The sequence below is a fragment of the Myxococcus xanthus genome, from assembly GCF_013116825.1.
GTDB lineage: Bacteria > Myxococcota > Myxococcia > Myxococcales > Myxococcaceae > Myxococcus > Myxococcus xanthus_B.
The window spans coordinates 1-57,671 of the sequence record NZ_JABFNS010000032.1 but is presented as its reverse complement, the minus strand read 5'-3'; the positions used below and the strand labels follow the sequence as shown (position 1 = coordinate 57,671).

Here is a 57,671-nt window from a genome sequence, read left to right as displayed (position 1 = left end):
CTACCTGGGCCGCTTCTGGGTGGACTCGCTGGTCCACGACCCGGAGGCGCTGCGCTACATCGTCCGGCTCTTCGGACAGGACAAGGTGGCGCTCGGCAGTGACTACCCCTTCCCCCTGGGCGAGGACCGCCCGGGCACGCTCATCGAGTCCCTGACCGAGCTGGAACCCGCCGCGCGTGAGCGGCTGCTCTGGCGCAACGCCTTCGATTGGCTGGGACGCGCCCCCGAGGACTTCGCACCATGACGACGCCATCCCCCTTCGAGGACTCCGAGTCCTTCGCGCGGAAGCTGGACGCGGAAGACGCGCTGCGCGGCTACCGCGACGCGTTCCACTTCCCGCCCGGCCCGGACGGCAAGCCGGTGGTGTACCTGGCGGGCAACTCGCTGGGCCTCCAGCCGCGCAACGCCGCGCGCTACATCCAGGAGGAGCTGGAGGACTGGGCGCGGCTGGGCGTGGAGGGACACCACCACGGCCGCCACCCGTGGCTGCACTACCACGAGCTCGTCACCGAGCAGGCCGCGCGGCTGGTGGGCGCCAAGCCGTTGGAAGTGGTGGTGATGAACACCCTGTCGGTGAACCTGCACCTGATGATGGTGTCGTTCTACCGGCCCACGAAGCAGCGCTTCAAAATCCTGGTGGAGGCCGGCGCCTTCCCGTCGGACCAGTACGCCGTCGCCTCCCAGGTGCGCTTCCACGGCTACGACGCGCGCGAGGCCGTGCTGGAGCTCACGCCCCGCGCGGGCGAGGAGACGCTGCGCACCGAGGACATCCTCGCCACGCTGGAGCAGCACGGCCACGAGGTGGCGCTGGTGATGCTGGGCAGCGTGAACTACCTCACCGGGCAGGCCTTCGACCTGGCCGCGATTACGAAGGCCGCGCACGCCAAGGGCTGCTTCGTCGGCTTCGACCTGGCGCACGGCGCGGGCAACCTGAAGCTGTCGCTGCACGAAGACGGGCCGGACTTCGCGGTGTGGTGCTCGTACAAGTACCTCAACGCGGGCCCGGGCGCGCTGGGCGGCGTGTTCGTCCACGAGCGGCACGCGAACACCAAGGACCTGCCCCGCTTCGAGGGCTGGTGGGGCCACGACAAGCAGACGCGCTTCCAGATGGGGCCCACCTTCAGCGCGCTGCCGGGCGCGGAGGGGTGGCAGCTCTCCAACCCGCCCATCTTCCAGCTCGCGGCGCTGCGCGCGTCCCTGGAGCTGTTCGACCAGGCCGGCATGGCGGCGCTGCGCGCCAAGAGCGAGCGCCTCACCGGCTTCCTGGAGTTCTTGTTGGACAGGCTGCCCGAGGGCTTCGTGCGCATCACCACGCCCCGGGACGCGCAGCAGCGCGGCGCCCAGCTGTCCCTGCGCTTCCGGGGCGAGCCCCAGGGCCTGCTGAAGCGGCTGGGCGACGCGGGCATCATCTGCGACTTCCGCAAGCCGGACATCATCCGCGCCGCACCCGCGCCGCTCTACAACTCGTTCACGGACGTGTACCGCTTCGTGAAGACGCTGGAGGGCCACGCCCGTGAGTGAGGCGCGCAAGGACACCGTCACCGTGGTGGGCGCGGGGCTGGTGGGCTCGCTGCTCTCCATCTACCTGGCGCGCCGGGGCCACACCGTGGAGCTGCTGGAGCGGCGCCCGGACATGCGGAGCGAGCTGGTCGACGCGGGCCGCTCCATCAACCTGGCCATCTCCACGCGCGGGCTGCACGCGCTGCGGCAGGTGGGCCTGGAAGACGAGGCGCTGAAGCACGCCATCCCCATGCGCGGGCGGATGATTCACCCGCCGCAAGGCGAGCTCGTCTACCAGCCCTACGGCAAGGACGACTCGCAGCACATCAACGCGATGTCGCGCGGGTGGCTGAACGCCTTCCTCATGACGGCGGCGGAGGCCACCGGGAAGGTGCGCATCCGCTTCAAGCAGCGGGTGACGGACGTGGACTTCGGCTCGGGCGCGCTCACGGTGCACGACGACGCCACCGGAGAGGCGCGCCAGGAACCCGGCCGCGTGGTGTTCGGCACGGACGGCTCCGCCTCCGCCATCCGTCAGGCCCTGGAGAAGCGGCCGGGCTTCAACGGGACGCAGGAGCAGCTTGGCCACGGGTACAAGGAGTTGACGATTCCGGCGGGGCCCGGCGGCGCGTTCCAGATGGAGAAGCACGCGCTCCACATCTGGCCTCGCGGCACGTTCATGTTGATTGCCCTGCCCGACGAGGAAGGCAGCTTCACCTGCACGCTGTTCCTGCCCTGGCAGGGGCCGGTGAGCTTCGCGTCCCTGGACACGCCCGCGAAGCTGGAGGCGTTCTTCGGCGCGCAGTTCCCAGACGCGAAGGCGCTCATCCCGGACCTGGTGGAGACGTTCTTCTCGCGCCCCACGGGCAGCATGGTGACGGTGAAGGGCGCGCCCTGGCACGCAGGTGGACAGACGCTGCTGCTGGGCGACGCGGCGCACGCCATCGTCCCCTTCTTCGGCCAGGGGATGAACTGCGGCTTCGAGGACTGCGTCGTCCTGGACCAACTGCTGGGACAAGGCGCCGGCTGGGAGCAGGTCTTCACGGACTTCGAACGCCTGCGCAAGACGAACGCGGACGCCATCGCCGACATGGCGGTGGAGAACTTCGTCGAGATGCGCGACAGCACCGGAGACCCGCGCTTCCAGTTCCGGAAGGCCGTGGAGAAGGTGCTGCTCAACGCCTTCCCGGGCGAGTTCGTCAGCCGCTACTCCCTGGTGAGCTTCAGCCACGTGCCTTACCGGCTGGCCTATCAGGTGGGTGCGCTGACGGACGGCATCGTCTCCGAGTTGAGCGAGGGCCTGCCGCGGGCGGAGGACGTGGACCTGAAGCGCGCGGCGGAGCTCATCCGGAGCCGGCTGACACCATTCATGAAGGAGCACGCTGATGGATTTCGGACTGAAGGGTAGGCGCGCGCTGGTGATGGGCGCGTCCGCGGGGCTGGGCTACGCCATCGCGGAGGCGCTGGTGAAGGAAGGCGCCACGGTGGCCATCTGCTCGCGCGGTGGCGACAAGCTGGAGCAGGCCGCGAAGAAGCTGGGCGCGGCGCTCGCGGTGCCGTGCGATTTGACGCAGCCCCAAGCCGCGAAGGCGCTGGTGGAGACTGTCACCGCGAAGCTGGGCGGCGTGGATGTCCTCGTGGTGAACACGGGCGGGCCACCGTCAGGTGGCTTCGAATCCCTGACGGCGGAGCAGTGGCAGCTCGGCTTCCAGAGCCTGTGGATGGCCGCGGTGGATGGCATCCAGGCGGTGCTCCCGGGGATGAAGGAGCGCCAGTGGGGCCGCATCGTCCTGGTGACGTCGCTGGCGGCGCGCGAGGCGATGAACAACCTGACCATCTCCAACGGCCTGCGCGCGGGCCTGCTCGGGTTGGTGAAGACGGTGAGCAACGAGGTGGCGCAGCACGGCGTCACGCTGAACGCGGTGCTGCCGGGCTACCACGCCACCGAGCGCATGCAGCAGCTCGGGCTGACGGACGAGAAGGTGGCGCCGCAGATTCCCGCGCGGCGGCTGGGCCGCCCGGAGGAGCTGGCCGCGCTCACGGCGTTCCTCGCCTCCGAGCAGGCGTCCTACATCACCGGGCAGTCCATCGCGGTGGACGGCGGCGCGCAGCGAGGCTTCTGAGCGCGTCCAACGACGCGGGCCTGGCCGGGCGCCTCGACTGGCCCGGCTCAGTCCGCGGCGGCCCGAGTGAACAACCGGCCGCCCTGCTTGCGCCGGCGATAATCCTCCTCCCACGCCGCCATTTCCGCGGCATGCGCCTCGGCGACACGCCGCGCATCGGTCTCGCGCGCGTCCTCCATGAGCTTCTTCATGTCCGCGACCTCCACGACGCTCTCCTCCCCGTCCGACGCGACTCTGACGTAGCTGCCGTCGTCGAGCTTCCGCATACGGCCCGCCGCGACTTCCTCGTCGAAGTTGACCGCCTTGGCCTCGGAGAGCGCCGCCAGGAGCTCGAGCTGCGAATCAAAGCTCTCCCGCGGAAGGAGCGGCATGTCCGGGAAGTCCCTTTCGTACACGCTGCGTCGAGGCTCCCCGCCCACCTCCTTCCGAAGCGGCACCACCACGGTGGTGAGGTGATGATTGAAATGCGCGATGAGGAGGTCGCTGCTCAGCCACCCGAGCGGCAGGCCCACGAGCGCCACGGTCACCATCGTCCCCACCCACGGCATCCGCCAGCGCACCATGAGCTGGGAGCACACACCGAACGTCATCAGGATGCCGCCCACCAACGTCGACTGGCTGAACATCACGATGGGGTCACGGAAGAGCTCGAACTGAACCCATCCCGCGAGCAGGGGCCCGGCCCACATGGCGGCGCACCCCCAGATGTGGTGACGCTTCATCTGCGGCATCACACTGGGTTTTCCCTCCTTCAGTTGCCGCCGTATCGCCAGCGCATGCAACAACCCCGCGAGGCCGATGGCCCCGACCCCATAGAGGAGCGTTGGGACCGCGGCGCCCACCGGCGAGCCCTCGAACACGGCCTGGATGCCCCGGGAAAGGCCCATGGTCACCAAAGCGCTCCCAAGGATGTAGACCAGCAAATAGACGATACTCACGCCCCCACACTTACCGTGAACTTCAGGTAAACCCAACCGCTCCCATGCAAAGCCTCACATCAAGGACTGCACCGCGGCCACGACGTGGGGCCACTCCCGCGAGCGCGGGTCGATGACCTCGAAGTGCCCCGCGCCCGGCAACGTGACGCTGCGGACGTCGTCTCCCAGCGCACGGCCGCGCGCGCAGAAGTCCTCGCTCATCGACACGGGCACGGTGTCGTCCTCCGCTCCGTGGATGAGCACCTGTGGCACCCCGAGCGGCTGGAGCCCCGCGGGCGAGGCGGTGCGGTAGCGCTCCGGCACCGAGGACGGCGTGCCGCCCAGGAACGTCTCCACGATGCCGTCCCCCAGCCGGTGCGAGAATGCGCGCGGCAGGTCCACGACGCCCGCCAGCGACACCACGCCATGCAGGGGCAACGGCGCCGCACTGTAAAGCGCATCGCCGGGCCGCAGCCGGTGCCGGGCCCCCAGCCACGCCGCCAGGTGCCCTCCCGCCGAGTGACCGAGCGCCACGACGCGTGAGAGGTCCAGCGCATGGGCCTGTGCGAGCGCGCGCAGGAAGTCAGCGCCACGCGCCACGTCCTCCAGCGTGCCGGGCCAGCCACCGCCGTCGTGCCCCACGCGCCGGTACTCCAAGCTCCACGTCGCGAAGCCGCGCCGGGTCAGGTCCGCGCACAGGTGCCCGGCATGCTCCAGGTCGTACTTCGCGCGCCAGAAGCCGCCATGGATGACGACCACCACCGGGTGCGGCCCCAGTCCTTCGGGCATTCGCAGGTCCCCGAACTGGTGAGGCTCCCCGCCATACGCCATGCGCGCATCCGCGGTGGGAGCGGGCGTCTCCAGGACCCACATCGAGCTCATGCGGACATCCTACTCCGCGACATCCGCCCGCCTGCCTGGGGCCGACCGGGAAGCCCGCCCCTGTGCCCACCGGCCATCCACCCGAGGGCTCCCCTGGCAGGCGGGAATGTCATCCAGCGGGCTCCAAAGGTTTCATCGCCAAGATTTTATGTTCCGCCGCTCGAGATTTAGGCTTGATTTCAACCCGGCAAATGTAAATACCTGGGCCCACGGATTCATCCCGCCGCACCGACGGCGAAGAATCCGGCCTGGGAGGCACGAACAATGGACGCGAAGGGGCTACGGACGTTCCTGGAGATTCCCTACGACGAGCTCGAGGAGCGCAACCTCAAGGTCAAGGAGCAGCGCCTCAAGCACATCGCGCAGGAGAAGCTCCGTGACGAGCGCATCGAGTACCTGACGAAGGAACGCGCCATCAAGGCGGTCACCGTGTGCTTCACCGACCTCGAGGGTCGGCTGCACATGCTGGACTACGACAAGAAGTTCCTCATCAAGAGCGCCGACAACCTCACCTTCGACGGCTCCTCCATCCGGGGCTTCTCCGCGCAGCAGGAGAGCGACCTGCGGCTGAACATCGACTGGAGCGCCTTCTATTGGCTGCCCTCGGACATCTTCGGCCCGGGCAAGGTGCTGGTGTTCAGCGAGGTGCACGAGCGTGACGGCACGCAGTACCAGTCCGACCTGCGTGGCAGGCTGAAGCAGCTCACCGAGTCGATGTACCAGAAAGACGGCATGGTGGTTCACGCGGCGCCTGAAATCGAGGGCTTCCTCTTCAAGGGCCGCGACGCCGAGCACCACTTCCACGAGAAGGGCCACTTCGACTTCATCTCCACCGGCGGCTACTACCACTCGCTGCCCGGTGACGTGCTGCGCACGTTCATCGACAAGGTGGCCGAGGCCCAGCGCGCCATGGGCTTCCAGAACGAGAAGGACCACCCCGAGGTGGCGCCCAGCCAGTTCGAGATAAACTTCTCGTACAGCGAGGCCCTCATCGCGGCCGACCAGATTCAGCTCTACAAGCTGCTCAGCCGCCAGGTGGCCGCGCAGTTGGACTGCACCGCCAGCTTCCTCCCGAAGCCGGTGACGGGCGTCAATGGCAACGGCATGCACATGAACCTGTCGCTGTCCAAGGGCGGGAAGAACCTCTTCCACGACCCGAACGGTCCGGACGGCCTCAGCCCCATGGGCTGGGACTTCATCGACCGCATCCTCACCAGCGCGAATGACATCTGCCTCACGCTCAACTCCAGCGTGAACGCGTACCGCCGCCTGGACCCGCACTTCGAGGCCCCCAACCAGATCAAGGCCAGCGCCAACAACCGCGGTGCCATGGTGCGCATCCCCTTCGGCAACGAGCGCAGCGCGCGCATCGAGTGCCGCTCGGTGGCGCCGGACTCCAACCCGTACCTGGTGCTCTACACCCTGCTGCGCACCGGCCTGGAGGGCCCGCAGCCGCAGGAGGACGCGGAGACCAAGCGCAGCCGCACCCGCTTCCTGCCGGACAACATCTTCGACGCCATCCGCATCTTCAAGGGCAGCCAGTTCGTGGCGTCCATCCTGGGTGAGGGCCTGCAGAGCAAGTTCGCCGAGCTCAAGACGACCACGGCCGAGCGCAGCCCGAAGCAGCTGGGCAGCCGTGTGAAGTACTCGGAGGTCAAGTTCCACCACGAGGTCACCAACCAGTACCTCTGGAACCAGTTCTAGGAACGGACGTCCGCACCGCCGGACTTCAGGAGCCGCCGCCCTCCCGCGACATGGGGAGGCGGCGGCTTCGTCCGTTACAGCGGCTCGCCGCGAAGCGCCGCTGACGGCTCCGGAGCCCGGGGCCGCGACAGCCGCAGCAGCACCACGCCAGCGATGAGGGTGAGGGCCATGGTGACGCCTTCACGCGGGTTGGCGCCGAAGGCCACCAACGTCAGGCCCAGCCCCAGCGTGGGCACCGCCAGCAAGGCGTGAAGCGGACGCAGCCCCCGCTCGCGCCGCCAGGCCAGCGCGGCCAGCGCCGCGGAGGTGACGCCGTACTGCATCAGCACCGCGATGCTGGAGAGGGCGAACAGCTCCGACAGGTCGCCCAGGTTGACGAACAGCAGGACCAGCGCCCAGGTGACAGCCAGCGCGCGCACCGGCACGCCTCCGGCGGACATCCCGTCCAGGCCCAGCAGCGAGTGCGAGCCCGACGCCAGCGCGGACAGGTAGCGCGGCGTCGTCACCATCATCCCCAGGCAGATGCCCAGCGCGGACACGCTGGTGCCTGCCTTCACCCACCCTTCGAGCCCGGGCCCGCCCCACACGCCCGCCGCTGCGGCCAGCGGCGCGGCCTGTGAGGCCAGCTCCGGCAGCGCGGCCACGCACGCCCACACCAGGCCCACGTACAGCAGCACCGCCACCAGCAGCGAGCCCACCGTGGCCAGCGGCACGGTGCGCGACGACGAGCGCACCTGCCCCGCAATCACCGGGACGATTTCGAAGCCCTGGTAGGCGAACATCACCGTCAACCCCGCCCGCAGCCACGACACGTCCACGGCCGGGCCCGCGGCCACCGCCGTGGCGGGAGGGGGCCCCGACAGCGCCAGGAACGCCACCAGCAACGCGGCCAGGGGCAGCAGCTTGAAGATGGTGAGCGCCGTCCAGGCCCCCGCCGACACGCGGATGCCGGACGCCACCACGCCCGCCAGCGCCGTGACGAGGACGGAGGCGAGCACCGACTGCCCCAGGGCGCCCTCCAGCCCCAGGGAGGGCGCCACCGCCTGGGAGAGGCCCGCCACCACCGCGGCGGTGCTCAGGAACGCGCTGACGTAGGCCACCCACCCCACCAGGAAGGACGCCCGCTCTCCAAAGGCCGCGCGCGCGAAGAGGACGGGCCCGCCGTCCTCGTCGAAACGCCGGCCCAGCACGGCGAAGGCCAGCGCCACCGGTATCAACGCGAGCCCGGTGAGCGCGAAGGCGGCAATGGCGCTGGCCCCCGGCGCCAGCGCGGCGACCTCCGCCGGGGCGAAGAAGATGCCGACGCCGACGATGCCATTGACGCCGAGCGAGAGGAGCTGGAACGGCCCCACCGGACGCGACGCGGATGCGGAGGAAGGAACCGGCACGGAGGTAGTTCACTACACCTGAGCGCCGGACACCAATGCACCCGGTGGCCCCCCGATATGGTTGTGGGCGCCGAGCGTTTCGGCCCGACATCCAGGCCGTTTGCCTGAAGCAAGACTCTGAGGAGGGTTCGATGCGGCTTCACGGTGCGCTGATGGGACTGGGCCTGATGTGCGCTGGCTGCGCGACGCTGAGCCGGGGTTTCGGCGCTACGGCCAACGAGGACACGGGCGAGTACGAAACGCCGGAAGAAGAGCTGGTGTACATCGTCCCCGCCGAGGACGCGATGATGGTGGCGCGCCGCATCCTGGAAGAGCAGCGCTACGACGTCCTGGAGAAGGAAGGCGGGCTGGAGATGTTCTCCTCGGCCCATGAGCCCGGAAAGAACACGCCGGGCCTGCGCACCATCGAGCGCTACTACATCAAGGGCGAGCGGCTGGGGCCGCGGCAGACCGTCGTGCGCGTCTTCCGGCTCAGCTACAACGAGATGGATACCCAACTAGAGATTCCGCCACAGGCGGCGGGCAAGCGGGAGGCGGCCATGTTCGCCGCGCTGGATGCCCATCCCTTTGACGCCACGCGGGACGCCTTCACCTACGCGAACGGTCCCAGTGGCCCTCGGGCGGTGCCCATGGAGGACCCGTTCAAGAACGCGCCGGGCATGGAGCGCATGCGAATGGTGCGCGGCGTGCGCGACCTGGACATCGAGCGGACCTTGTTGCAGCGGCTGGAGATGGTGCCCGCACTGGAGCTGGTGGGCAGCAACGCGCCCGTACCCATCCGCTCCGTGACGCCAGAAGGAGGACAGACGGAGCAGGCGCAGCAGGCGCCGGAGTGTGGCACCCCGGTGGACGGCGCCGGCCCGCTGATGGCGCCAGGGCACGTGCTGCTGCTGGCGGACCCGCTGGGCACGCGGGAGTTGCCCGCGGCCGCGCTGCGGATGCTCTGCGAAGCCACGGCCCAGGGCCTGCCGGTGACGCTGGCGCTGTCGCTGCCCGCCTCCGAGCAGCCGCTGCTGGAGAGCTACCTGGCGAGCGCAGGCCAGCCCCAGGACCTCCAGACCCTGATGAGCGAGAGCCCCTTCTGGCGGCGCACCTATCAGGACGGCCGCAGCAGCAGCGCCATGCTCTGGCTCATCGAACAGGCACGCCGGCTGCGCGCGTCGGGCAAGGACATCTCCCTGGTGGCCTTCGACGCCGAGAAGGCCCAGGGCAACGAGCGTGAGGCGGAGATGGCCCGGCACCTGCTGGCCCACCAGCAGACACGCGCCCAGGCCTGGACGCTGGTGCTCGCGGGTGGCACGCACGTGCGGACGGCGGGCGTGAACTGGGACAGCGACTATGCGCCGCTGGGAGCGCGGCTGGCCCAGGTCCTCCCGTCGGTGCGCGCGCTCGACGTGGGCTTCACGCGAGGCACGCAGTTCTCCTGCCGCTTCAACGTCTGGGACTCGGTGGAGTGCAACGTGTTCGCCATCAGTCCCACGAAGGAGGTCCGGCAGAAGCCCGACGTCGCCTCCGGGGTGCGGCTCTTCCCGCAGCCGCTCGCGGAGGGCTTTCATGGCCGCCTCTACGTGGGGGCGCTGAGCGCGTCACCTCCGGCGCTCCATCGGCTGGCCCCCACCCCCGCCGCCCCGACACTGCCCGCCACCTCGCCGTAGCAACGGCAAGTCCTGCCGGGGTTGGCAAGCCTTGCCGCACCGGAATGGCGCGGGCGCGGCAACATCTGCTTCACCTGCCATGGACTCCCAGGCACGGACGCCGTGCAATGGCTGGCATCCGGGTTGCTCTTCCCCTGCTCGCCACGCTCCGCCGGCCCGCATGACGCGGTGCCGCGACGAGGGCGTGCAGCCAGGAAGAGCTCCATGAAGAAGTCGCTTTCGTTCGTGTCGAAGTCCGTTGCCGCGCTCGCGATGCTCAGCACCCTGCCCGCCTTCGCGGGGACCGCGACCTACTCGGGCGCGCTCTGTACGTCGGTCTCGGGCTTCCACAACCCGACCGTCTTCCGCAGTGGCCGCCTCCTCAATTCCAACGCGAACACGCTCGAGGTCGTCTGCCCGATTCAGCGCAACATCGCCGCGCCCTCCTTCTCTGAATCGCTGTCCGTCAGCGTCACCGCGCTGGACCCGCACCTGACGGAGAACGTCTGCTGCACCGCGACGGTGGCCGAGAAGGACGGCTCCTCCCTGGCTTCGTCCTCCGCGTGCTCCAGCTGGGGTGCGGACACGGCCAACCACAACTCCTTCTCCATCAACCTCCCGTCGGTGTTCGCGGGCGTCAACGGCTACGTGAGCCTGCGTTGCGTGCTGCCAGGGCAGTACACCAGCGGCTCCAGCACGTACGCGTCCGTCCTCGCCAGCTTCGTCGTCACGGAGTAGCCACCATGCGACAGGTTCGTTGGGGAATCCTGGGTCTGGCCACGGCCGCCGTTGCCGCCGCCAGCGGGTGGAGCATGTGGGGGGCCACGCCCGAAGCCCCACCGGCGCGCACGGAAGCCGCCGAGGCCCGGCCCGGGTCCCCAGCGGACCTGACGTCGGAGGTGCGGGCCTTGCGCGCGGAGTTGGAGGCGCTGCGCCGGGGACACGGGCACCTGCTGCAACGCGTGGAGTCCGTGGGGCGCTCCGCGCCGCTGCCCGTGCCCGAGGAGGCGGCAGCGCCCGCAACCCGGGCGGCAGCGCCCACCGCGCAAACCCTGGCCACGCTGGAGGTTGCTCGCGAGGAGCGGCGACAGGAGTTGGAAGCCGAGCTGCAGGCCGCCGCCCATACCGAGCCGCGTGACAGGGAATGGGCGGGACAGACGGAGACGCTCGTCACCCGTGCGTTCAGCGGTCCGGACTTCGCGGGCTCACGCCTGACGCGCGTGGACTGCCGCACCCGCATGTGTGTGCTGGAGGTGGAGCATGATGCGGCCGAGGCACGCGCGGAATTGCTGTCATCCCTGATGCGGGTGAACGGCCTGCAGGGACAGGCGGTGATGCGGCGCGCGGACGACGGAAGCCGGCTGGCCTCGCGCATCTACCTGTCGCGTGCGGGAGAGTCTCTTCCCATGACGCTGCGGCCATGAGCCACCCAGCCGTGTGGAATCCGAGCCGGCGCATGTCCGGGCGGGCCCCCCGTTGCCCGGTCCAGTGTGGGCGTGCCAGCATTCACAGGCCCGACATGGCCCATTCACAGCCCAGTGCCCGCGACACGCGCCCTCTTGGGAGCGCGCCGGAATCATCAGACTCCGGCGCCTCGTATCTCCTGGTCTTGGAGGGAGATTCGACGTCACGGTTCTCCCTTCCCGTCGAAGGCGTGGTGCTGGTGGGCCGCGACGAACAGGCGGACCTGTGCCTGCGCGACGACAGCGTGTCACGCCGCCATGCGCGTCTGGTGTTGACGGAGGAAGGCGCGCGTCTGGTGGACCTGGGCAGCCACAACGGCACCACCCTCAACGGCCGCCCCGTGGACACCGCGCAGCCCCTGCTGTCCGGTGACGTGGTGTCCTTTGGCGCGGTGGTCGCGGTGGTGCGCACGCGTGCACGCGCCGCTCCCGCGCACGCCCCGCTCCAGGCGGAACGGCTGATGGCGCGGCTGCGAGAGGAAGCGGAACGCGCCTTGCGGTATGGCCGGCCGCTCACCGCGCTGGTGCTCGCGCTGCCGGAGCAGGGCTGCGTGGGACACGAAGCCGCGGAGGCCTTGCTGGCGGCGGAGGCGGGCCCCGCGGAAGCCGCGGGCTGGCTGGACGGCTCTCACCTGCTGTGGATGATGCCGGAGGTCTCCGGAGAGCCGGGCGAGGATGGCCTGGGTGAGCGCGTCGGCGCGCTGCTGGCCGCGTGTCCCCAGGGGCGCCTGGGCATCGCGACCTGCCCATCGGATGGCTGCGACGCGGAGTCCCTGGTGGCGGCGGCGCGCGCAGCGGCCCGGACCGCGGTGTCCGGTGCGTGGGCGCCCGCGGCGGAAGGCATCACCCGCCTGACCCTGGCGGACCGCACCGTGCTGGTCGCGGACCCCGCCATGGCGCAGCTCTACGCGCTGCTGCGCAGGCTGGCGGCCAGCGAGCTGCCCGTGCTGGTGTGCGGTGAAACGGGCGTGGGCAAGGAGAACGCCGCCTTCGCCGTGCACCACTGGTCTCCGCGCTCGGACAAGCCCTTCATCGCCATCAACTGCGCGGCCCTGCCGGAGGGGCTGGTGGAGAGCGAGCTCTTCGGCCATGAGCGCGGCGCCTTCACGGGGGCCAACACCGCCCGCGTGGGCCTGTTGGAGAGCGCGCAGGGCGGCACCGTCTTCCTGGATGAGGTGGGCGAGCTGCCTCCCTCCGCGCAGGCCAAGTTGCTCCGCGCGTTGGAGGTCCGCCGCATCACCCGCGTGGGCGACGTGCGGGAGCGCCCCATCGACTTGCGCGTGGTGGCCGCCACGCACCGGGACCTGGAAGCGGAGGTGGCCGCGGGGCGGTTCCGGGAGGACTTGTACTTCCGGCTCGGCGCGGCGACGGTGCTGCTGCCACCGCTGCGAGAGCGCCCGCGCGAGGTGCCGCTCCTGGCGCGCGACTTCCTGGCCCGGGCGTGCCAGTCGCTGGGCCGTGAGGAGATGGAGCTGTCCGCCGGCACGCTGTATGCCCTGTCCCGCCATGCGTGGCCCGGCAACGTGCGCGAGCTGCGCAACCTGATGGACTACGCGGCGGCCGCCGTGCCGGAGAACGTGGTGGAGCCGCACCACCTTCCCTCGCGCATGCAGCCTCGTGGCGCCAGCGCGCCCGCGCAGGACCTGGGGCCGCCTCCCGCGGTGGCCGAACGGGTGTCGCCCCAGAAGACGCGGGTTCCCCTGGCCCAGGAGATTCGAGACCTGGAGCGCCGCCGCATGCAGGAGGCGCTCGAAGAGGCAGAGGGCGTCCAGACTCGCGCGGCGGCGATGATTGGTATGCCCATCCGGACCTTCTCGTTCAAGCTGAAGCAGCTCGGACTGCAACCTCGCACCTCTCGCAAGGGGTCGCCCATCGGATGAAATCCTCCTCCGGGCGATTGGATCCCCCCGCGGAGTTCGAGGAGTACCGGCTGCTGCGCCCCCTGGGGCACGGCGCCATGGGACAGGTGTTCCTGGCGCAGGACACGCTGTTGGACCGGCAGGTGGCGGTGAAGTTCATCGCCACGGCGCAGGGACGGCGGCCGGACGCGGCGGCGCGCGCGCGCTTCTTCCAGGAGGCGCGCGCCATCGCCCGGCTCCAGCACCCCAACGTGGTGGCCATCCACCGCGTCGGCGAGGTGCGCGGTCAGCCCTACCTGGTGTCCGAGTTCATCCGAGGCGAGCCGCTGGACCGGTTGCAGCGGCCGGTGGATGCACAGCGGGCGCTCGCGTTGGGCCTTGGGCTCGCCAGAGGGCTGGCCGCGGCGCACCGGCGCGGCATCCTCCACCGGGACATCAAGCCCGCCAATGCCATCCTGTCCGAGGACGGCGAGGTGAAGCTGCTCGACTTCGGACTCGCGGAGTCCGCGTTCGCGGAGGAGGCGCTTCCTGCCTCGACGGCGGGCGCGGACGTTCCGACTTCGCCGGGGCCGAGCCCCAAAGACACCCGGCCGATGCCTGGGCCACGGCCCGTGGATACCCAGCCCCTCCCCGTGCCGGATGTCACGGATGCTGTGTCCTCGCCGGGCCCTCGCCCCACGGACACCCGGCCGCTCTCCGTCACGCAGGGGCGCGATACCGGCCCGCGTCTCGGCACCGAAGCAAGCGACGCCCCGTCGCCGCACGCCGATGAGGCCCGCCAGGATTTCGTTCCAGGCACGCCGCTCTATCTCGCGCCCGAGCTGTGGCGCGGTGAGCCCGCCAGCCGGGCCAGCGACGTCTATGCGCTGGGCGTCCTCCTCTACGAACTGTGCGCGGGCCACGCGCCCCATGAGGGCGTACCGTTGGAGCAGCTCGGGGCCGCGATACAGGAGCGCCCCCCGTCGCCGCTCGCCGAGCGCGCACCCGGAGCGTCGCCAGCCTTCGCCGCCATCGTGGACCGATGCGTCGACGCGGACCCGGCCCGGCGCTACGAGTCGGGTGACGCACTTCGGGAAGCACTCGAAGCGCTGAGCACGCCCACGCGCGCCAGTGCCATCCCCGCAGGCAATCCCTACCTGGGCCTGAGGGCCTTCGATGCCGCGCACCGGAGCGTCTTCTTCGGCCGCGAACCCGAGCTGCGAGAGGTCCTGGACCGGCTGCGCGGCGACACCTTCGTCCTGCTGGCGGGCGACTCCGGCGTGGGCAAATCCTCGCTGTGCCGGGCAGGCATTCTCCCTGCTGTCAGCCAGAGCGGCCTGGAGGATGGCGGGCCCGCATGGGCAGTCATCTCCGGGACACCCGGGCGCCGTCCGCTGGAGACCTGGGTGGAGCTGCTGGCCCCCGTGGTCGGAGAGAGCGCGGATGCCTTGCGCGCACGCCTCGCCACCGAGGAGCCCGGCGTCCTGGCGCGAGCCCTGCGCCGCCGGCCCACGAACGCGCCCCCCCTGCTCCTCTTCATCGACCAGCTCGAGGAGCTCGTCACCTTCTCGGAGCCCACGCAGGCGGCCCGGCTCGCCGAGGAACTGGCCCTGGTGCTGCGCCGCTCGCCCCGCTTCCGCCTCCTCGCCACCGCTCGCAGCGACTGCCTCACACGGCTGGTGGCCCTCCCGGGTCTGGGTGATGAACTGCCGCGCGCGCTCCACCTGCTGCGCGCCCTCTCCGAACACGGGCTGCGAGAAGCCGTGGCGGGCCCCCTCCGCGTGCTGGGCATGCGCTTCGAAAGCCCCGCCATGGTGGACGCCCTGGTCGCCTCCGCGGCCCGGGCGGAGGGAGGACTGCCGCTGCTCCAGTTCGCGCTGGAGGCACTCTGGGAGGCACGCGATTCCCAGCGCCAGCTCATCCCCGCCGCCGCACTGGAGGCCCTGGGCGGCGTGGAAGGCGCGCTGGCCCGTCACGCGGACGCCGTGGTCGCCCGTCTCCGGCCCGAGCAACGGCCTCGCGCCCGGGCGATGCTCCTGGAGTTGGTGACGCCCGAGGGCACGCGCCTGCGCCGCACCCAGGAGGAGCTGCTGCGGGGCCCCGACGACGACGCCGGACGCGCGGTGCTGGACGGACTGGTGCGCGGCCGGTTGCTCACCGCGGGCGAGGCGGAGGACGGAGACGGCGTGTACACGCTGGCCCACGAGAGCCTCGTCACCGGCTGGGACACCCTGCGCGGGTGGTTGGGGCAGGACGAGCAACGCCGCGCCGTGCGCATGCGCCTGGAGCGCGCCGCCGCGGAGTGGGAGCGGCTGGGCCAGCCGCCCGAGCTGCTCTACGGCGAGCGGCAGCTCACCGAGAGCCGCGCCGCGGGCCTCTCCCATGTCGAGAAACCCCGGGAGCGAGACTTCCTCTCCCGCTCACGAAGGGCCGTGCGTCGACGCCGGGCGACGCGCTGGCTGGCCGTGGCCCTGGTGCCCCTGGTGCTGGGAGGCGTGGTGGGCGTCACTCGCGTGCAGGCCCGGGCGCAACTGGATGCCCGCATCAACCGCCACCTGGACGAGGCCCAGGCGCAGCAGGTCGCGTTGGACATGCACCGCGCCGAGCTGGACCAACTGAGCGCCGAAGCCTTCACCCTGTTCGACACGCCGGGCCCTCAGAACCGCGAAGCGGCCGAAGCCGTGTGGAGCCGCGCCCAACAGACCCGGCAGGCGGTGGAGGAGACCGCGCTGCGCGCCATGTCGGAGCTGGAGGCCGCCTGGGGTCTGGCGCCCGGAAACCCTCGGGTGAGCCCGCTCATGGCCAACTTGTTGGTAACGCGCGTGGAGTTCGCCGAACAGGAACGCCAACCCGAGCAGCGCGCGCAGTGGCTCGCGCGGCTCGGGGCCCATGACCCCATGGGCGAGCTGCGCCGGGGGCTGACGGCACCGGCACGGCTGACGCTCACCAGCGAGCCCGCGGGCGCTCGCGTGCGGCTGCTGGAGCCCACGCCGGAGGGAGAGCCCGTCCCGGGACGCGACCTGGGACAGACGCCCCTGCACGAGGAGGCACTGCCCGCGGGGTCCCACCTCCTGGTGCTGGAAGCGCCGGGCCGGTTTCCGGTGCGCGTCCCCGTGCTCCTCGCATCCGGCGAGCGGCTGGCGCTGGACGTGCCCCTGCCAGCCGCGGAGTCGGTACCCGAGGGCTTCGTGCACATCCCCGCCGGACGCTTCCTCCAGGGCGCGTCGGAGAGCGAATACCTGCGGCGTGCCTTCTTCTTCGCGCCGCCACTGCATCGGGTGGACACGGACGCGTACCTCATCGCGCGGCACGAGGTGACGTTCGCGCAGTACATCGCCTTCCTGGAGACGCTGCCCCCGGAGGAGCGCGCCGCGCGGATGCCGGGCTCGCGCCGCCGCCTCACCGTGGTGGACCTGGCCCACGAGCCGGATGGCCGCTGGCGGCTCACCCTGCGCCCCGCGTCCGCCAGCTACAGCGTGAGGGACGGTGAACGACTGCGCTACGGCAAGCGGGACCGCCGGCAGGAGCAGGACTGGCTGCGCTTCCCCGTGTCCGCCGTCTCCTTCGACGATGCCCTGGCCTACGTGGCGTGGCTGGACCGCACCGGCCAGGTACCGGGCGCGCGCATGTGCACGGAGCGGGAGTGGGAACGGGCCGCGCGAGGCGCGGACGGCCGCCGCTACCCCGCGGGCGACTGGCTGGCGCCGGACGACGCCAACCATGACGCCACCTATGGCCGGGAGCCCTGGGGCTTCGGCCCCGACGAAGTGGGCAGCCACCCGCGCTCGCGGAGCCCCTTCGGCGTGGACGACCTGGTGGGCAACGTGTGGGAGTGGACGCGCTCCGACGTGGACCCGGAGAAGCCGTCCGCCCAGGGCGGCAGCTGGTACCAGAGCGACCTGACGGCCCACACCGCCAACCGGGACCGCGTGGAGCGGACGCAGCGAGAGGCCCTCATCGGCTTTCGCGTCTGCGCCACGCCGCGCCCCTGAACGGGCGTCCCCTGCCGGCAATCCCTGCCAGCCCCCTGGCAATCCTTGCCGTCCATTCCTGCTCGCAACGCACGCCAGGACACGGCTGCCTGCAAGTCCTGCCAAGGACACCAGCCACCGGGCGGCACGCGCTGAGTGGCATGGCGGATGCTCTGTCACCGCGTACTCCACGATGACCGAGGTGTCTCACGTGACGCTCCGCCTCCGCATGCTCCCGCCCTGTCTCGCCCTCTACCTGCTCGCCGCCTGCGCGCCCCCCGTGGACGAAACGGACACGGCGCTGACCCAGCAAGCCTTCGCGGGTGACGAGGACGACCCCGACTCCCACTCCCAAGGCACCCAGCTTCACGCAACGCCCGTGCGCACCGTGATGTACGACGAAGCGCTCGTGCAGCACGACGGTGCGCTCCGGGTCGCCACCCTGAAACTGATGCGCGGGGAAATCGTGGCCAACATGCCCCTCTCCGTGGATGGCACCACGCCGAGCCTGATGTTTTGCGGCGGGGGGGCGCCCGCGAACGAGACGCGCGGCTGTGGCTTCATCGTGGACGGGCAAGGCGTCTGTTCGCCAGGAAAGGCCGTCGCGCTCATGGGAGGCGACAGCGGCTCCCTTCGAAACCGGTGTACGGGGGCCCCCGTGGTCCGCGTCTGCGCGGGCGAAGCCCCGTGCGAGCACCAGGGGCCGGGCTATCTCGCCTCCGCCAACAGCAACTTCTCCCTCAACAACTGCCCCGCCGTCACGTTCACCTGTCCCTCCAGCGGCGTGTACACCGCGCTCGCGGGGCCGGGCACGCCCAACACCACCTGGGTGATGCAGCTGACGAGCCGGTCGAGCACCTACCCCACGACACGCAAGGTCCTCCGAGGCGAGGAGCTGATTGGCGCGCGGCTCCGTCAGCCGTCCACAGGCCCCGCCCTGGTGGTCGAGGACGTCATCAACGGGAACGCGCTCCCCAACACCGAAGGCTCCGGCATGTGGGAGCCGAGCGGGCACACCTTCCTCTACCAAGTGCGCTACACGACGGCGTCCGTGCCCCTGTGCCCGACTGGGGCGAACTGGGCCGTGCCCGTGCAGGGACTCTTCGACCTGCAGGGCACCCGGTACGAGAGCCCCCGGGGCTTCACGCTGGGCTGCGACGCGGGCGTCATCGCCAAGTGCTACCGCTGGGGCTACCAGCCGTGGCTGGACGGCGCGACGTCCGGGCCCATCACCGAGGCGCACTGGTCCTGCACCCGCATGGCGCGCGCCGACTACTGTGGCCAGGGAACATCCTTCACCCTGGACGGCACCCGCATCCGTCCCTGGGACGCCCTGACGCCGGCCATCATCTCCGCGCCCTCGCCGGACTCCAGCTCGAATGACCTGACCTTCGAGGCGGGTTGGAACACCGCGGGCCCCGCGTGCCTCAGCCACCTGCGCTGGAAGCACCTGACCGCGCCCTGCGTGCCGCTCAATCCCCCCATCTATGATGCGAACGGCAACATCGTGAACGACTGCAGGGACCCGAACACGCCCTACGCCCCGGGCAAGTGCGCGGAGATTTGCGACGACGCAGAGCAGGCGGCCCGGTACTACGGCAGCCGCGTCTTCAACCACTCCGCCATCAACACGCCCTGACTCACGTCCCCGCGAGGCGGTCCCAGTCCTCCTCGCCCTGGAAGACGTGCACCGCCAACCGCTCGCACACGGCCTGGTGCGAGCGCGCGGCGGCGCCGCCCACCCAGACGGGCAGCCCCCTGGGCAGCGCCTGCCTCAGACGCGTCAGGGTGTCCTCGAAGGACCCTGCGCTCCGGCTGGCCACCGCGGACAGCCCCACGAAGTCGGGCCGCAGCGCCAACACCGCGCGGCCCAGGTCCTCCGCGGGGACGCGCTGCCCCAGCAGCGTCACCCGCACGCCCAGGTGCCGCAACCGCAGCGCCGCGCCCAGCAGGCCCATCTCGTGCTCCTCTTCCGGAAAGCACGCCAGGACGCCATGCCGGTGCCGCCCCAGGGGCGCCGCGTGCAGCAGGCTCACCAGCCGCGCCCGCACCATCTGCGACACCAGGTGCTCCTGCGCCACCGTCAGCGTGCCCGCCTCCCAGCGCTCGCCCACGTCGCAGAGCAGGGGCGCCAGCACCTCATCGAAGGCCTTGAGCGGGGGCAGCGTGGCCAGCACCTCGTCGAGCACGTCTGACACGCGCGGCTGGTCATACGCCTGGGCGGCGGCGAGCACGGACTCCCGCCACGTCTCCGCATGAAGCCGCGCGTCCGGGCTGGCACCCCGCCCCGCGGCCTCCGCCTCCAGCCCCTCCATCAACTGAGGCAGCAGCTTCGCCGCCTCGCTGATGGCCACGCCTTCGTCGGTCAACCGCTTGAGCTGCTTGAGCACCGCCACGTCCCGGTCCGTATAGGCGCGGTAGCCCGCGGGGGTGCGGCGCGGCGTGAGCACGCCGTAGCGGCGCTCCCAGGCCCGGATGAGCTCCACCCGGACTCCTGCCAACTCCGCGGCGATGTTGATTCGATAGGTGCGCTCAGCCATGTCGCTACGGCAAGACTACGGGCGATTCTGAGCGTTGCGCACCTGGTTCCAGATGGCCACCAGTTCTTCCGACGACTCCGCGTACTGCGCGCCGAGCGAGAAGATGGCCTTCAGGTGCTCGCGAGCCCCCAGCCCGCCGACGACCACGGGAAAGGGCGCGCAGGCCCGGAGCGCGTCTTCCAGGACGGAGGCGAACTCCTCCGGCGCACGGGCGCGCACGAAGGACAGCGCCACCACGTCCGGCCGCACCTGCCCGCAAGCCCCCTGCAGCGCCGCCGCCGGGGTGTCCGCGCCCAGCATCGTCACCCGCCACCCCTTGCGCTTGAGGTGGATGCCCAGCATCAGCACGCCGCCTTCATGGTGGTCTCCCGCCGGACAGGCGAGCAGGGCACGGGGACCGGCAGGCGCGGGGGCCAGGGCGTCATACACCTGCCGCAGGCGCTGGCGGATGAGGGCGGAGGCCAGGTGCTCCCGCGCGACGTCCAGCCGCACGCCCATCTCCCGCAGCAGGGGCAGCAGGAAGCCGTCACAGTAGTCCTCCGCGTCCATGACGGTCTGCGCATCATCCAGCACGCGCGTCACCTCGTCCCCTTCCAGGGCCCCCACGGAGGACCAGAAGCGCTCGCTCAGGCGCTCGGCTTCAGGCTGCTCACGCGGCGGCTCCGTCTTCACCTGGGCGATGGCCTCGCTCACCGACAGGCCTTCCTCCTGGATGAGCCGGGCCACACGGCGGACGGCCTCCACCTCCTCGCGCGAATAGACGCGGTAGTTGTTGCTTTCGCTGCGCAGCGGACGCGGGAAGCCGTAGCGCCGCTCCCAGGCGCGCAGCGTCGCCTCGCGGATGCCCGTCATGCGCGCGATGGTGCGGATGCGCAACGTCATGACGCCAGCCCCCGGGCCGCGTCCCAGCGCTCCGCCACGCCTCGCGCACCGGACACCCTGCGCGTGAAGCCCTCCATGGACGTCACCGCCGCCAGTCGCCGCACCACCGTCTCCAATCCCTCCTGGAAGACGGACATGTCACCGGGTGGATGCGGGGTGCCCACCTCCAGCAACACGTCTGGACGCTCGTGTTCGAAGAAGCCGTAGCGCACCGCGATGGGCAGACACTCCACCTTCGACACCCGCGCCAGCAGCTCCACGCCCCGCTCCAGTCGCAGCGGGAGCACGCCGAAGGGGCGGTGTTCCCCCTCCGGGAAGACGAACACCACCGCGCGGGGCTTGCGCAGCAACTCCTTCGCGTAGCGCAGCGACGCCACCGGCGACGTCGCGTCCTTGCGCCGGACGCTGAAGGCGCCAATGCGCGTGAGGAAGCGGTAGCGGCGCAGGTTCTCCTCATCCATGAGGCAGTAGCCGTCCCAACCCGCCGTCTGGCAGAGCTGGTTGAGCACGAAGCCGTCCCACCAGTTGGAGTGGTTCAGGTACACCAGCCGGCCCGGCCCTCCTGGTGGAAGCGCCCCACGCACCCACAATCCCCGGAACGCCGAGCGGAACTTCCATCCGATGTACCGGTCCCACGCCCAGCCCAGCGGGCCGCCTTTCGCCGCGTGAATCACGACGCCCGGGCCTCCCCCAGCAACGACACCAACCCGGTGAACAGCGCCAGGCCCAGCGACACCAACACGCTGGTAATCAGGAAGAAGACCACCTCTTCCAGCGGCACCACGCCCAGGTACACGCCCAGGTGCTTGCCTTCACCGAAGTTCCAGATGCCGGTGGAGATGGCCAGGTGGTCCGCGATGGACAGGTACAGCCCCATGATGAAGGCCGGCGGCAGCACCGCCTTGAGCACCGCGCCGGAGCGCTCCTTGTAGTGGCGCACCAGCACCACCCACTGGAAGGCGATGACCGGCAGCGTCCAGCCCAACAGGTGGATGAGGTATGCCCACTTCGTATCCATCATGGCGCCACCTCCCGAGCCGTCAGCGCGCCGTCGCGGCGCTCACCCGTCTCCGCCGCGCGCCGCGTCGACTGGGCATCCGGCGCCAGCGCACGCGCCAGCCGGGCCTGGGCCCACAGCCCCACCAGCAGCGTCTGCAGGCCGAAGAAGAGGTACTCCTCCAGAGGCAGGTACCCCAGCTTGATGCCCCAGATGCGCTCGGGGTCGAAGCCCCACAGGCCCCACTTCACCGCCAGGTTGTCCCAGGGCGACGTCGCCGCGTACACGACGATGAGCAGGAGCCCCATGGGCGCCAGGCTCCTGGCCGTGAAGGTGCGGCGGTAGCGCCACGCCAGGAAGAGAATGGGCACCACCACGAACAGCCCGAGGAATCGCGCGTATGTCATCCGGGTCCTCCACTCAGCTCCGGAGCCACCCGTATCATTCGGCCTCCGGGTCGTAACGCATAGGTCTGCCCCCGCCACGTCACCGTTCCCTGCCGCCACAGCGAGCGCAGGAAAGCAGCCAGCAAGAGCGCTTCGCCCAACAGCCAGTCCGTCACCGCGCAGGCCCGCCCTACGTCCGCCACCGGCGCGTGGAGCCCGGCCAACCGCAACGCCAGCAAGGTCCGCACGGCCACCAATCCCACCACCGCGCCCGCCAACACGGGGGACCCCAGCGCCGCGGCCAGCGCCGTCAGCGGCAGCGTCGGCGTGAAGAGCAGCGGCACCGTGGGATACAGCGCGGGCCGGTGACTGGCCAGCACCTGCATCCAGCGCGTGAAGCGCGACAGGGGCGCCGCCCAGGAGACCTCGGCGTCCAGGGGGACCACCGCCGGGGCGCGGCTCAGCACCACGTCCCGCCCCTGGGCGTGAAGACGCTTGGCCAACTCCAGGTCCTCGCCGATGTGGTCCGCGAGCCGCCGCAGCGACTCCACGGCCACGGGAGACAAGCCCAGCGCCTTGCCACACACGGCCTTGGCGCCCGCGCTCATCGCATCCAGGGCCCGGAAGCTGTGGTGGGTGTAACGCAGAAGGCCCGCCATGGCCCGGCTCGCGCCGTCCCGAGGCCCTACTGGCAGCGGCGCCGCGGTGCTCAGCGCGGCGCCCACGGCCACCGGCGCGGCCAGGCCTTCCACCAGCGCGCCCGTCACCGCCACGTCCGCGTCCACCGACAGCACCACCCGGTCGCCCACGGGCAACACGTCCAGCGCATAGAGCAGGTGCCCCACCTTCCGGTTGGGCGTCAGCGGATCGCTGGGAAGCCACCGCACGCCCGGGGCGAGCCGGGGACGGTAGGGCGACACCACCACCTGCTCCAACGGCCCGGCGTAGTCGATGGACTGCGCCAGATTCTCCAGCTCTCGAGGCGTGGGCGCGTCCACCGGGCGCAGCAGCAACACGGGCGGCAGCGCGCCGGACTGGGGAGCGGCGCCAGCCCGCGCGCGCGACAGACGCACGCACGCCACCGCGCTGAAGCCCGTGGCCACGGCGCACCACGCCAGGGACGCGAGGACGAGCGCGCTCATGCCGCCCGCCCCATGCGCGTGCGGAAGTGCGCCATCCAGCGGATGAAGGGCGAGTGGAAGCGGCGGAAGTCCGCCACCTCGCCCAGGGAGTCCAGGGGCCCCTGGCGCGCCTCCAGCCGCGCGTAGAAGGGCGACGACTCCAGCAGCTTCGGCTGTCCCACCACCACGCTGCCCGCGTGCAGGCGTGACGGCACGCGCAGCCCCCAGCCGGTGATGTGGGTGGGCCGCGCCTCCACCAACGCGGGGCCCCGCTCGCAGCGCACCCCGCGCGCGCCCGCCACCACTCGCAGCGGCGCGACACCTTCAGGCAGGTGGTAGTCCACCACCGTCTCGTCCTCGCGGTGCGTGCGAGCCCAGTGCCACCCCGACAACCGCGCGCCCAGCAGCTCTCCGCCGTGGTTGGTGTCGTGGTAACCCAGGCCGCTCGCCTCGATGCCCAGCGAGGCCACCTCCAGCCGCGCCCGCGAACGAGGCGCCAGCGCCTGCCAGTAGTGCGGCAGCCCCGGCATGAGCTGCACCACCTCGCCCACGGGCGTCATCGGCTCCAGCGACAGGCTCGCGCGTACGGGCCGGCCCCACGGCGCCGTCCCGTCGTCCACGGCCATCCGCACCGTGCCGTCTCCCTCATACGACAGCATGGAGCGGCCGATGCGCAGCCGGCCCGGGGCCTCCAACTCCGCGCGCGCGTACTCGCTGAGGACCCACAGCCGCCGCACCCCCGCGTGGTACAGCGCGAAGTTCACCGCGCTGTGCTCCAGCGGCCGTCCGCCCCGCCGCGCCGCCACCGAGTACCGAGGCGAGAACAACGAGCCCAGCATGAAGATGCACACCGCGCTGTAGGGCCCCGCGGTGACGTCAGCATAGAACCAGCGGTAGGTGCCCGGCGCGTCCGGCAGGGCGGGGAGTTTCACCAAGCGCATCATGCATCCCTCCGGAGGTGCTGCGAAGCCAGCTCCGCGGCGAAGCGGCCGGACAACATCACCAGCGGCACGCCGCCGCCCGGATGTGTGCCGCCTCCCGCGAAGAACAGGCCCGGCGTGTTGCCGCGAATGCGCGGGCGGCGGAAAGGGCCGAACTTCCCGTGCGGCAGGAAGCCGTAGATGGAGCCGCCCGGAGCTCCCTGCGCGGCCAGGTCCACCGGCGAGCGCTGGCCGATGACACGCACGCGCCCCTTGAGCGCCGGGTAGTGCCGGCACAGGCGCTCCAGCATCTGCGCCTTCACGCGCTCGGCGCCTGCTTCCCAGTCGCGGGTGGCCTGCTCCGCGCCGCGCGCGTCCACGGGCAGCGCGGGCGCGTTCACCATGACGAACAACCCGGTGCGGCCCGGAGGCACCATGCTCTCATCGGTGGCGGAGGGGTTGCAGAAGTACACCGTCGGGTCGGACGCGAGCTGCCCGCCGAACAGCTCGGCGAACTCACGCCGGTAGTCACCGCCGAAGAGCACCGTGTGGTGCGGTAGAGCCATGCGGCCCTCCACCTCCAACAGCAACACGAAGCCAGACAGCGCCAGCGGCTCCTTCACGCGAGCGAGCCGCGCCAGCGGGTCCGCGTTCACCACCACGCTGTCGAAGCGCTCCGTGCCCTCCTGTGGGCCCACCTGGAAGCCCTCGCGCGTGCGCTCGAAGCGCGCCCGCGTGTCCAGGTGGATGCGCACGCCCAGCCGGCGCACGGCCTGCCCCAGCGCCTCTACCAGCGCGCCGATGCCGCCTCGGACGTGGTGCACGCCATAGGCATGCTCGATGTGCGGAATCAGCGCGAAGGCCGCGCTGGCCTCGTAGGGTGACGCGCCCGTGTACGTGGCGAAGCGGCCCACGTACTGCCGCAGGTGGTCCGTCTTGAAGTGCCGGGCCGCCAGTTCGTGCAGCGTGCCCATCTTCATCCCCGCCATGACGGCCCCCACGCCGCGCTTCGCCACCCGCGTCATGAAGCCCGCCATGCCCTCGAAGGGGGCCTCCAGGTATGGCTCACCCGCGGCCCGCCAGATGGCCGCGGCCTCCGTGTAGAAGCCGCGGATGCCGTCGCGCTCACCCGGGCGGACACCCGCCGCGCTCTCCGCCATCCGCTCCACGTCCTTGTAGGCCGTGAAGTCACACCCGTCCTCGAAGCGGTAGGCGCACTGCGGCTCCAGCTCCGTGAAGCGCGGCAGCAGGTCCTCGGCGCCCAGTTGCTGGAAGGTGCCACGCACCAGGTGCGGCAGCGTCAGCAAGGTGGGCCCCGTGTCCAGGGTGATGCCATTCACGGTGACGGCCTGGGCCTTGCCGCCCAGCGAGGCGCCCCGCTCGAACAGCGTCACCTCATGCCCGTCCTTCGCCAGCAGCCCGGCGGCCGTCAGTCCACCGATGCCGCCGCCCACCACCGCGACGCGGGTGCGCTTCATGCTCCACCTCCCTTGCGCCGCCGAAGCTCCATCTTCATTCCCTCGCCACGCATGACGCCCTCACCCTCCCGCCCCGGTGGGGAGCAGCGGCATGCGCACCTCGCCCTGGGGGGCGGGCAGCACCGCCGCGGGCCGCACCATGGCCGCGGAAGCCAGCGCGAGCTTGCGGCGCGTCGTCACGTGGGCGCGGGCGCTGAACACGTCGTAGTCGCGCGCTTCGATGTCGCGCAGGATGTCGCCGTAGATGGCGCCCATCAGCCGCACCATCCGCTGACTGCCAAAGCCCGTCAGGTAGCGCACCCCGGCCGCCGCCCGCGCGTAGTACGCCCGCGAGCGCTCCACCTGGAAGCGCATGAAGGACCGCCAGCGCGCGTCCACCTGTCCGCGCCGCAAGTCGTCCTCCGACAACCCGAAGGCGGCCAACTCCTCGGCGGGCAGGTACACCCGGCCGCGCTCCAGGTCCTCGCGCACGTCGCGGAGGATGTTGGTGAGCTGCATGGCCCGGCCCAGGTCGGCCGCGGGCTCCACCGCCGCCGCGTCCGAGCACCCCAGCACCGGCGTCAGCATCAGCCCCACCACGCCCGCCACGCGGTAGCAGTAGAGGTCCAGCTCCGCCCAGGTGGCGTAGCGGTGCTTCGTCAGGTCCATCTCCATGCCGGAGATGAGGTCCTGGAAGGGCTGCTCCGGAATCCGGAAGTGGCGCACCGTGTGCTCGAGCGCGGCGAACTCCCGCGCGTCCCACGGCGTCGCGGCCGCGCTGCCCTTCACCCGGTCCGCCGGCGGCCCCAGCTCGCGCGAGGCCAGCTCCGGCATGGGCAGGTACAGCTCCGCCACGCGCTGCCGCGCCCGCGCCAGCCGCACCGGCAACGCATCGGCCGCGCTCGCCGCGTCGTCCCCGTCCACCATGTCGTCCAGGCGCCGGCAGAAGGCGTAGAGCGCGAACGCCGCCTTCCGGCGCAGGCCGAAGAGCAGGTACGAGGCGAAGAAGAAGCTCTTGGCGTGATGGCGCGTCACCTGCTTCGCCAGCACATAGCCGCGCTCCACCAGCGCCTTGTCGACAGGCGGGCTCACGCGGCCACCCCTTCCAGCGGCGTGGCGGCGGACGCCCGAGGCGACAGCGGAACGCCCTGCGCGTGGGCCCACGTCATCAGCCGCTCCGTCACCAGCCGCGCGGAGATGAGCACCGTGGGCAGCCCCGTCCCCGGCTGCGTGGACGCACCGACGAAGAAGAGGTTCTTCACCCGCGCGTCCTGGTTGGACGGACGGAAGGGGCCAATCTGCGTGAAGTTCTGGGACAGGCCGAAGGCGCTGCCACGCGCCAGGTTGAAGGTGCCGGCCCAGTCATCCGGGGTGAAGACGCGCTCCACCTCGACGTCCGACTCCAGCGACGGGAAGCCCAGCTCCGCCATGCGCGCGAAGAACTTCGCGCGCACCCGGGGCCCCTCCACCTTCCAGTCCAGGTCCGGGTGCTGGTGCGGCACGGGCACCAGCACATAGAGCGCGTCCTTGCCCTCGGGCGCCAGGGACGCGTCGGTGCGCGTGGGCGCGTTGACGTAGAAGCTGGGGTCCTCCGGCACGCGGAAGCGCTCGAAGATGTCGTCGAAGGAGCCCTTGTAGTCCCGGCCGAACACCACGTTGTGGTGCAGGAGCTCCGGGTAGCGCCGCCTCATGCCCAGGTAGAGCATGTAGCCGCTGGACGTGTAGCGCAGCTTCTCCCTGCGCTTGAGCGTCGTCGCCTTCGGGTCCAGCAGCTTCTCGTACGCATAGGGCAGGTCCGCGTTGCACAGCACCGCGTCCGCCTCCACCACCTCGCCGCCCTCCAACCGCACGCCTCGAGTCCGGCCCCCATCGGTGAGGATGCGCTCCACGGGCGCGCCGTAGTGGAGGCGCACGCCCTCCTCGCGCGCCAGCCGCTCCAGGGCCAGGGGGATGGCATACAGGCCGCCCTTGGGGAACCAGATGCCCACCCCCAGCTCGGTGAAGGGCAGCAGGCCGTACACCGCGGGCGACGCGTAGGGTGACACGCCCAGGTACATCGTCTGGAAGGTCATCGCCGCGCGCAGCCGGTCGTCCTGGAAGAAGCGGCTGACGTCCCCGTACATGCGGCGGTGGGCGCGGACCTGGAAGATGCGCGCGAGCACGCGCGGCGAGAGGTAGTCGCGCAGGCCCGCGTAGTTGCGCCCCACCAGGTGGTCCAGGCTCGTTCGGTACTGGACGCGCCCCTGGGCCAGGAAGGCGAGGTAGCGCGCGTAGCTGCCGGGCTCCACGCGCTCCAGCTCGCGGCCCATGGCGCACAGCTCTGACGTGAAGGTGACATCCGAACCGTCCCGGAAGTGGACCCGATAGTTCGGGTCGCACTTGAGCAGCGTCAGGTAGTCCTCGATGCGGCGGCCCACCGCGCGGAAGGTCTCCTCGAACACCTCCGGCATCAGCACGATGGTGGGGCCCAGGTCCCACGTGAAGCCATCCACCTGCAATCGGTTGCAGCGCCCGCCCGGTCCCTGCGTCTTCTCGAAGACCTGGACGTCGAAGCCCTGGTGCGCCAGCCGGGCGGCGGCGGCCAGCCCGCCCACGCCCGCGCCCACCACCACGATGCGCCTGCCCTGTGTCGATGCACTCATGGCGTCCTCAAGCGGCGCGGTGGGCCAGCCGGGCGATGAGCGCGTCGAGCAGCTCTCTCACACCGTTGGGGTTGGGCAGCGACTGCAACGAGCGGCGGGCGGCCCGGGAGGCACGCACCACCATGCGCTCACACGCGGCCCGGCCTCCGCAGGACTCCACCAGCGCGCGGGCCCGCGCCAGCGCGGCGGCGTCCTTCTGCTCCACCGGCAGCGCCCACAGCGCCTCCAACTCCGTGCGCTCGGCCTCGGTGGCGCGCGCGAAGGCGGCCAGCACTGGAAAGGTTCGCTTGCCTTGGAGGAAGTCGCCGTCAGCGGCCTTGCCAGCGACGTTGGAATCACCAAAAAGGCCCAGCAAATCGTCCCGAAGCTGGTAGGCAAGACCGACGTGACGGCCCACGCGCTCCAACCCCTCCACCAAGCCGCTGCTGGCACCGCCGAGCATGGCCCCGCACACCAGCGGGGCGCAGAAGCCGTAGCGCGCCGTCTTCAGATGCGCCACGCGCAGCGTCTGGAAGAGCGTCACCTCCGCCAGCGGCGCGCGGCCCAGGTCCAGGTCCAGGTACTGCCCGGCCGCCGTGTGACGGCACACGCCCAGGTAGTACTGCACCACGCCCGCGACGCACGCCAGCCCCGAGCCCAGCATGGCCTCCAGGGCGCGCGCGAAGAGGTGGTCTCCCACCACCACGGCCAGGTCCTCGCCCGCGCGTCCAGGCGCCAGCATCCGGTGCAGAGACGCGGCGCCCCGCCGCAGCTCCGCCTGATCCGCCACGTCGTCGTGGATGAGGAGGAAGGTGTGCAGCAGCTCCAGCCCCGCGGCGAAGCGCCACAACCCGGAGGGCACCACCGCGCTCCCACGCGCCAGACAGTGTCCGGCCATCACCAGCGCGGGGCGGAGCCGCTTGGCGGGCCGCAAGGTATAGGCCCGGGCCTGCGTCAGCGCCTGTGTCCAACGAACGTCCAGGCCGGCCTCGTCGGGAAGTTCGAACAACTCCGCCAGCGAGGTCTCCACCTCCGCCTGGACCAGTTGCAGCCAGGCCTGCTCCAGAGGAAGCGGACCCGTCGGCGACTGCGCATCGGGAAGCGTGAGTGCCATGCTTCTTTCCTCCGAAGAACCCGTTCCTTTGATTCCTAGAGGTAGCGTTTGCGTCCAGAGCTTGTCAAGGGTATGTCTAGGGTTTGCGATAACCTTGTACACAGAGGTCCCCTCATGAAGGCGTGGATCGCAGGTGCGCTCTCCATCTCCCTGGCAGCGGGAAGCGCCCTGGGCGCGGCGCCGGCCCCGGAGCCGGTGGATGCGACGTTACGCACCTCCGCGGGAAAGGAGGTCCGGCTCTCCAAGTGGCGCGGAAAACCGGTCATCCTGTTCTACGAGGACAAGGACTCGACCAAGCTCAACTCGACCCTGAAGAAGGAGCTGTTCGCCCGGGGGCAGGAGCGCGGAATCCTGGACGCGGCCTGGGTGCTGGCGGTCGCAAACCTTCAGAATTTCGACTTTTTTCCGGCCCGCCAGATTGCCCTCTCCTTCGTCCGGGACGAGGAGAAGAAGGTGGGCGTGCCTATCCTGGTGGATATGGATGGAGCACTGGGAAAGGCGCCGTGGAAGCTGCCGCTGAAAACGTCCAACATCGTGCTGCTGGACGCCGAAGGAACCCTGGTCTACCGGCACTCCGGCCGGATGAAGCCGGATGAGCTGACGACCTTCTTCGCCGTCCTGAGCCGCCTGGTGGGCGTGGACCTGAACTCGCCGGCGCCCTCGGAGCCCTCCCCATGAAGGTGGCCGTCACCGGCGCGAGCGGCTTCCTGGGTCCAGGGCTTGTCCAAGGTTTGTTGGAGCGTGGACATCAGGTCCACGTCCTGGCCCGGAACGTTGAACACGCCCTGGCCCGCCTGCCCGCCGGGGTGACGGGAGCGCCCTTCGACGCCAGCTCGCCGCTGCCGCCCGAGGCCCTGGCGGACGCGGAGGCCGTCGTGCACCTCGCGGGCGAGCCGGTGGCCCAACGCTGGACGCGGGAAGGCAAGCACCGCATCCACGACAGCCGGGTGCTGGGCACGCGCGCGCTGGTGGCGGCGATGCGGGGCGCGGGCACGGTGCGGCGCTTCATATCGGCGTCCGCCATCGGCTACTACGGCGGCACGCGCGGCGCGGAGCCGCTGACGGAGGAGAGCCCTCCGGGTGACGACTTCCTGGCCCGCGTGTGCGTGGATTGGGAGGCGGAGGCGATGCAGGCGCGCGAATCCAGCATCCCCACGGCGGTGGTGCGCATGGGCGTGGTGCTGCACCCGGAGGGGGGCGCCCTCCACAAGATGCTGCCCCCCTTCCGCGTGGGCGCGGGCGGCCCGGTGGGCAGCGGCGAGCAGTTCGTGAGCTGGGTGCACCGCGATGACGCCAGGGATTTGCTCCTCTTCCTGCTGGCCCATCCCCAGGTGGAGGGCATGGTGAACGCCACCGCGCCCACGCCGGTGACGAACGCCTTCTTCGCGCACACGCTGGGCCACGTGCTGGGCCGGCCGTCCCTGGTGCGGATGCCCGCGTTCGTGCTCAAGGCGGCGCTGGGAGAGATGGCGAAGGTGGTGCTCGAGGGCCAGCGCGTGCTGCCCCAGCGCGCCCATGAGGCGGGCTTCGTGTTCCGGTACCCGGAGCTGGAGGGCGCGCTGCGCGACCTGCTGGCCTAGGGTGCGCGGATGGACGCGAAGACACTGGAGGCGCGGGCCCGCGCCGAGGGAACGCCCGTCATCGAATCGGACACCGCCACCTTCGTGTGGCGCGGCCGAGGCCCCATCTGCCTCCAGGGTGACTTCCAGGACTGGCGCGGCAAGCCGCTGCCCTTCAAGCGCGTGGCGCCCGGACTGTGGGCTCGCACGCTGACGCTGCCCGCGGATGCCTACGTCGAATACGCGCTGGAGGACCCGCGCGGCCAGCGCGTGGAGGACCCGCTCAACCGCCACCCTTCCGACAACGGCCTTGGCGGCATCAACCACTCGTTCCACATGCCCCAGGCCCGCTCGTCCCTGCCCGCCCGGCACCCGCGCGGCGCGCCTCGGGGCCGCGTCACCCGGCATGTGGTGGACACAGGCGACGTGGACCTGCCGGGCCAGCGCCGGGTGTACCTGTACGCGCCGCCCACGGACGCGCCGGTGCCCTTGGTGGTGGTGTACGACGGCGAGGACTATCTGCGCCGCGTCCGCCTTCCGGAGCTGGTGGACACCCTGGTGGCCGAAGGCCGCATGCGCCCGGTGGCCCTGGCGCTCGTGTGCAATGGCGGCGAGACACGCAGCATGGAGTACGCCTGCAGCGAGTACACGGTGGGGCTGCTGAAGTGGAAGGTGCTGCCGCTGGCGCGCCAGAAGCTGTCGCTGGTGGACGAGCGGCGCAGCCCCGGTGCCCACGCGGTGCTGGGGGCCTCGCTGGGCGGGTTGATGGCGCTCTACACCGGCCTGCGCATGCCGGACGTCTTCGGCCGGGTGCTGTCCCAGTCCGGGGCCTTCACGGTGGAGGGCCATGACTTCGTCGTCTTCGACCTGGCGCGCCCCCCACCCCGCCGCCCGCTGGACGTCTGGCTGGACTGCGGCCGTTTCGAGGGCTTGTTGGAGGGCAACCGCCGCATCGCTCCCGTGCTCTCAGAAGCTGGGCATCAGGTGGAACTCCGGGAGTACAGCGGTGGGCACAACTACCCTGCGTGGCGTGAGGACCTGGTCCACGGGCTGGAGCGCCACTTCCCTCCCCTGCCCGCCAAACGCCGGGAGTCATTGCGTTTTTCCGGGCGATGACGCGGGCGCGCCCGCCGTGCGGGGACACTCCGGCGGACGCACGTTAGAGGTGGGACGCAACTGGAGCCACACCGCGCCCGATAACCTACATGGGAATTCCCGGAGCTCTGTCCGCACCGGGCCCCATCCCTGGAGCCCCCATGTCTCGCATCGATGGTGGTAACCGTCCGTCCTCGCCCAAGGGCCCGGCGCATGAGCGCGCCAGCGCTCCGGAGCAGCGGCCGGCCTCCGGCACCGCCACCCAGGGGACGAAGGGTGTCCAGGCGCACCGCACGGTGCAGACGTTCCAGGGCCGCAGCGACTTCGAGCCCGACCGGCGCCCCGCCCAGCGCGGCGTGACGGCGCCGCCTCTGGACGCCACCGCCATCGCGGGCGCTGACGCGGAGCTGGAGCTGCTCTCGGAGTTTCCCGACCAGGCGGATGCCCAGGGCGGGCTCGCCTCCGCCATGCTGCACGCGCACGCGAACGAGCCCGCATCGCAGGCCCGCATCGTCGAGCGCCTGAAGCAGGACGGCCGCCTGGAGTCGCTCTTCGGCGAGGTGTTCCGCGAGGGCAATCCCTACGTCGAGCAGCCGCACCGCAACGCCGTCGTGCGCGCGCTGGGGACCGCCATGGCGCGGGGCACGGTGACGTCCGACGACCTGCGCGCCTTCGCTCGCGGCGCCTACGCGCAGGAGTGGCGGCAGATCGGCTCCGAGCTGACGACGCCCCGCCCGCTCACGGAGAAGCCTTAGCGCACGCGCCGGATGCACCCATGAAAGCTCTTCGTCGACGCACCCCCGGCGCGGGTCGCAGGAAAACCATCAGCCGGCGCTCCCGCTCGTCCCGGCGCGCGCATGGCACGTACCGGGCCCGGCTCAGGACGCGCCCGCCCAAGAAGTACCGGGTGCGGATGCGGACCGCCCGCCGCACCCTCTGAACGAGCCCTGATGCCCGGCTCAGGGCAACGCCACCTGCCCGGGTGACGAGCGCTGCCCCGCGGCGCCCAGGCCCAACGAACCGTAGAGGCTGGACCCCCAGCTCAGCACCGTGCCGTCGCGCTTCATGGCCAGGGAGAAATCCGCCCCGCCCGACACCACGGTGACGTCCGACAGCTCCCGCACGCGCAGGGGCTCCGTCCGGTTCGTGTTGTCCCCCAGCCCCAGCTGACCGTGCGAGTTGCGTCCCCACGTCCACACCGCACCCTCGAGCGTCACGGCGAACGTGTGGCGAGCCCCCGTTCCCACGGCGGACACCGAGGACAGGTTCGGCACTGGCCGGGGCACCAGGCGCATCCGCGTGCCGCCGGCGCCGTCCCCCAGCTGACCGAACGCGTTGTCGCCCCACGTCCACACGGTGCCGTCGCCCCGCAGCGCCACCGTGTGCGTCGCGCCCGCGCGCACGTCCACCACGCCGTCCACGCCCTTCACCCCCACGCGCGAATAGCGGGTGGTGCCGGTGCCGTCTCCCAACTGGCCCGACGCGTTGTTGCCCCACGCGGACAAGGTGCCGTCCGAGTGCAGCGCCAGCGAGTAGTGGTCTCCGCCCGCCACGGCCACCACGCCCTCCAGCCCCTCCACCCGGATGGGCAGGGAGCGCGACTCCGCGGTGCCGTCCCCCAGCTGGCCGAACGCGTTGTAGCCCCACGTCCACACCGAGCCGTCCGAGCGCACCGCCAGCGCGTGGTAGCCCCCCGAGCCAATGGCCACCACATCCCCCAACCCGGCCACCTGCACCGGCCTGGTGCGCGGAGTGGACGTGCCATCCCCGAGCTGACCGAAGCCATTGGCGCCCCACGCCCAGACAGTGCCGTCACTGCGCAGCGCCAGCGAGTGCCAGGCGCCCGAGGACACGGCCACCACGCTCGCCAATCCATCCACCGTCAAGGGCACCGCGCGCCGCGTGGTGGTGCCGTCTCCCAGCTGGCCGAACGTGTTGTCACCCCACGTCTGCACGGTGCCGTCCGACATCTGCACCACCGCGTGCTGTCCCCAGGCGCGCACGGTGCGCACGGGCGGGCGGATTTTCGGCCCGTCGATTTTCACCGCCACCGGCGTCAGCTGCGGGCCCGTCTTCCCATCACCGAGCTGGCCGTACTCGTTGCTGCCCCAGGCGCGGGCGGTACCGTCCAGCAGCACGGCCACGGTGAACTGCTCTCCCGCGGCCACCGCCTCCACGCCTCGCAGCTCCGGCACCTGCCGGGGCCACATCCCCGTCGGCGAGGACGAGCCATCCCCCAGCTGGCCCAGCGTGTTGTCGCCCCACGTCCACACCGTGCCGTCGGCGCTCAGCGCCACCACGTGGTGGGCCCCCGCGGACATGGCGCGGATGCCCTTCAAGGTGGTCACCTGATTTGGCACGCTCCGCGCGTGGTTGGTGCCATCGCCCAACTGGCCGGACGGGTTCGTGCCCCAGGCCCACGCGGTGCCGTCGTCGCGCACCGCCACCGAGAAGGCACGTCCGGCCGCCACGGACGCCACGCGCTCCAGCCCCTTCACGCGCACCGGCGTCAGGCTCCGCTCGGTGCCACCATCTCCCAGCTGGCCCGAGCCATTCGCGCCCCAGGCCCACAGCGCGCCGCCCTCGCCCACCGCCAGGGCGTGCGTTTCGCCCACGGCCACGGCCACCACGTTGGAGAGGTGTTCGACGTGGGCCGGCAGGGCGCGGTCCGTGGTGGTGCCGTCCCCCAACTGGCCGCTGGCGTTGCCGCCCCAGCTCCACACGGAGCCATCCGCCCGCAGCGCTACCGACGCGTCTCCCCCCGCCGCCAGCGCCACCACGCCCCGAAGCCCCTCCACCAGCCCCGGCGTCACGCGCGGGGTGGTGGTGCCATCTCCCAGCTGCCCTCGCCCGTTCGCGCCCCAGGCCCAGACGGTGCCGTCACACGCCAGCGCGAGCGAGTGCTGTACGCCACTGGCGACAGAGCGGACACAGGGCACGCCGAGCACGGACACCGGACCCGCGCGGTGGGTGGAGGTTCCGTCGCCCAGCTGGCCCGAGCCATTCTCGCCCCAGGCCATCACCGAGCCATCGGCGCGCACCATCAGCGCGTGCGCGCGGCCGACGGACAGCCGGTCCACGCGGCCAATGCCACGCACCTGCACTGGCAAGGCGCTCCAACCCGCGGCGCCCAGGCCCAGTTGGCCGAAGCGGTTGTAGCCCCACCCGCGCAACGTCCCATCCGCGTGCAGCGCGAACACGTGCAGGTGGCTGGGATGGAGCGCCTGGATGCCAGTCAGGCCGGGGATGAGGGCGGGCCGCACGCGCGAGGTGAGCGTTCCATCTCCGAGTTGGCCGTAACCGTTGTAGCCCCACGCGCGCACCGTGCCATCGCCTTGCAACGCCATGGAGTGGGAGCGGCCACCGCTGACGGCGGTGATGCCCTGCAACCCCGGCACCTGCACCGGACGGAAGCGGTCCGCCCAGGAGCCGTCTCCGAGCTGCCCTTCCCCATTGTCGCCCCACGCCCACACCGTGCCGTCGCCGAGCACGGCCAGCGCATGCGCGGAGCCCGCCGCCACGCGGGTGACGTTCGCCAATCCCTCCACGCGCACCGGACTCAGTCGCTGCACGCCACCGCCGTCCCCCAGCTGTCCCTCGAAGCCCTCGCCCCACGTCCACACCGTGCCGTCGGACTGCAGGGCCATGGAGAAGTACGAACCGGCGGCCACCGCCACCACCGCACCGAGCCCCGACACGCGCACCGGCGTCAACCGGTCCACCGTCGTGCCGTCCCCCAACTGTCCCAGCGCGTTGTAGCCCCAGGCCCACACGCTGCCGTCGCTGCGCAGCGCCAGCACGTGACTGCCGCCCGCGGCCACCGCCGTCACCGACGACAGGCCCGACACCGCGACGGGCCGGGCGCGGTCCGTGGTGGTGCCGTCCCCCAACTGTCCGGCGGCGTTGCGCCCCCATGCCCAGACCGTCCCATCCATGCCCACGGCGAGCGAATGGTGGGCGGCCGAGGCGACGCTGCGAACGCCGCCGAGCCCCTCCACGCGCACCGCGGCGTGGCGCTCGGCGGTGCTGCCATCACCCAGCTGCCCATGGGTGTTGCGGCCCCAGGCCCAGACGGAGCCATCCCCCAGCGCGGCCAGGGAGTGGAAGCTGCCCGTCGCCATCGACGTCACGCCCGCCAGGCGCATCACCGGAGCGGGCACCACGTGGCGCTCGGAGCCGCCGTGGCCCAACTGGCCCGACATGCCTCCGCCCCAGGCCCAGAGCGTGCCGTCTCTTCGCAGGGCCAGCGCGTGCTGCGCGCCGCCCACCACCGAGGCCACCGCATTCAGCCCCGGCACCGGTCCCGGCGTGGCGCGGTCGGTGGTGTCTCCAGCACCCAGTTGGCCGGAGCCATTGGCCCCCCACGCGAACACGGCGCCCGTGTCGAGCAGCGCCAGCGAATCCGAGTCCATGGAAGCCACGGCCTTCACCCGCTCGAGTCCCGGCACCTGCATGGGTACGGCGCGGTCATTCCACGTGCCATCACCGAGCTGTCCGGAGGCATTGCTGCCCCACGTCCACACGCCGCCGTCCTTGCCCAGCGCCAGCGCGTGGTAGGTGCCCGCCTTCACCTCGGTGATGCCGCTGAGCCCGGAGACCTTCACGGGAGACAGGCGCTGGGTGAAGGTACCGTCGCCCAACTGGCCGGAGCCGTTGGAGCCCCACGCGCGCACCGTGCCGTCCTCGAGCACGGCCAGGGTGAAGTCGAAGCCCGCGGCGAGCGCGACCACGCCCTCCAACCCGGGGACCCGCTCGGGCGTAAGCCCCGGCTGCGTGTGTCCCCGGCCGAGCTGTCCGTGGAAGTTCGTCCCCCACGCCCACACCGTGCCGTCCTCGCGCAGCGCCAGCGAGTGGAAGTCTCCGGCGGCCACCGCCACCACGCTGTCCAGGCCGGCCACCCGCATCGGCGTCGCGCGGTCGGTGGTGGAGCCATCACCGAGCTGCCCGGAGCTGTTGCCACCCCACGTCCATACCGAGCCATCCGCGCCCAGCGCGAGCGAGTGGGCGTCTCCGGACACCACCGACACGATGTTCTCCAGCGCCGCCAGTCGCACCGGCGCCAACCCCTGGAGGGACGTCTCCGCCCCGCCAAGCTGGCCGGAGCCATTGCCGCCCCAGGCCCACACGTCGCCTCCGGGTGACAGATACAGCGAGTGCTGGGCACCCGCGGCGATGCGCATCGGCGGAGCCGTGACGACCACCCGCTGGGTGCGCGTGGCGTGTGGAGTCTCCAGCATGGCGAGCGCCCCCGAGGGCTCGCAGCCAACCATCAGCAAGGCGCTCAACAGGCACGTCAACAGGCGGCGCGTTGCCGCCATCATGTCAGGGGGCATGGGGGTCTCCTCGATGAGGTGGTGCATGCGCGTCAGCCAGGCGGTTCGCCGTTACACACGCGGCGCCCCTTCAGTGGCTTTCGGGCTGGCCGGTGTATACGGCCAACACGCCGCGACTTGTATCGCGAGAACGGCGCAGGCGCTCTCTTGGCTGCGTGCTGCAATCGCATGCGACGTGGGTTCGGGTCGCGATTGCCCCAGCTGCGAACACCCCGCGCGGATTGATGCGATGTCCGTGTACGAGGTGTTCACACTTCTTCACGCGGATTGCATTGCAGCGCGTCGCACACGGGTCAGGATGGTGCACTGCATGGACACCGCGCGCTTCATCCTCTTCGCCATCGTCACCGGCATCGCCACGGTCGCCGTCCACGTCTACCTGTACCGGCGCCTCTTCGCGGCCACGTCGGAGCACCGCGCATGGCGGCGCGTGGGCATGAGCGTCATGACGGTGCTGGGCACACTGCTCGTGCTGTCGTGGTCGGTGACGCGCTTCCTTCCCATGGACGCCACCTTCGCCGTGGCCACGGGGGTGTGGACGTGGATGGGCATGGCCATCTACCTGTTGCTCGCGCTCGAAGTGTTGGGCGCGGTGCGCAAGGTGGCGGCACGAATGCAGCGCTCACGCGGCGAGCCGGCGGTGGTGGAGCTGCGCGGTGGCGAGACGGCCTCGGTGTCCCATCGCTCGACACAAGCTGGCAGCACGCTGGCGGCGACGGGCACCGAGTCCGTGTCAGTGACTCAGGAAGCCCTGGCGACAAGTGGACACGGCGCGGCGACGACGCACGCCGAGGCTGCTCCGGTCGCGATGGCGGAAAAGCCCGGCGGCGCAATGTCCGAGGCTCCGGCAGCGGCAGGCTCCAGCGGCGCCATGCCCGCAGCCTCGGCTCCGGTGGATGTCGAGCGCAGACGCTTCCTCGCTCGGGCGACAGCCGGGGGAGCAGCGCTGGCCGCCGGTGGCGTGACGGGCTTCGGGATGTGGAGCGCCTTCCATCCGCCCGTGGTGAACGAGGTGGCGGTGAAGCTGCCGGGGCTGCCCAAGGCGCTGGATGGCTTCAGCATCGTCCATCTGAGTGACATCCACGTGGGCCCGGTCATCCGGCGCCGCTTCATGGACGAGCTGGTGCGCCGCTGCAACGCATTGCGCCCCGACCTGGTGTGCATCACTGGCGACCTGGTGGACGGACACGTCGCGTCGCTGGCCCCAGCGGTCTCGGCGCTGTCCGAGTTGAAGTCACGCCACGGCACCTACTTCGTCACGGGAAACCACGAGTACTACTGGAGCGACGCGGCCTGGGCTGAAGCGCTGGAGCGTATGGATGTGCATGTTCTGCGCAACCGTCACGTGCGCATTGGCGACACGGCCGCGTCATTCGACCTGGTGGGTGTGGACGACTGGTCGGCGGGCAAGATGGGGTTCTCGCAAGGCTATGACCTGGCGGCGGCGACGGCGGGCCGTGATTCCGAGCGGGCCTCGGTGCTGCTCGCGCATCAGCCGTCGAACTGGAAGGTGGCGGCGCGGGAGGGAATGGGCTTGCAGCTCTCCGGGCACACCCACGGGGGACAGTTCTTCCCCTTCACGCTGGCGGTCTCCGCCATCTGGGAGCACGACGCGGGCTTGTTTCACGAAGGAGACCGGCACCTGTATGTCAGCCGGGGAACAGGCTTCTGGGGTCCGCCGCTCCGCGTCGGAGCGCCGCCGGAGATCGTCTGGGTGACACTCCTGGCGTGATGCATAGATTCGGCGGGTATGGCCAGGGAACCCGCCCAACGTGAGCTGAAACAAGAGCGTGCCGCGCGCACGCGCATGGACATTCTGGAAGCGGCCATCCACCTCTTCGCGAGGCGAGGCTTCCTCGCCACGACGATGGCGGACCTCTCCCGCGCCATCCGGATGACGCCCGGAGCGCTGTACTGGCACTTCCCCACCAAGGAAGATCTGCTGCTGGCTGCGATTGAAGAGTTGCACCAGCGCTGTCTGAGAGCCTTTCAACTGCCTGGAGACGACCGCGAACTTCCGGCGCGGGAGCAATTCCAATCCATCTGCGAGCGGACGCACCTCCTCCTTCGCGAGCACCGCGAATACGGCATTTTCTTCGCGATGCTCGCGGCCGAGGCCGCCGACTCCAATGACCAGGTAGCGGAGGCCATCCGAGACAAGCTGGCCCTCTACGTGACGACGCTGGAGCGCCTCATCCGTCACGGACAGCAGATGGGGGAGTTCCGGCAGGATGTGGACGCACTCTCCGCCGCGCACAGCCTCCTGGGCGGGCTCCTGGGCATGCTCGTGCACCAGAACCTCTTCCGCGCCTCCGTGGATTACGACCCCCTGTACCGCGCCGTCATGCTGATACACCAGGCGGGGCTCGTGCAGGCCACAGGCTTCGACTGCGCCAATGCCAGCCAGTCCTGACACCCCTGACGCGGCAACGCCAGCCAGTGCCCGGGCACAGGCACAGCCCCAAATGAAACGGGCGGACCCCCATGTCAGGGTTCCGCCCGCTTGAAACCTCACAGAGACAGGGCCGGCACTTCAGCCCTGTCCCCTTGATGCCTAGCGGCTACGGCTGCTCCGCCGGGCTCTGCGAGTTCTGCGGCTGACGCGCGGCGCGGACGATGAAGTCGCTCCCGTTGTCGTCCATGTCATGGCCGTTGCCAGCCAGGGCATCGGCGCCGCCCTCCGCCATGGTCTCCGCAGTGGAGTTCGGGCGCGCCTTGCGCTCGAGGCTGCCACCCGCGCCTGGGTGGGCAGGGGCCGGGCTGCGCTCGGGCTGGTTCGCCGTGCCGTAGCCCACCTTATCCACCGTGTTTGGGTCATCCAGGTTGTCCGCCTTGAGGTTCGGGCCGATGCGGACATGGCCGCCACCCGACGCCGAAGCCGACATGTCGAAGGGGTATCCCACGTCCTTGGCGACCGTCCCGGTGTAGCCCGAGTTGTGCGCGAGGAGCAGGTAGCCGTAGGCCTTGATGACCGTGCCGTCCGGGATGTCCACCGAGCCGGAGTAGTTCGACGTGCTCGCCGCGCTCTTGTACTGGACCTTCCAGCCGTTCAGCGTGATGTCCGCGCCCGTCGGGTTGTACAGCTCGATGAACTCATCGTTCTGAGCCGTCGCGCCGCGAGCGGAGATTTCACTGATGACGATATGGCCGACGGCGGGCCGGTCCGCGATGGTGATGTCCACCCCGCGGGTGACGCCCGCGTAGGACGCAATCAGCCGCCCCTGGGCATCCTCGTCGCCCGCGGTGAACGTCACGGTGCCCGTCGTCTGGCCTTCCGCGATGCTCACCGTCGAGCTCGACAGCTCGCCCATGCCCGTGGCCGGCTCCAGCGCCACGTCCACCGTGATGCCACCCACCGGCGCCTTGCGATCCAGCGCCACCGTGAAGACCTGCTGCGTGCCGAAGTAGACGGTGGCCACCGACGGCGTCACCGCGCTGAGCGCGGGCGGAGGCGGAAGCACCGTGAGCGCGGTGGTCTGGGTGATGCCGTACAGCGAGGCGTACACCGTGCCAGTGCCCTCGCCCTGCGCGTCCGCCGTGAAGGTGAAGGTCACCTCCGTGGCGCCCGCCGGAATCGTGGCCGAGGCCGGCACCGTGCCGTAGTTCTGCACGCCCGCCCCCGGCACCACCGCCAGCTCAACAACCGTGTCCTGCGCGGCCACACGGTCCACCGTCACGGTGAACGACTGCGTCCCGCCCGCCGGAATCGTCACCGCCGAGGACGGCGACAGGGCCGTCAACCGCGGCGCATTCTGGTCCAGCGTCACGGTGGCGCTCGCGCTGCTCGCGCCGATGCTCGCCGTCACCGTGCCGGGCTCGGTGGCCGTGGCCGCCGCGTCCGCGATGAAGGAGAACACCGCCTCCGTGGCGTTCTCCGTCACGGTGAGCGTGCCGTTCGCCGGAACGAAGGTGCCGAAGCCCGTCGCCGGATTCACGCTCAGCGCCACGGTGGCGTTGGCGGGAGCCGGACGGTCCAGTTGCACGGTGAAGACCACCTCGCCGCCGGGCACCATCGTCACGTTACCCGGGGTGACGCCTACCACCTCGGGCTGCTCGTCGGCGCCCAGCACCCGGACGGTCGCCGTCTGCGTGGAGCCACCCAGCGTGGCCGTCAGCGTCACGCTCTGCGCGGGCGCCACCGCGTTCACCTGCACCGTCGCGGACGTCTGACCCGCGGGGATGGTGATGCGGCCGTCCTGCACGCTCAGCGCGCTCTCGTTGGAGGAGGTGATGACGACGTCGAGCGCCTCCGCGTAGGCGGACGACAGCGACAGCGTCAGCGCCTGCGGGAAGGTGTTCACCGGGCCCGTGCCACCCACGCGCGCGTAGCCGTTCGGACCGAAGCCCGTCAGAGACGGCGGCGGCAGCGGCATGTCCGCCTGGAAGCGCGGCACCAGCTTGGAGTCATTGAAGTTGTACGTCAGCACGCCGCGCAGCGCGCCGAAGCGCGTGCCAATGGACGGGACCTGGAAGCCATAAGCCTGGTCATCAATCATCAGACCCGGCTGACCGGCATCACCCGCCTCGTTCACGAGGAACTGGCCGAACTCGTCCACCCCCGTGTTGACCGCCACGTCGCGGACCTCCACGAGCACGCCTTCCAGCGCGGCGGCACGCGGGCCACCGGTGCGGATGTCGGCCGTCGTCACCACCACCGGCGCGGGTACCTCGTTGCCGGAGCTGCGCTTGACGTACTTGACCTCGGTCAACTCGGGCAGGCCGTGGAAGAGAATCAGCACACCCGTGGTGATGTCGATGCGGTCGCCCACCGCCAGGTCCTCCTTGCGCGAGTACACAAAGAGGCCCGAGTGGTCCACACTCGTGCCCGAGGGCAGCGGGTATGTCTGCACCCAGTAGCCCAGAGAGCTCGCGCCGCCCTTCACCACACCGGTGACGACGACATCCATGATGGAGACCGGCTTGCCCACCAGCGGCAGGCTGCCGCCCACGGGCGTCTTCAGCTCGTGAATGGTGGCGGGGCAGCCCAGGTCGCCCGGGTTCGGGACACTGGAGCACGCGTCACACGTATCACCCTTGCCGTCGCCGTCCGCGTCCGCCTGGTCCGGGTTGGCAACGAACGGGCAGTTGTCCTGCCACGTCACGATGCCGTCGTGGTCATCGTCGCCCACGGTGAACGACGTGCAGGCGTTCCCCGCCTCCAGCGGGCAGGGGTCGCACGCGTCGCCAATCCCGTCGCCATCCGAGTCCGCCTGCTTGCCATTGTCCATGGGGCGGACGGGGTTGAAGATGGCAGGGCAGTTGTCGACGGAGTCCACCAGCCCGTCCCCGTCCTTGTCCGCGGCGCGAACCTCACCGGTGTAGCTGGTGGAGTTGTTCACGACGGCCGGCCAGCGCGAGTCCAGCGAGGCACGGCGGGGCGAGCACGTCGGCTCGTTCTCCGGCGTACCGCACGCGAACAGCGGGTACTTCGCCGTGGCGCCCGAAGTCAGCGCCGCCAGGTTCTTGCCAATCTCGGACTGGAGGCAGACTTCCTTCGAGGCGCCGCACACGTCCAGCGTGTCGCAGGTGTCCGCGCCGCGGAGCCCGGCCATCAGCGCCTGGTCACCGTAGAGCGCCTTGCCACCCCGCATCGTGAGCACCACGTGCTCGGGGTTCGAAGTGATGACCGCGCGGTGCGGCGAGCGGGTGAAGGTGCGCAGCTGGAAGATGGCCAGGTCGGCCACCTTGCCCTCGGCGATGCGGCCCGTCTTCTCGAACGTGTCCACCAGGTCCGACGCGTTCGACGTCACCATGCGCCAGAGGTCCTCGTCGCTGAAGGTCCGCGCGTAGTGCGAGGTGTTGAGGTAGTCCGCGCACTGCAGCTCGCGCAGCAGGTTCATGGAGCCGGAGCGCAGCCAGTCGGTGCCCAGCGCGATGGTGACCCCCTGGTTCTTGTAGGTCGACACCATGGCCGTGTCGCCGTACAGCGAGATGTTCGAGCGAGGCGACCAGATGAGGCCGGTGCCGTTCTCCGCCATGACGCGAATCTCCTTCGCCGTCAGGCCGATGCCGTGGATGACGGCGGTGCGCGGCTGCATCACGTTGTTCGTGCCCGTGGACAGGCAGATGAACTCGTTGAGCGCCGCGGTGGAGATGCCCTCGGAGACGTGCGGCAGGTACGCGGCCGAGCGCGGCAGCGAGCTCGTCGTCGGCATCGAGCCGTAACCACAGCCCGACGCAATCATGTCGCCGCTGGTGTCACTTAGCGGGAAGGTGTCGGAGTTCACCACACCCTCGCCCAGGCCCTCCTGGAGCGCGGTGTTGTTCACGTCCACGTTGCGCAGCAGGCCGGCCTGGCCACCCGCGCCCGCCATGGAGGTGGCGCCCGCCATCATCTGCCGCAGCTCGCCCCAGCGAACGTTGTCCGCGGCGCTGGCCGCGGGGCTGTTGATGCGCGTGTGGCCGTTGCGGCCCAGGCGCCACTCGTGGCGGTGCTCGTAGCGCTCCTCGGTGCCGACGTACGGCTCCATCGGATACGTGATGTGCTCGTGCGGATTCACCAGGCCCGGGGAGATGACACCACCGGGGCAGGACACCTGCGTGGCCTCGGCGGCGCCCGCCGCGGCGGAGCAGTCACAGGCGGCGCACTGGATGACGCCCTGCGCGTCCACCAGCACCTGGCCACCCACCAGCGTCTCGCCGTCCTTCAGCACCACGCCCGTGAAGAGGCGCGCGGCGGAGCCCTGCTGCGTCACCGCGCAGGTGGCGCCGTCGGGAAGCGCGGGCGCGTTGGCCGCGGGGCATTGGGTCAGCGTCAGCGAGCAGTCCGCCTGACAGCCGTCACCGTCCGCCGTGTTGCCGTCGTCACAGACCTCTTCGCCTTCCAGCTTGCCATTGCCACATACCGCGGCCGGCACGGGCGTCCGCGTACAGTCGGACTCACAGCCGTCGCCGTCGACCTTGTTGCCGTCGTCGCACTGCTCGCCCTGCTCCACGGTGTTGTTGCCACAGACCGCTTGCGGGTTGCAGCTCGCACCCTCACAGCCAGGCTCGTCGCCGCATCCGGCGTGGAAGAGGAGGACCGCGCCTAGCGCGGCGAGTAATAAACGTGGGGACATTCGCATCTCGTGGGTCTCCCGGCGGAGCCGGCCGGAGGGAAGGTGGCAGGTCCTTGGCACGCGAAGAGCGTACCCCTTGAAACATTTCAGCGACACCTGACCGCACAGGTCCAGTTCCCAAGCGTCCGCGCTCGCGAATGTGCCGTGGAGTACGCCGCTCACCTCACCTCAAGTACGGGGTGTTCAACGCCTACCTGTCGGACTGGCCCACACCCTGCGCTTGACGCACCGCGAGGGCCCTGCGCACAGGTGCCGCACGCGCTACAAGCCGCTGCACGTTTCAACACCGGGAGCCCGCGCCATGGACGTCGCCGTCCTCACCTTCGAAGGCCTGCCTCGACTCGATGCCTTTGACGCACCGCTGCTGCCCGCGCTCGCGGCCCTGGGCGTGGAGGCCCGGCCCGTCGTCTGGGATGACCCGGCCATGGACTGGAAGACGGTGCGGCTGGCCCTGGTGCGCAACACGTGGGACAGCCACCTGCGCCGCGACGCCTTCGTCGCCTGGGCGGACAAGGTGGGCCGCCTCACGCAGCTCCACAATCCCGCGCCCGTGCTGCGCTGGAACACGCACAAGCACTACCTGCGCGAGTTGGAGGAGAAGGGCGTGTTGGTGACGCCCACCACCTGGGTGCGGAAGGGCGACACGCTCGATGTGGGCGAGCTGGCGCTCAGGCAGGGCTGGGACGCGGTGGTGCTCAAGCCCGCCGTGTCCGCGGGAGCGCTCAAGACGCACGTCTTCCCGCGCGCGGAGGCCCACGCCGCCACCGCCCGGCTGGCCGAGCTGACCCGCGAGGGCGACGTCATGGTGCAGCCCTACCTCACCGCCTTCGAAACGGAGGGCGAGCGCAGCTACGTCTTCTTCGACGGCGTCCTCAGCCACGCGGTGCGCCGGCCCCCCACGCTGCTGGACGCGCCGCGCGGCTTCTCCGTGCCCACCGCCTTCACGCCCGGGGACGCGGCCGAGCTGCGGCTGGCGGAGTCCGTGCTGGAAGCGGTGGGACGCCCCCTGCTCTACGCCCGCGTGGACGTGGCCACCGACAACGCGGGCCAGTCGCGGCTGCAAGAGCTGGAGGCCACCGAGCCGCGCCTGTTCCTGTCGCTCGACGCGGGGGCCGCGGACCGGCTGGCCCGCGCCATCGTCGCGAAGCTGTGAGGCCGGACTACAGGCCGCACACCGCCGGGGCCGCGTTGCGGAAGTTGCACAGCAGCTTCGGCAAGCGCCGCCTCCAGAAGGCCCAGTCGTGCTCGGCGCCGGGCTCGTTCCAGTGGGCCACGCCGTAGCCACGGCCGCGCAGCGCCTCCACGAACTGCAGGTTGGACTGGCAGTCGTCTCCACCCTCCTCGCCGTCCCGCGTGCAGCCCGCCACGGGCGAGCCGTGGTCCACGTAGAAGCGCACCGGCACCACCGGCTCCTGGCTCGCGCGGACAATCATCGCGTTCCCGTCGTCGCGGTCCACCACGCCGTCATGGGGCCAGAACAGTGTGCCGGACTGGGAGCCCACGAAGCCGAACTTCTCCGGCATCTGGAAGCCCGCGTACACGGAGATGAGGCCGCCCAACGACGCGCCGGCGATGCCCGTCTCCCGCGGGCCCGTCTTCACGCGGTAGGACGCCTCCACGCGCGGCATCAGGTCGTCGCGGATGAAGGCCAGGTAGTCATCCCCGCGCGGCGTGGGCCAGCCCGGCGCGCGCGCGGGCGGGAAGGTGTACTGCGCCAGGCGCACGGACTGGTCCGGCAGCGCCACGAAGACGAGCACCGCCGAGTCCTCCGGGCGCGCCGCGTAGTGCGTGTCCGCCGCTTCGGCGAAGGACTCGCGCGTCAGGCTCTCGTTGCCGTCGTGGAGGTACATCACCGGCAGGGCCGGGCACTCCGGCCCGTCATACGCCGCCGGTGTGTAGACGAAGACGTCGCGCGCATCCCCCAACACCGTGGCGGGCACGCCGTACCACGCGGTGAGCCGGCCCTTCGCGGCGTCCTGGAGCTCCGGGTAGATGAGCGAGTTGAACCGCCCCACGTCGTACCGGTTGAAGTCGTCCCACGCGACGTGGCGCGCGCCCGGGTCGGCGATGAAGTCGCCGTCCTTCACCAGCTTGTACGGCTGCGGGCCGGTGCGCGGCACCTCCACCTCCGCCACGTACAGGTCGGTGTCCCGCACCTGCACCAGCGGCGTGGCCGTGGCGGACCAGCCGTTGAAGTCGCCGGCGACGAAGGTGTCCCGGCCAGCCTCGCCTCGCACGAAGAAGGCCACGCGAGGACGCCCCGCCTTGACGTCACTCACCAGGGGCCGGCCGCCCTGCGCCTCCACCTCTGCCACGAAGCGGTCGATGGCCTCCGTGCGCTGCGCGGAGGACGTGGCGCGGCTCATCTCCAGTTGCAGCCGGGTGAGCAGCAGCATGGGCGCGTTGTGCACCGTCGTGCTCCGCTGGCAGGCCCAGGGCTCCTGGGTGCCCGCGTCCGGGTGCGTGCCGGCGTCCGGATACGTCTCCGTGGAGGGAGGCGGCGGCGTGGGAGGCGGTGGGGAATCGTCTTCACAAGCCGCCAGCACGACGGCGGCGCAGAACACGGCGGCGAGCAGGCGACGCATCGAATCTTCCAGGGGCGGGGATGCCTTGTCCGAGGGACAGGAGGCGGTCGCGGGTGTACTACAGGGGTCGGCCCGGGCGCGAGTGGGGCATCCCACCCGCATCTGGCCATTCGTTGACATCCCATGGCCCCCCACGCGCACCTTCTCGGGCCGCGACGGGGGAGGAAGGTTATTCAACCCGCATGGCTCGCGCACTGCTGCTCTCGCTGCTCGTGAGGCAGCACATGGCTCTCAAGGAGAAGTTTCGCGCCAAGTACCCACACCCGTGGCTGGTGTGGGAGGCGGGCGCTTGGAATGTCCCCGAAGTGGTGGAGGGCAACGTGGCCGCCACGCGGCTGCCGCTGACGGACCTGCGAGACTGCCTGCCCGCTGGAGACGCCCTGTGCTTCGAACTGGTGGCCCAGACGGACGGCAGCCCGCTGCGACTGGGCCGGGCCTCGAACAACGCGCTGGTCGTCAATGACGCCACCGTGTCGCGCGAGCAGCTCCACCTGTCCCCCACCCTGGAAGGACGCTGGACGGTGACGCGCGTGGCCGCCTCCAGGACGGTGACGTTGGGCGGCGCGGCCCTGGAGCCGGAGCAGCCCACCGCGCTCCAGCCCGGCGTGCAGCTTCTCGTGGGTGACGTGCGCCTCACCTTCCACGAGGCAGAGGACTTCAACGAGCGCATCGGCCGCATCGCCGCCCAGGTGCTCGCCCAGACGGGGGCGCCCCGCTGAGCGGGCGCAGGCCCCGCCTCCCAGGGCGGGCCACCGCGGCACCTACTGCGCGACAGGGCGCTCGCGGCTCTTCTTGCCTGCCTCGCGCTGCGTCCCGGCCGCGGGCTTCTGCCGGGGCGAAGGCAGCGCCTTCACCAGCGGCACCTCCAGCTCGGCGTGCTTGTCCAGGTCCACCATCCGCTCCAGCGGGGCATAGCCGGCCAGTTCCACGCGCAGGCGCAGCGGCGCGGACTCACCAGACACCTGCTTCACCAGTGGCGTCACGCCCAGCAGCTCGCCCGTGTCCAGGCGCAGCACCTGCGCGCCCTCCGGGAAGGAGCGCACCGTGAGCGTGACGGGCGGAAGCAGCTGGGGCGCGGCGGCGGGCCCGCCCACGACGCCGTCCACCTGGGCCACTGGCGCCTCGGCGGGGGCGGGCTCCGGCTGCATGCCGGACCAGGTGACCACCGCGGCCACCACCACCAACGCCGCGGTCCCCACCGTCACCACCGCCCGGCGGCGCCAGCGCCCCGTCACCGCCGCCGGCACCTTGTGCGTGGGCCGCTCGGCGTCTTCCAGCGCCAGCTCGGCGGGCGCGGGCGTCAGCGCCTGGGCGGACGCGGGCAACAGGAGGAGCGCCGTCGTCACCTCCGCCAGGCTCTGCGGCCGGGCCTCGGGCTCCTTCGACAGGCAGCGCATCACCAGCTCCGCCAGCTGCGGCGGCACCGGCTCGCCGGACGGCAGGTGCGAGGGCAACGGCGGCGGCGGCTGGGTGATGATCTGCACCACCAGATGGCCGAAGGCCGGCGCCTGGAAGGGCGGCTTGCCGGAGATGAGCTCGTAGAGGATGTTGCCCACCGCGTAGATGTCGGAGCGCGCATCCACCGGCAGGCCCGCGGCCTGCTCCGGCGCCATGTACGCGGGCGTCCCGATGATGGTGCCGTCCACCGTCCCGGTGGTGCCCCCCTCGGCGGTGAGCAGCTTCGCCACACCGAAGTCCAACACCTTCACGAAGTCCGGCTGGCCCGCGCGGTGGATGACGAAGAGGTTGTCCGGCTTCACGTCCCGGTGCACCACGCCCACCTGGTGGGCCGCGCCGAGCGCCGCGCACACCTGCACCACGAAGCGCTGGATGCGCGCCAGCGTCAGCGGCTCCGCCTGCGCCAGCGAGCTCAGGCTCTGCCCGCGCAGCAGCTCCATCACGCAGTAGACGTGCCCGCCCGTCGCGCTCTCGTCGACGAAGTCGAAAATCTCCACGATGTGCTCGTGGTTGATTTGATTGACGGTGCGGGCCTCCTGGAAGAAGCGCCGCACGAAGCCGCCGTCCCGCGCGTGCTCCGGCCGCAGGACTTTGAGCGCCACCTGGCGCCCCAGCCGCGTGTGCCGCGCCTGGAACACCCGGCCCATGGACCCTTCGCCCAGGAGCTGCTCCAACTGGTAGTTCCCCAGCGTGGAGCCCTCCTGGAGCTCGTCACTGGCTCGGGGCTCCGCGTCACTCACGGGGGCCTCGGCACTGGACTGCATGGTCTGCATGAAGGCGTCATCGGAGCCCATGATGAGAAGAAATTTCCATGTCCGAGGCAAACAGCAACCCTGGATCAGCACTCTGTCTTCCCAGGGACGCCACCCACCCTCGGTGAGTGCGGGATGGCGGACATTGACGCACGGGAGCCGACTTCATCACAGACAGACTCCATTCACCTGGCAGCGCGGATAATCGTTTTCGTCACCCGACCTGAGAGGCCCGCACTGCGTCTCCGTGGGGCAGTCCGCGCGGTCCGCGCAGTCCACCAAGCCATCCCCGTCATCATCATCGCCGTTGGTGCAGCTCGTCTCCGTCTTCGAGCCCCCCTCGCACACGCACTCCGGACCACACGACTTGCCGTCACAGTCCGCGCGGTCCTGGCAGTCCGTGAAGCCGTCACCGTCGTCGTCCTGGCCGTTGGCGCAGTCCAGCTCCTGACGGCGCACGCACTCGCCATTCACGCAGTCCTGGAGGAAGGAACAGTCATTGTTGCAGACGCCGCAGTGGCCCGGGTCCGTCTTCAGGTCGAAATCCTCGTCCGCCGTCCCGTCGCAGTCGTCATCCAGGCCATTGCAGATTTCAGTGCCGGGTAGCACCTGCCCCACGCACGCGATGCTCGCCTCCCGGGTGCAGATGGACTCACCGGCGTGACAGAGCCCCACGTCGAGCGTGCCTTCCGGCCCCGTATAGCAGGCGGTCTCCAGGTTATCGACCAGGCCGTCACAGTCGTCGTCCAGGCCGTTGCAGACTTCCGCGGGGTCCGGCAGGCAGCAGTACCGCGGCCCGTTGTCCGGCAGGGACGTGCAGACGTAGCCGTCGCCGCCGCAGTCCGCGGTCTCCGTGCACGTGTAGGGCACGTCGTCCGGGAAACTCACCGTGCAGCTCACCGCGCCCGCGACGAGCAACAGGCCACACCACGCGCGCAGCTGGGATTCGAAGGTCTTCATAGGCTCTAGAAACTCCCGCCGACCATGACGTGCAGGGACGTGGAGGCACCACCGCCGCTTCCGGGTGCCACGGACGTCGATGCGGGCGCGCTGCGCGTGGGCACCAACACCAGCCATGCCACGCTGCCCGCCGTCACCGCGCCGCCGCCCACCAGCAGTGCCGTGGCCAGATTGGCCTGGGATTGCGCGTCCAGCCGCTCCTTGCGAGTGACGTCGAAAATGCCGTCTCCATCCGCGTCGCCCCCGTGCTTCTCGACGTCCTTGGCGGCCATGCCCATCACCACACCCACCCCCACCGCGGCCAGTCCCACCAGCGCGGTGTAGAGCGCGGGCCGCTTGAAGAGGGACTTGTGAGGCGCCTTCCGGGATGCCGCCACGCCGGCCACGGAATCATCGGGAGGTCCATCCGGCGCCGGACCAGAAATCTCCAGCATGACGTCCACTGTCTCGCGCGCGCCGGGCGTGAGGTCCAGGGTGCGCGTCTGGGTGCCGTACTCGTCCGCGGAGACCTCCACCGCCACCACGCCGGGCGCCTGGCGCACCTCCACGCTGCCCACGCCCACGATGCGCTCGCCCACCTTCACCACCGCCTGCGGCACGTTGACGTTCACCGTCAGCATCGCGCGCGGCCGGGCCAACGCCGTCAGGCGCTTGGACAGCATCGCGGCGGCTTCGTTCGCGAAGTCCGGGTCGCGCGGGTTGCGCCCCGTCACGAAGTCCTCGTGCACCACGCGGCGGTCCCTGTCGTAGGTCCACGCCCGCAGCGTCCAGCCCGCATCCTCCAAAGACAGACGCGCGGTGGTCAGCAGGTCCGCGTCCAGCAACTCCGCGGGCTCGGCGAAGCACGCGGCCTCCGCGCAGCGCACCGCCGCGTCGTGGCCCTCCGCCAGCCGCTCACGCGTCTCCACCAGGTCCGACGCCTGCGCCACCATGGCGGAGGACAGCGCCCCGCGCGCCAGGGCCTCCAACCAGCTCTGCGCCTGCTGCGCACCCGCGCGCTCCGTCGCGTACAGCCCCACCAACGCGAAGCGAGGCAGGAGGTCCGCGTTGGGATTGCTGGGACGCAGGTCCAACCCCATGTCCATTCCCTGCTGCTCGGCGGGAGCGTCCGAGGTGAGGTCCAGGCCCAGCCCACCCTGTTCCTGAGCCCACGAGGGAGCAGCCAGCAGCGCGAGCGCCAGCAGGGCGATGACGGGAGCAACGGAAATATACATGGCCCCCTCTTGTATCGCGACGCTCCGCGCAACGGAATGAGGCGCCCGTGGCGCCCCCCCCAGTCCCCGCAAAACCCGTCAACGATGCGCGGCCTGGCTGCCTGCCCTGCGCTCGGCGTGCGAGCGGCTCGTCTGGGGAAGCTTGCCTTGGCCCGCAGGGGTCCGCATCTCCCACTCTATAGCGCAAGGAGACGCACGACATGGCGAATGGGACGCTCTGGATTCTGGTGGGGAACGCAAGCCGGGCCCGCCTCTTCGCGACGGACGCGAAGGCGGAAGAGGACTGGCGGCTGGTGGAGGAGTTCCACCACGACGAGAGTCGGGCCCGTCAGGCAGAGCTGATTGAGCAGGCGGACAACCCCAATGCCGGCACCCTGCACGGCCCGCCGGCGGAGAACGAGCCCAATGGACGAAGGGAGCTGGAGCACGACCGCTTCGCCCGCGAGCTGTCCGTGTTCCTGGACAAGGCACATGACCGGCGCGACTTCGACAAGCTGGTCATCGCGGCGCCGCCGGGATTCCTGGGGAGGATTCGCCGCTTGCTGAGCGCCCGGGTCCGGCAGCGCGTCCTCCTGGACGTGGACTCGGACTACTCCAACGTCCCGGCGAAGGAGCTGCCCAACCGGGTGCCTGTCATCTGAGCGGGCAGGCGTGGGGGTGCCCTGGAGACGCGGGGCTCTGGTATAGGACGAGGGCCGACCTTTCTGGGAGGCCCCCGCACGCTGCCCGCCGCGCCACATGGCCCTTTCTCTTCCTGGAACCCAGTCCCTTCGCGGACGCCTCACGCTCTACGCGACGCTGCTGTCGGTCGTCCCGCTGCTGACGCTGACCTGGCTCCAGGCCCGCAGCGCGCGGCAGGTGATGGAAGAGCAGATTCACGCGTCGCTGCTGAGCGAGGCCGAAGGCGTGAAGGACCTGCTGGAGTCGACGCTGGCCGAACGGGAGGCGAGCGCCCGCGGCTGGGCCGAGGACCCCGCGGTCCGTGCCGCGCTGCGAGGTGACGTGTCGCCCGCCGACGCCATGCTCGGCGTGCTCCAGAGCCGCTACCTCACCCTCAACGGCATCGTCGTCTTCGACGACACCGGCCGCGCCATCTCCGCCAATACCCCCGCCCTGCGCGACGAATACCTGCGCCGGCAGGACGAGGTGCGGCGCAGCCCCTGGTTCACGGAGGCCCAGCAGGGGCGCACCAGCAGCGAGGGCATCACCGAAGAGCACCCCATCTTCACCGGCCACGTGCTGTCGCTGGCCTTCCCGGTGCTGGACCCGGTCTCCAAGCACCGGATGGGCGTGCTGCTGGCCGCCTTCGACTGGGCCCACGTGGACCAGCTGGTGCAGCCGGCGCTGGCCCGTGCCCATCAGCGCGCACTGAAGAGCTTCGCCATGACCCTCCAGCGGCCGGACGGCACGCCGCTGTACGACTCGCGCGGCGCGAACGCCGAGGGCAATGACGCGCTGCTGGCCGTCACGGCCGTCAACGGCACGGACGTGCGCGACGTGGCCGACGGCTGGCACTTCGTGGCGCGCGTGGACCCGGCGGAGGCCTACGCCCCGGTGGTGCGCGTGAACCGGATGGCGTTGCTGATGGCGGTGGGCTTCATCGCGCTGGCCGTCGTGGGCGCGTGGCTGCTGTCGCACCGCATCTCCGGTCCCGTGCTGGCCCTGCGCGCGGCGGTGACGCGGCTGGTGAGCGAGGGCGACCTCACGCAGACGCTGGACGTGAAGGCCGGCAACGACGAGGTGGGCGAGCTGGCCGGCGCCTTCGGCCTGCTGGTGTTCCAGCTGCGGGAGACAGCGCAGAGCCTGCACACCGGCACGCGCGTGCTCAGTGAGACGGTGGCGGAGCTGCAGACCGCGTCGACGCAGCAGGAGCGCAACGTGGCCCGTCAGGCCGCGGCCCTCCAGCAGACGCAGGTGACGGCGCAGGAAATCAAGCAGACGTCGATGCTGGCCTCGGAGAAGGCGGAGGACGTGCTCAAGCGCGCCTCCGTGGCCGAAGAGGTGGGGCGCGCGGGCGAAGGGGCCATCCGGGACAGCCTGGGCGGCTTCTCCGAAATCCTGTCCCAGGCCGAGCAGATGACGGAGCGCATCGCCCAGCTCAACGAGCGCACACAGCAGATTGGCGGAATCACCCAGACCGTGAAGGACCTGGCGGACCAGTCCAACATGCTGGCGCTCAACGCCGCCATCGAGTCCGTCCGCTCCGGCGAGCACGGCAAGGGCTTTGGCGTGGTGGCGCGCGAGATTCGCAGCCTGGCGGACCAGTCCATCCAGGCCACGGACCGGGTGCGCGAAATCCTGGGCGATTTGAGCAGCGCCATCCTCTCCACCGCGAAGATGACGGAGCAGGGCTACACGCATATGGAGAACGGCCTGGAGCAGGTGCGCGGCACCGGAGAGCGGCTGAAGGAGCTGGCCGCCATCATCCAGGACAACGCCACCGCGGTGCGGCAGATTGCCGGCGCGGTGAGTCAGCAGAACGCGGGCATCGCCCAGATTTTCAGCGCGGTCACGGACCTGTCCTCCATGATGAACGACACCCAGGAGAGCCTGGCGGCCACCACCCGGGCGGCGAAGCTGCTCCAGGATGTGTCCGAGCAGATGCAGGACGTGGCCCGCGCTTATCGCATCTGAAGGAGCATGCATGGCGCAGGTGAAGGCAGTGCTGCTGGACCTGGGCAACGTCCTCGTCTTCCACGACAACACCCTGCTCTTCTCCCGGCTGGGCGCCCGCGCGGGCCTGGAGGCCGCCGAGGTGGCCCGGCGGCTGACGGGCGCGGGGTGGACGGACGCCAACCGCGGCGTGCTGGGCGCGGAGGGCATCCGCCAGGACGTGTGCCGCGCGCTGGACGTGGACCTGCCCATGGCGGAGTTCGCCCCGCTGTGGAGCAGCCACTTCACGCTGCATGACGCCGTGCTGCCGCGCATCGAGTCGCTGGTGGGCCGGGTGCGCCTGGGACTGGTGTCCAACACCAACGCGCTGCACGTCGCCTACCTGCGTCCGCTGCTGCCGGTGCTCCAGCGCTTCGACAGCGTGGTGATGAGCTGCGAGGTGGGCCACGTGAAGCCGGAGCCGGACATCTTCCGGCTCGCGCTGACGGGCGTGGGCTGCGCGCCGGAGGAGGCCGTCTTCTTCGACGACCTGCCCGAGTTCGTCCAGGCCGCCGAGGCCGTGGGCATTCCAGGCCGGCTCTTCACCACCGCCGACGCCTTCGACGCGCAGCTCAAGGCCCTGGGTCTATGAAGCTGGGCGGCTACGTCCTCCACCGGAACAACCGGGACACGTTGGAGCCGTGCCTGCGCGGGCTGCTGGCGCTCTGTGATGACGTGGTGGCGCTGGACTCCGGGGCCACGGATGGCTCGGCGGCGCTGGCGCGCTCCCTGGGCGCGCGCTCCGTGCCTCACGCCTGGCGAGGCTACGGCGCCGCGCGCGAGGCCGCGGTGAACGCCCTGGCGCCCTGTGACTACGTCTTCTTCCTCGACTCGGACGAGTTGCTGGGGCCCGAGGCGGTGGAGACCCTGCGCGCGTGGAAGACCTCTTCCCCCACGGAGGCCGTGTACCGGCTGCCCCGCCGCGACTGGGCCGAGCTGGGAACGCACCGCTTCCGCTACCGCACGCAGTGGCGGGCGCGGCTGGTGCGCCGGGACAAGGCCGTGTGGCGGGCGGAGCAGATTGTCCACGAGGCCCTGCCGAAGATGGCCGGCGGGCGCGTCCACGCCTTCATCGAGCACCGCTTCGCCACGTCGGTGGAGTACCGCGCGCAGAAGGAGGACCGCTATGCCTTGCTGTGGGCTCTTCGCGCCCATGCCGAGCAGCGCGGCCTCAAGCCCGTGGGCGTGCAGCGACTGGCGTCCTGGACGCGCGACTGTCTGTTGAAGGGCGCGCTGTGGCGCGGCGGCGCGGAGGCCTCCCGCCTGGCATGGGCGGTGGCGGGCTACCACGCCGCGAAGTACGCGTACCTGCGCGAGCTGCGCCAGGGCCGCTACCCGGAGCTGGTGCAGCTCTACGCGGCAGGCCGCTACGACGCATTGTTCGCGCGCGTGCGCGACGGCGCGCTGAGCTGACGGCCATGACCCAAGCATGACGAAATGACCGCACCGCCATGGCCCTGGCGGTGTGCGGGCTCCCTACGGTGGCGTCCTCTCCTCGACGTCCTCCGAAAGGTCTGCTCGTGATGTCCCCTTCCCTTCTCCCCCGGCGGTCGATGTGGGCGGCTTGCTGCGCCCTGGGTCTGTTCGGCGCGTGCACCAGCGTGAACACCGCCCCCGCTGCCGCGTCGCTGTCCGTGCGTGAGCTGAACATCGTCGACGAACACGGACAGGCGCGCATCCGCATCGCGGCGCCCATGCCCGACCCCAAGGACCTCAAGCGCGCGGTGAAGGCCTACGGCATCCAGTTCATGAATGCGTCCGGGCAGGAGGTCGGCGGGCTCGGGATGCTCGACAGCATCGGCATCAACGCCCTCTGCTTCGACAGCGAGGAAGGCTACGAGGCGATGTGCATGGGGCTCATCCAGGGCAAGCCCAACATCACCTTCCGGCACGACTGGAAGGAGCGCATCGTCATCGGCGTGGAGGAGGGCGTGGCGAGCATCGTCCTGCATGATGCGAAGGGCACGCCCCACTTGAAGCTCGCGGTGGACAAGGACGGCGCCACCCGGGTCGAAGAGGTGAAGCCGGCCCCCGCGAGCAAGTAGCGCGCAGGGAGGAAGGCTCAGTCGTACTTCGGGATGCTGGGCTCGCTCCGCCCTTCCTCGGTCCATTTCTGGAGCGCGGGCAGCGCGAGCACCGCGTCGCGGTAGGCCGCGCTCACCGCGTCCAGCGCCACGTCGTAGGTGACGAAGCGGGTGACGACGGGCGCGTAGAAGGCGTCCGCGATGGAAAAGCGGCCGAAGAGGAAGGGCCCTCCCTGGCCGAAGCGCCCGCGACAGTCATTCCAGAGGGCCTGGACGCGGGCGATGTCCTCCGCCACGCCGGGCGCACGGCCCTTGCCCGGGCTGCGCGCGCGCAGGTTCATGTTCATGTGCTGCCTGAGCGCGCCGAAGCCGGAGTGCATCTCCGCGGTGACGGCGCGGGCCACCGCGCGGGCCGCGGCGTCCTGGGGCCACAGCTGGGCCTCGGGGAAGGTCTCCGCCAGATACTCACAGATGGCCAGCGAGTCCCAGACGGTCAGGTCGCCGTGCTGGAGCACCGGCACGCGCCTGCTGGGAGAGTACCGGGCAATCCGGTCCTCTGTGTCCGGTACAGCCAGCGGAATCACCACCTCCTGGAAGGGCTGTCCCGTGTGGGCCAGCGCGAGGTAGGGCCGCAGGGACCAGGAGGAGTAGTTCTTCGAGCCAACGACGAGGGTGAGTTGGGGCATGGGGCGGCCTGTATAACGCCGCGCCCCCAGGCCCGCCCGCCCGCGTGCGCGCGTCAGTGCGCCGCGCTCCGGCGCCCCCAGAAGGAGCGCATGCGCGACAGCAGCGGCATCCGGCGGCGGTGCTCGGGCGGGTCGATGCGGTAGACGGCCACCGGCAACCGGATGTTCTTCATCTCCCCACGGCCCAGGCGAACGGGCGGTGAAGCCAGACGGCCCTCCACCTGACGCGCCACCGTCTCACTGACATAGAGCGTGCCGGGGCGGGCCAGCGCCTCGATGCGCGCGGCCAGGTTCACCCCTTCGCCAAACACCTCGCCGTCGCGGTGGACCACCATGCCCAGGTGGACACCGACGCGGAGGACCACCCGGCGCTCGGCGGTGACACCCCCGTTGCGGGCCTCCAGCGCGCGCTGCAACTCCAGACCGAAGTCCACCGCGGCGGCCCCCCCCTCGAACTCCAGGAGGAAGCCATCCTCCAGCCGCTTCACCTCGCGCCCTCCATGACGCGGCAACAACTCACGAACGAGCAACGCGTGCTCGTCCCGCATGTCGTTCTGGAGCGACTCGTCACGCCATGAGAGCCCGTCAGGCCCTTCAATGCCCGTGAAGAGAATCGCCGATAGTTTTCCGGGTTCCGGAGCCTCCGCCACCATCGTGCATCCCCTATTCCCCCCGGCACAGATTGTCATGGATGCTACAACACACAGGGCCCCGGTCCCAGTCGGGCCCCCCCTCCCGACTGGAACCGGGCCTGGACGGCCGTCCGCCCCGGGGCGACGTGACCGCACACGGTGGGTGCACCGGCGCTGGAAGGCTCCCCCCGAGGGCCCCTTGCCC

Annotated in this window: 46 protein-coding genes (1 of these 46 running past the window's edge); 24 read left to right on the top strand and 22 right to left on the bottom strand. The window is 70.9% G+C overall.

Features of this window, described 5'->3' with window-relative positions:
* The 4 genes in view from HNV26_RS11995 to HNV26_RS11980 are tightly spaced (each overlapping or abutting the next) and all read left to right on the top strand, a layout consistent with a single transcriptional unit that may run on beyond the window.
* Positions 1-244, top strand: the final stretch of a protein-coding gene (locus HNV26_RS11995) for an amidohydrolase family protein (RefSeq protein ID WP_171443057.1). Its footprint begins 773 nt before the window's first position; 244 of the gene's 1,017 nt are visible here — the last part of the coding sequence; the start codon falls outside the window, past its left edge; the stop codon is at positions 242-244.
* Positions 241-1,521, top strand: a complete 1,281-nt coding sequence (gene kynU / locus HNV26_RS11990; protein ID WP_171443056.1) for a kynureninase — start codon at positions 241-243, stop codon at positions 1,519-1,521. The genes HNV26_RS11995 and kynU overlap by 4 nt, the downstream gene beginning before the upstream one ends.
* Positions 1,514-2,908 (top strand): FAD-dependent oxidoreductase, encoded by a 1,395-nt coding sequence (locus HNV26_RS11985; protein WP_171443055.1) that lies wholly within the window; start codon positions 1,514-1,516, stop codon positions 2,906-2,908. The genes kynU and HNV26_RS11985 overlap by 8 nt, the downstream gene beginning before the upstream one ends.
* The gene (locus HNV26_RS11980) at positions 2,886-3,623 is read left to right on the top strand and encodes an SDR family oxidoreductase (protein ID WP_171443054.1); all 738 of its coding nucleotides are present in this window, start codon (positions 2,886-2,888) and stop codon (positions 3,621-3,623) included. Before HNV26_RS11985 ends, HNV26_RS11980 begins: the two co-directional genes overlap by 23 nt.
* 47 nt (positions 3,624-3,670) lie before the next feature.
* Here the strand turns inward: HNV26_RS11980 and HNV26_RS11975 are convergent, their stop codons facing one another.
* Together HNV26_RS11975 and HNV26_RS11970 are read right to left on the bottom strand one after the other, a co-directional pair.
* The gene (locus tag HNV26_RS11975) at positions 3,671-4,561 is read right to left on the bottom strand and encodes a hypothetical protein (protein WP_366816853.1); all 891 of its coding nucleotides are present in this window, start codon (positions 4,559-4,561) and stop codon (positions 3,671-3,673) included.
* Between the two features lie 54 nt (positions 4,562-4,615).
* On the bottom strand, positions 4,616-5,422 hold the full coding sequence (locus HNV26_RS11970) for an alpha/beta hydrolase family protein (RefSeq protein WP_171443053.1): 807 nt from the start codon (positions 5,420-5,422) through the stop codon (positions 4,616-4,618).
* A gap of 264 nt (positions 5,423-5,686) precedes the next feature.
* Between HNV26_RS11970 and HNV26_RS11965 the strand changes: the two genes are divergently transcribed.
* Complete coding sequence (locus HNV26_RS11965; RefSeq protein WP_171443052.1) at positions 5,687-7,126, top strand: glutamine synthetase family protein; 1,440 nt, start codon at positions 5,687-5,689, stop codon at positions 7,124-7,126.
* Positions 7,127-7,200: 74 nt separating this feature from the next.
* Here the strand turns inward: HNV26_RS11965 and HNV26_RS11960 are convergent, their stop codons facing one another.
* Positions 7,201-8,478 (bottom strand): APC family permease, encoded by a 1,278-nt coding sequence (locus tag HNV26_RS11960; RefSeq protein ID WP_171443080.1) that lies wholly within the window; start codon positions 8,476-8,478, stop codon positions 7,201-7,203.
* Between the two features lie 167 nt (positions 8,479-8,645).
* On the opposite strand from HNV26_RS11960, the gene HNV26_RS11955 reads away from it, so the two are divergent.
* The 6 genes from HNV26_RS11955 (at position 8,646) to HNV26_RS11930 (ending at position 19,059) form a co-directional block, all read left to right on the top strand.
* Complete coding sequence (locus HNV26_RS11955; RefSeq protein ID WP_171452797.1) at positions 8,646-10,169, top strand: hypothetical protein; 1,524 nt, start codon at positions 8,646-8,648, stop codon at positions 10,167-10,169.
* A gap of 204 nt (positions 10,170-10,373) precedes the next feature.
* The gene (locus HNV26_RS11950) at positions 10,374-10,886 is read left to right on the top strand and encodes a hypothetical protein (protein WP_090485431.1); all 513 of its coding nucleotides are present in this window, start codon (positions 10,374-10,376) and stop codon (positions 10,884-10,886) included.
* Between the two features lie 5 nt (positions 10,887-10,891).
* The gene (locus HNV26_RS11945; protein WP_171444402.1) at positions 10,892-11,572 is read left to right on the top strand and encodes a hypothetical protein; all 681 of its coding nucleotides are present in this window, start codon (positions 10,892-10,894) and stop codon (positions 11,570-11,572) included.
* A gap of 95 nt (positions 11,573-11,667) precedes the next feature.
* Positions 11,668-13,491: a sigma 54-interacting transcriptional regulator gene (locus tag HNV26_RS11940; protein ID WP_253816491.1), complete on the top strand. Its 1,824-nt coding sequence runs from the start codon at positions 11,668-11,670 to the stop codon at positions 13,489-13,491.
* Positions 13,488-17,441: an nSTAND1 domain-containing NTPase gene (locus HNV26_RS11935; protein ID WP_171444403.1), complete on the top strand. Its 3,954-nt coding sequence runs from the start codon at positions 13,488-13,490 to the stop codon at positions 17,439-17,441. Before HNV26_RS11940 ends, HNV26_RS11935 begins: the two co-directional genes overlap by 4 nt.
* Positions 17,442-17,631: 190 nt before the next feature.
* Positions 17,632-19,059, top strand: a complete 1,428-nt coding sequence (locus tag HNV26_RS11930; RefSeq protein ID WP_366816852.1) for an ADYC domain-containing protein — start codon at positions 17,632-17,634, stop codon at positions 19,057-19,059.
* A gap of 1 nt (position 19,060) precedes the next feature.
* On the opposite strand, the gene HNV26_RS11925 is transcribed toward HNV26_RS11930, so the two are convergent.
* From HNV26_RS11925 to HNV26_RS11875, 11 genes are read right to left on the bottom strand one after another with little or no spacing between them, the layout of a single operon-like run.
* Positions 19,061-19,960, bottom strand: a complete 900-nt coding sequence (locus HNV26_RS11925; protein WP_171444405.1) for a MerR family transcriptional regulator — start codon at positions 19,958-19,960, stop codon at positions 19,061-19,063.
* Between the two features lie 15 nt (positions 19,961-19,975).
* Positions 19,976-20,842 carry a MerR family transcriptional regulator gene (locus HNV26_RS11920; protein WP_171444406.1) on the bottom strand — a complete coding sequence of 289 codons (867 nt, stop codon included), beginning with the start codon at positions 20,840-20,842 and terminating at the stop codon, positions 19,976-19,978.
* Complete coding sequence (locus HNV26_RS11915; protein ID WP_171444407.1) at positions 20,839-21,516, bottom strand: lysophospholipid acyltransferase family protein; 678 nt, start codon at positions 21,514-21,516, stop codon at positions 20,839-20,841. Before HNV26_RS11915 ends, HNV26_RS11920 begins: the two co-directional genes overlap by 4 nt.
* On the bottom strand, positions 21,513-21,863 hold the full coding sequence (locus HNV26_RS11910) for a lycopene cyclase domain-containing protein (protein WP_171444408.1): 351 nt from the start codon (positions 21,861-21,863) through the stop codon (positions 21,513-21,515). The genes HNV26_RS11915 and HNV26_RS11910 overlap by 4 nt, the downstream gene beginning before the upstream one ends.
* Positions 21,860-22,246: a lycopene cyclase domain-containing protein gene (locus HNV26_RS11905; protein WP_171444409.1), complete on the bottom strand. Its 387-nt coding sequence runs from the start codon at positions 22,244-22,246 to the stop codon at positions 21,860-21,862. The genes HNV26_RS11910 and HNV26_RS11905 overlap by 4 nt, the downstream gene beginning before the upstream one ends.
* A complete protein-coding gene (locus HNV26_RS11900; RefSeq protein WP_171444410.1) occupies positions 22,243-23,367 on the bottom strand; it encodes a glycosyltransferase in 1,125 nt (374 codons plus the stop codon). Before HNV26_RS11900 ends, HNV26_RS11905 begins: the two co-directional genes overlap by 4 nt.
* On the bottom strand, positions 23,364-24,290 hold the full coding sequence (locus HNV26_RS11895) for a carotenoid 1,2-hydratase (protein WP_171444411.1): 927 nt from the start codon (positions 24,288-24,290) through the stop codon (positions 23,364-23,366). Before HNV26_RS11895 ends, HNV26_RS11900 begins: the two co-directional genes overlap by 4 nt.
* A complete protein-coding gene (locus HNV26_RS11890) occupies positions 24,287-25,744 on the bottom strand; it encodes a phytoene desaturase family protein (RefSeq protein ID WP_171444412.1) in 1,458 nt (485 codons plus the stop codon). Before HNV26_RS11890 ends, HNV26_RS11895 begins: the two co-directional genes overlap by 4 nt.
* Positions 25,745-25,804: 60 nt before the next feature.
* Positions 25,805-26,815 (bottom strand): phytoene/squalene synthase family protein, encoded by a 1,011-nt coding sequence (locus HNV26_RS11885; protein ID WP_171444413.1) that lies wholly within the window; start codon positions 26,813-26,815, stop codon positions 25,805-25,807.
* A complete protein-coding gene (locus HNV26_RS11880) occupies positions 26,812-28,365 on the bottom strand; it encodes a phytoene desaturase family protein (protein WP_171444414.1) in 1,554 nt (517 codons plus the stop codon). The genes HNV26_RS11885 and HNV26_RS11880 overlap by 4 nt, the downstream gene beginning before the upstream one ends.
* Before the next feature lie 7 nt (positions 28,366-28,372).
* Positions 28,373-29,458: a polyprenyl synthetase family protein gene (locus HNV26_RS11875; RefSeq protein WP_171444415.1), complete on the bottom strand. Its 1,086-nt coding sequence runs from the start codon at positions 29,456-29,458 to the stop codon at positions 28,373-28,375.
* A gap of 114 nt (positions 29,459-29,572) precedes the next feature.
* Between HNV26_RS11875 and HNV26_RS11870 the strand changes: the two genes are divergently transcribed.
* The 4 genes from HNV26_RS11870 (at position 29,573) to HNV26_RS11855 (ending at position 32,867) form a co-directional block, all read left to right on the top strand.
* Positions 29,573-30,136 carry a peroxiredoxin family protein gene (locus tag HNV26_RS11870; protein WP_171444416.1) on the top strand — a complete coding sequence of 188 codons (564 nt, stop codon included), beginning with the start codon at positions 29,573-29,575 and terminating at the stop codon, positions 30,134-30,136.
* Complete coding sequence (locus tag HNV26_RS11865) at positions 30,133-31,038, top strand: TIGR01777 family oxidoreductase (RefSeq protein WP_171444417.1); 906 nt, start codon at positions 30,133-30,135, stop codon at positions 31,036-31,038. The genes HNV26_RS11870 and HNV26_RS11865 overlap by 4 nt, the downstream gene beginning before the upstream one ends.
* A gap of 9 nt (positions 31,039-31,047) precedes the next feature.
* A complete protein-coding gene (locus HNV26_RS11860) occupies positions 31,048-32,133 on the top strand; it encodes an alpha/beta hydrolase-fold protein (protein ID WP_171444418.1) in 1,086 nt (361 codons plus the stop codon).
* A gap of 140 nt (positions 32,134-32,273) precedes the next feature.
* On the top strand, positions 32,274-32,867 hold the full coding sequence (locus tag HNV26_RS11855) for a hypothetical protein (RefSeq protein ID WP_253816490.1): 594 nt from the start codon (positions 32,274-32,276) through the stop codon (positions 32,865-32,867).
* Between the two features lie 204 nt (positions 32,868-33,071).
* Here the strand turns inward: HNV26_RS11855 and HNV26_RS11850 are convergent, their stop codons facing one another.
* Positions 33,072-37,445, bottom strand: a complete 4,374-nt coding sequence (locus HNV26_RS11850; protein WP_253816489.1) for an RCC1 domain-containing protein — start codon at positions 37,443-37,445, stop codon at positions 33,072-33,074.
* A gap of 310 nt (positions 37,446-37,755) precedes the next feature.
* On the opposite strand from HNV26_RS11850, the gene HNV26_RS11845 reads away from it, so the two are divergent.
* Positions 37,756-39,177, top strand: coding sequence for a metallophosphoesterase (locus HNV26_RS11845; protein WP_171444652.1), 1,422 nt, complete (start codon positions 37,756-37,758; stop codon positions 39,175-39,177).
* 18 nt (positions 39,178-39,195) lie between these two features.
* A complete protein-coding gene (locus tag HNV26_RS11840) occupies positions 39,196-39,858 on the top strand; it encodes a TetR family transcriptional regulator (RefSeq protein WP_171444651.1) in 663 nt (220 codons plus the stop codon).
* 148 nt (positions 39,859-40,006) lie between these two features.
* Here HNV26_RS11840 and HNV26_RS11835 read toward each other — a convergent pair whose 3' ends face one another.
* Positions 40,007-44,509 carry an amidohydrolase family protein gene (locus tag HNV26_RS11835; RefSeq protein ID WP_171444650.1) on the bottom strand — a complete coding sequence of 1,501 codons (4,503 nt, stop codon included), beginning with the start codon at positions 44,507-44,509 and terminating at the stop codon, positions 40,007-40,009.
* 295 nt (positions 44,510-44,804) lie between these two features.
* Here HNV26_RS11835 and HNV26_RS11830 point away from each other — a divergent pair, with 295 nt between their 5' ends.
* Entirely contained in the window at positions 44,805-45,656 is an 852-nt protein-coding gene (locus tag HNV26_RS11830) for an ATP-grasp domain-containing protein (RefSeq protein WP_171444649.1), read from the top strand.
* A gap of 7 nt (positions 45,657-45,663) precedes the next feature.
* On the opposite strand, the gene HNV26_RS11825 is transcribed toward HNV26_RS11830, so the two are convergent.
* Positions 45,664-47,088: an alpha/beta hydrolase gene (locus HNV26_RS11825; RefSeq protein WP_171444648.1), complete on the bottom strand. Its 1,425-nt coding sequence runs from the start codon at positions 47,086-47,088 to the stop codon at positions 45,664-45,666.
* A gap of 182 nt (positions 47,089-47,270) precedes the next feature.
* Between HNV26_RS11825 and HNV26_RS11820 the strand changes: the two genes are divergently transcribed.
* On the top strand, positions 47,271-47,807 hold the full coding sequence (locus HNV26_RS11820; RefSeq protein ID WP_253816488.1) for an FHA domain-containing protein: 537 nt from the start codon (positions 47,271-47,273) through the stop codon (positions 47,805-47,807).
* A 42-nt stretch (positions 47,808-47,849) separates the two neighbouring features.
* Here the strand turns inward: HNV26_RS11820 and HNV26_RS11815 are convergent, their stop codons facing one another.
* From HNV26_RS11815 to HNV26_RS11805, 3 genes are all read right to left on the bottom strand, one after another.
* The gene (locus tag HNV26_RS11815; protein ID WP_171444646.1) at positions 47,850-49,340 is read right to left on the bottom strand and encodes a serine/threonine-protein kinase; all 1,491 of its coding nucleotides are present in this window, start codon (positions 49,338-49,340) and stop codon (positions 47,850-47,852) included.
* A 126-nt stretch (positions 49,341-49,466) separates the two neighbouring features.
* Positions 49,467-50,258: a MopE-related protein gene (locus tag HNV26_RS11810; RefSeq protein WP_171444645.1), complete on the bottom strand. Its 792-nt coding sequence runs from the start codon at positions 50,256-50,258 to the stop codon at positions 49,467-49,469.
* Between the two features lie 5 nt (positions 50,259-50,263).
* Positions 50,264-51,544, bottom strand: a complete 1,281-nt coding sequence (locus HNV26_RS11805; RefSeq protein WP_171444644.1) for a hypothetical protein — start codon at positions 51,542-51,544, stop codon at positions 50,264-50,266.
* Between the two features lie 128 nt (positions 51,545-51,672).
* On the opposite strand from HNV26_RS11805, the gene HNV26_RS11800 reads away from it, so the two are divergent.
* From HNV26_RS11800 to HNV26_RS11780, 5 genes are all read left to right on the top strand, one after another.
* Positions 51,673-52,113 carry a host attachment protein gene (locus HNV26_RS11800; RefSeq protein ID WP_011551000.1) on the top strand — a complete coding sequence of 147 codons (441 nt, stop codon included), beginning with the start codon at positions 51,673-51,675 and terminating at the stop codon, positions 52,111-52,113.
* 97 nt (positions 52,114-52,210) lie between these two features.
* A complete protein-coding gene (locus HNV26_RS11795; protein ID WP_171444643.1) occupies positions 52,211-54,106 on the top strand; it encodes a methyl-accepting chemotaxis protein in 1,896 nt (631 codons plus the stop codon).
* A gap of 10 nt (positions 54,107-54,116) precedes the next feature.
* Positions 54,117-54,716, top strand: a complete 600-nt coding sequence (locus HNV26_RS11790) for an HAD family hydrolase (RefSeq protein WP_171444642.1) — start codon at positions 54,117-54,119, stop codon at positions 54,714-54,716.
* A complete protein-coding gene (locus tag HNV26_RS11785) occupies positions 54,713-55,537 on the top strand; it encodes a glycosyltransferase family 2 protein (RefSeq protein ID WP_171444641.1) in 825 nt (274 codons plus the stop codon). Before HNV26_RS11790 ends, HNV26_RS11785 begins: the two co-directional genes overlap by 4 nt.
* 38 nt (positions 55,538-55,575) lie before the next feature.
* Positions 55,576-56,169 (top strand): hypothetical protein, encoded by a 594-nt coding sequence (locus HNV26_RS11780; protein WP_171444640.1) that lies wholly within the window; start codon positions 55,576-55,578, stop codon positions 56,167-56,169.
* 17 nt (positions 56,170-56,186) lie between these two features.
* Here the strand turns inward: HNV26_RS11780 and HNV26_RS11775 are convergent, their stop codons facing one another.
* On the bottom strand, positions 56,187-56,834 hold the full coding sequence (locus tag HNV26_RS11775; RefSeq protein WP_171444639.1) for a glutathione S-transferase family protein: 648 nt from the start codon (positions 56,832-56,834) through the stop codon (positions 56,187-56,189).
* 53 nt (positions 56,835-56,887) lie between these two features.
* Positions 56,888-57,487: an adenylate/guanylate cyclase domain-containing protein gene (locus HNV26_RS11770; protein ID WP_171445611.1), complete on the bottom strand. Its 600-nt coding sequence runs from the start codon at positions 57,485-57,487 to the stop codon at positions 56,888-56,890.
* Positions 57,488-57,671: the final 184 nt, after the last annotated feature.

Coding starts and splice junctions, on each gene's coding strand:
- kynU (WP_171443056.1), top strand. CDS start 241: ATGACGACGCCATCCCCCTTCGAGGACTCCGAGTCCTTCGCGCGGAAG.
- HNV26_RS11980 (WP_171443054.1), top strand. CDS start 2,886: ATGGATTTCGGACTGAAGGGTAGGCGCGCGCTGGTGATGGGCGCGTCC.
- HNV26_RS11970 (WP_171443053.1), bottom strand. CDS start 5,422: ATGAGCTCGATGTGGGTCCTGGAGACGCCCGCTCCCACCGCGGATGCG.
- HNV26_RS11965 (WP_171443052.1), top strand. CDS start 5,687: ATGGACGCGAAGGGGCTACGGACGTTCCTGGAGATTCCCTACGACGAG.
- HNV26_RS11955 (WP_171452797.1), top strand. CDS start 8,646: ATGCGGCTTCACGGTGCGCTGATGGGACTGGGCCTGATGTGCGCTGGC.
- HNV26_RS11950 (WP_090485431.1), top strand. CDS start 10,374: ATGAAGAAGTCGCTTTCGTTCGTGTCGAAGTCCGTTGCCGCGCTCGCG.
- HNV26_RS11945 (WP_171444402.1), top strand. CDS start 10,892: ATGCGACAGGTTCGTTGGGGAATCCTGGGTCTGGCCACGGCCGCCGTT.
- HNV26_RS11940 (WP_253816491.1), top strand. CDS start 11,668: ATGGCCCATTCACAGCCCAGTGCCCGCGACACGCGCCCTCTTGGGAGC.
- HNV26_RS11935 (WP_171444403.1), top strand. CDS start 13,488: ATGAAATCCTCCTCCGGGCGATTGGATCCCCCCGCGGAGTTCGAGGAG.
- HNV26_RS11925 (WP_171444405.1), bottom strand. CDS start 19,960: ATGGCTGAGCGCACCTATCGAATCAACATCGCCGCGGAGTTGGCAGGA.
- HNV26_RS11920 (WP_171444406.1), bottom strand. CDS start 20,842: ATGACGTTGCGCATCCGCACCATCGCGCGCATGACGGGCATCCGCGAG.
- HNV26_RS11910 (WP_171444408.1), bottom strand. CDS start 21,863: ATGATGGATACGAAGTGGGCATACCTCATCCACCTGTTGGGCTGGACG.
- HNV26_RS11905 (WP_171444409.1), bottom strand. CDS start 22,246: ATGACATACGCGCGATTCCTCGGGCTGTTCGTGGTGGTGCCCATTCTC.
- HNV26_RS11900 (WP_171444410.1), bottom strand. CDS start 23,367: ATGAGCGCGCTCGTCCTCGCGTCCCTGGCGTGGTGCGCCGTGGCCACG.
- HNV26_RS11895 (WP_171444411.1), bottom strand. CDS start 24,290: ATGATGCGCTTGGTGAAACTCCCCGCCCTGCCGGACGCGCCGGGCACC.
- HNV26_RS11890 (WP_171444412.1), bottom strand. CDS start 25,744: ATGAAGCGCACCCGCGTCGCGGTGGTGGGCGGCGGCATCGGTGGACTG.
- HNV26_RS11880 (WP_171444414.1), bottom strand. CDS start 28,365: ATGAGTGCATCGACACAGGGCAGGCGCATCGTGGTGGTGGGCGCGGGC.
- HNV26_RS11875 (WP_171444415.1), bottom strand. CDS start 29,458: ATGGCACTCACGCTTCCCGATGCGCAGTCGCCGACGGGTCCGCTTCCT.
- HNV26_RS11870 (WP_171444416.1), top strand. CDS start 29,573: ATGAAGGCGTGGATCGCAGGTGCGCTCTCCATCTCCCTGGCAGCGGGA.
- HNV26_RS11865 (WP_171444417.1), top strand. CDS start 30,133: ATGAAGGTGGCCGTCACCGGCGCGAGCGGCTTCCTGGGTCCAGGGCTT.
- HNV26_RS11860 (WP_171444418.1), top strand. CDS start 31,048: ATGGACGCGAAGACACTGGAGGCGCGGGCCCGCGCCGAGGGAACGCCC.
- HNV26_RS11855 (WP_253816490.1), top strand. CDS start 32,274: ATGTCTCGCATCGATGGTGGTAACCGTCCGTCCTCGCCCAAGGGCCCG.
- HNV26_RS11850 (WP_253816489.1), bottom strand. CDS start 37,445: ATGCCCCCTGACATGATGGCGGCAACGCGCCGCCTGTTGACGTGCCTG.
- HNV26_RS11845 (WP_171444652.1), top strand. CDS start 37,756: ATGGACACCGCGCGCTTCATCCTCTTCGCCATCGTCACCGGCATCGCC.
- HNV26_RS11840 (WP_171444651.1), top strand. CDS start 39,196: ATGGCCAGGGAACCCGCCCAACGTGAGCTGAAACAAGAGCGTGCCGCG.
- HNV26_RS11835 (WP_171444650.1), bottom strand. CDS start 44,509: ATGCGAATGTCCCCACGTTTATTACTCGCCGCGCTAGGCGCGGTCCTC.
- HNV26_RS11830 (WP_171444649.1), top strand. CDS start 44,805: ATGGACGTCGCCGTCCTCACCTTCGAAGGCCTGCCTCGACTCGATGCC.
- HNV26_RS11825 (WP_171444648.1), bottom strand. CDS start 47,088: ATGCGTCGCCTGCTCGCCGCCGTGTTCTGCGCCGCCGTCGTGCTGGCG.
- HNV26_RS11820 (WP_253816488.1), top strand. CDS start 47,271: ATGGCTCGCGCACTGCTGCTCTCGCTGCTCGTGAGGCAGCACATGGCT.
- HNV26_RS11815 (WP_171444646.1), bottom strand. CDS start 49,340: ATGGGCTCCGATGACGCCTTCATGCAGACCATGCAGTCCAGTGCCGAG.
- HNV26_RS11810 (WP_171444645.1), bottom strand. CDS start 50,258: ATGAAGACCTTCGAATCCCAGCTGCGCGCGTGGTGTGGCCTGTTGCTC.
- HNV26_RS11800 (WP_011551000.1), top strand. CDS start 51,673: ATGGCGAATGGGACGCTCTGGATTCTGGTGGGGAACGCAAGCCGGGCC.
- HNV26_RS11795 (WP_171444643.1), top strand. CDS start 52,211: ATGGCCCTTTCTCTTCCTGGAACCCAGTCCCTTCGCGGACGCCTCACG.
- HNV26_RS11790 (WP_171444642.1), top strand. CDS start 54,117: ATGGCGCAGGTGAAGGCAGTGCTGCTGGACCTGGGCAACGTCCTCGTC.
- HNV26_RS11785 (WP_171444641.1), top strand. CDS start 54,713: ATGAAGCTGGGCGGCTACGTCCTCCACCGGAACAACCGGGACACGTTG.
- HNV26_RS11780 (WP_171444640.1), top strand. CDS start 55,576: ATGGCCCTGGCGGTGTGCGGGCTCCCTACGGTGGCGTCCTCTCCTCGA.
- HNV26_RS11775 (WP_171444639.1), bottom strand. CDS start 56,834: ATGCCCCAACTCACCCTCGTCGTTGGCTCGAAGAACTACTCCTCCTGG.
- HNV26_RS11770 (WP_171445611.1), bottom strand. CDS start 57,487: ATGGTGGCGGAGGCTCCGGAACCCGGAAAACTATCGGCGATTCTCTTC.